The 41,913-nt window shown below is 37.9% G+C and carries 46 protein-coding genes, 3 pseudogenes and 1 other annotated feature; of the genes and pseudogenes, 10 read left to right on the forward strand and 39 right to left on the reverse strand.

All coding sequences use genetic code 11. The features are described from left to right. Nucleotides 1-93: hypothetical protein (locus ACIQYG_RS24470; RefSeq protein ID WP_225989706.1), on the forward strand; the 93-nt coding region annotated here is incomplete at its 5' end. Between the two features lie 209 nt (nucleotides 94-302). On the opposite strand, the gene argS is transcribed toward ACIQYG_RS24470, so the two are convergent. The 4 genes from argS to ACIQYG_RS24490 all read right to left on the reverse strand — a co-directional run bounded on the left by argS (nucleotide 303) and on the right by ACIQYG_RS24490 (nucleotide 4,684). Beyond that, nucleotides 303-1,976, reverse strand: a complete 1,674-nt coding sequence (argS, locus tag ACIQYG_RS24475) for an arginine--tRNA ligase (RefSeq protein WP_402843537.1) — start codon at nucleotides 1,974-1,976, stop codon at nucleotides 303-305. Nucleotides 1,977-2,016: 40 nt separating this feature from the next. Continuing rightward, nucleotides 2,017-2,235 (reverse strand) — a binding site (T-box leader). A gap of 67 nt (nucleotides 2,236-2,302) precedes the next feature. Further along, nucleotides 2,303-2,848, reverse strand: coding sequence for a response regulator (locus ACIQYG_RS24480; protein ID WP_402843540.1), 546 nt, complete (start codon nucleotides 2,846-2,848; stop codon nucleotides 2,303-2,305). 92 nt (nucleotides 2,849-2,940) lie between these two features. Further along, nucleotides 2,941-3,972 (reverse strand): Delta(5) desaturase DesA, encoded by a 1,032-nt coding sequence (desA, locus tag ACIQYG_RS24485; RefSeq protein ID WP_402843542.1) that lies wholly within the window; start codon nucleotides 3,970-3,972, stop codon nucleotides 2,941-2,943. A 202-nt stretch (nucleotides 3,973-4,174) separates the two neighbouring features. Then, on the reverse strand, nucleotides 4,175-4,684 hold the full coding sequence (locus tag ACIQYG_RS24490; RefSeq protein WP_402843545.1) for a DinB family protein: 510 nt from the start codon (nucleotides 4,682-4,684) through the stop codon (nucleotides 4,175-4,177). A 269-nt stretch (nucleotides 4,685-4,953) separates the two neighbouring features. Between ACIQYG_RS24490 and ACIQYG_RS24495 the strand changes: the two genes are divergently transcribed. Next, nucleotides 4,954-6,363, forward strand: a complete 1,410-nt coding sequence (locus ACIQYG_RS24495) for a LysM peptidoglycan-binding domain-containing protein (protein WP_402843547.1) — start codon at nucleotides 4,954-4,956, stop codon at nucleotides 6,361-6,363. A 30-nt stretch (nucleotides 6,364-6,393) separates the two neighbouring features. Here ACIQYG_RS24495 and ACIQYG_RS24500 read toward each other — a convergent pair whose 3' ends face one another. Beyond that, nucleotides 6,394-7,290 (reverse strand): DMT family transporter, encoded by an 897-nt coding sequence (locus tag ACIQYG_RS24500; protein WP_402843550.1) that lies wholly within the window; start codon nucleotides 7,288-7,290, stop codon nucleotides 6,394-6,396. A 43-nt stretch (nucleotides 7,291-7,333) separates the two neighbouring features. After that, nucleotides 7,334-8,467, reverse strand: coding sequence for an NADH-dependent flavin oxidoreductase (locus tag ACIQYG_RS24505; RefSeq protein WP_402843553.1), 1,134 nt, complete (start codon nucleotides 8,465-8,467; stop codon nucleotides 7,334-7,336). 135 nt (nucleotides 8,468-8,602) lie between these two features. Between ACIQYG_RS24505 and ACIQYG_RS24510 the strand changes: the two genes are divergently transcribed. Next, entirely contained in the window at nucleotides 8,603-9,469 is an 867-nt protein-coding gene (locus tag ACIQYG_RS24510) for a LysR family transcriptional regulator (RefSeq protein WP_402843556.1), read from the forward strand. 70 nt (nucleotides 9,470-9,539) lie between these two features. Here the strand turns inward: ACIQYG_RS24510 and ACIQYG_RS24515 are convergent, their stop codons facing one another. The 8 genes and pseudogenes from ACIQYG_RS24515 to ACIQYG_RS24550 all read right to left on the reverse strand — a co-directional run bounded on the left by ACIQYG_RS24515 (nucleotide 9,540) and on the right by ACIQYG_RS24550 (nucleotide 14,658). Then, nucleotides 9,540-9,743 carry a zinc ribbon domain-containing protein gene (locus tag ACIQYG_RS24515; RefSeq protein WP_057276417.1) on the reverse strand — a complete coding sequence of 68 codons (204 nt, stop codon included), beginning with the start codon at nucleotides 9,741-9,743 and terminating at the stop codon, nucleotides 9,540-9,542. A 318-nt stretch (nucleotides 9,744-10,061) separates the two neighbouring features. After that, on the reverse strand, nucleotides 10,062-10,604 hold the full coding sequence (locus ACIQYG_RS24520) for a hypothetical protein (protein WP_402843559.1): 543 nt from the start codon (nucleotides 10,602-10,604) through the stop codon (nucleotides 10,062-10,064). A gap of 79 nt (nucleotides 10,605-10,683) precedes the next feature. Then, on the reverse strand, nucleotides 10,684-10,839 hold the full coding sequence (locus ACIQYG_RS24525; protein ID WP_402843562.1) for a hypothetical protein: 156 nt from the start codon (nucleotides 10,837-10,839) through the stop codon (nucleotides 10,684-10,686). Nucleotides 10,840-10,991: 152 nt separating this feature from the next. Next, on the reverse strand, nucleotides 10,992-11,948 hold the full coding sequence (locus ACIQYG_RS24530; RefSeq protein WP_402843565.1) for an ABC transporter permease: 957 nt from the start codon (nucleotides 11,946-11,948) through the stop codon (nucleotides 10,992-10,994). After that, nucleotides 11,945-12,877, reverse strand: a complete 933-nt coding sequence (locus ACIQYG_RS24535) for an ABC transporter ATP-binding protein (protein ID WP_402843568.1) — start codon at nucleotides 12,875-12,877, stop codon at nucleotides 11,945-11,947. Before ACIQYG_RS24535 ends, ACIQYG_RS24530 begins: the two co-directional genes overlap by 4 nt. Before the next feature lie 250 nt (nucleotides 12,878-13,127). Continuing rightward, on the reverse strand, nucleotides 13,128-13,364 hold the full coding sequence (locus ACIQYG_RS24540) for a hypothetical protein (RefSeq protein ID WP_402843571.1): 237 nt from the start codon (nucleotides 13,362-13,364) through the stop codon (nucleotides 13,128-13,130). Nucleotides 13,365-13,413: 49 nt separating this feature from the next. After that, nucleotides 13,414-13,908 carry a GNAT family N-acetyltransferase gene (locus ACIQYG_RS24545; protein WP_402843574.1) on the reverse strand — a complete coding sequence of 165 codons (495 nt, stop codon included), beginning with the start codon at nucleotides 13,906-13,908 and terminating at the stop codon, nucleotides 13,414-13,416. A 101-nt stretch (nucleotides 13,909-14,009) separates the two neighbouring features. Continuing rightward, a pseudogene (locus ACIQYG_RS24550) lies at nucleotides 14,010-14,658 on the reverse strand (HAD family hydrolase). 291 nt (nucleotides 14,659-14,949) lie between these two features. On the opposite strand from ACIQYG_RS24550, the gene ACIQYG_RS24555 reads away from it, so the two are divergent. Then, nucleotides 14,950-15,747 (forward strand): peptidoglycan-binding protein, encoded by a 798-nt coding sequence (locus tag ACIQYG_RS24555; RefSeq protein ID WP_402843577.1) that lies wholly within the window; start codon nucleotides 14,950-14,952, stop codon nucleotides 15,745-15,747. An 86-nt stretch (nucleotides 15,748-15,833) separates the two neighbouring features. On the opposite strand, the gene ACIQYG_RS24560 is transcribed toward ACIQYG_RS24555, so the two are convergent. After that, the gene (locus tag ACIQYG_RS24560) at nucleotides 15,834-16,349 is read right to left on the reverse strand and encodes a GNAT family N-acetyltransferase (protein WP_402843580.1); all 516 of its coding nucleotides are present in this window, start codon (nucleotides 16,347-16,349) and stop codon (nucleotides 15,834-15,836) included. A gap of 11 nt (nucleotides 16,350-16,360) precedes the next feature. Then, nucleotides 16,361-17,365 carry a phosphotransferase enzyme family protein gene (locus tag ACIQYG_RS24565; RefSeq protein WP_402843583.1) on the reverse strand — a complete coding sequence of 335 codons (1,005 nt, stop codon included), beginning with the start codon at nucleotides 17,363-17,365 and terminating at the stop codon, nucleotides 16,361-16,363. Nucleotides 17,366-17,518: 153 nt separating this feature from the next. Between ACIQYG_RS24565 and ACIQYG_RS24570 the strand changes: the two genes are divergently transcribed. Continuing rightward, nucleotides 17,519-17,653, forward strand: a complete 135-nt coding sequence (locus ACIQYG_RS24570; protein WP_402843586.1) for a nucleotidyltransferase domain-containing protein — start codon at nucleotides 17,519-17,521, stop codon at nucleotides 17,651-17,653. A 236-nt stretch (nucleotides 17,654-17,889) separates the two neighbouring features. Here the strand turns inward: ACIQYG_RS24570 and ACIQYG_RS24575 are convergent, their stop codons facing one another. The 3 genes from ACIQYG_RS24575 to ACIQYG_RS24585 form a co-directional block, all read right to left on the reverse strand. Continuing rightward, nucleotides 17,890-18,084, reverse strand: coding sequence for a hypothetical protein (locus tag ACIQYG_RS24575; RefSeq protein ID WP_402843588.1), 195 nt, complete (start codon nucleotides 18,082-18,084; stop codon nucleotides 17,890-17,892). A 63-nt stretch (nucleotides 18,085-18,147) separates the two neighbouring features. Further along, on the reverse strand, nucleotides 18,148-18,411 hold the full coding sequence (locus tag ACIQYG_RS24580; protein WP_048683899.1) for a hypothetical protein: 264 nt from the start codon (nucleotides 18,409-18,411) through the stop codon (nucleotides 18,148-18,150). Between the two features lie 698 nt (nucleotides 18,412-19,109). Then, nucleotides 19,110-19,442 carry a GNAT family N-acetyltransferase gene (locus tag ACIQYG_RS24585; RefSeq protein WP_402843592.1) on the reverse strand — a complete coding sequence of 111 codons (333 nt, stop codon included), beginning with the start codon at nucleotides 19,440-19,442 and terminating at the stop codon, nucleotides 19,110-19,112. On the opposite strand from ACIQYG_RS24585, the pseudogene ACIQYG_RS24590 reads away from it, so the two are divergent. After that, nucleotides 19,404-19,535, forward strand: a pseudogene (locus tag ACIQYG_RS24590) (SDR family oxidoreductase); the annotation flags it as partial. The gene ACIQYG_RS24585 and the pseudogene ACIQYG_RS24590 sit on opposite strands and share 39 nt — an antisense overlap. 50 nt (nucleotides 19,536-19,585) lie before the next feature. Here the strand turns inward: ACIQYG_RS24590 and ACIQYG_RS24595 are convergent. From ACIQYG_RS24595 to ACIQYG_RS24630, 8 genes are all read right to left on the reverse strand, one after another. Beyond that, nucleotides 19,586-20,005: a VOC family protein gene (locus ACIQYG_RS24595; RefSeq protein WP_402843594.1), complete on the reverse strand. Its 420-nt coding sequence runs from the start codon at nucleotides 20,003-20,005 to the stop codon at nucleotides 19,586-19,588. A 25-nt stretch (nucleotides 20,006-20,030) separates the two neighbouring features. Further along, nucleotides 20,031-20,930, reverse strand: a complete 900-nt coding sequence (locus ACIQYG_RS24600; RefSeq protein WP_402843597.1) for a DMT family transporter — start codon at nucleotides 20,928-20,930, stop codon at nucleotides 20,031-20,033. Nucleotides 20,931-21,457: 527 nt separating this feature from the next. Further along, nucleotides 21,458-21,937, reverse strand: coding sequence for an SRPBCC family protein (locus ACIQYG_RS24605; protein ID WP_402843600.1), 480 nt, complete (start codon nucleotides 21,935-21,937; stop codon nucleotides 21,458-21,460). A 22-nt stretch (nucleotides 21,938-21,959) separates the two neighbouring features. Continuing rightward, on the reverse strand, nucleotides 21,960-22,271 hold the full coding sequence (locus ACIQYG_RS24610) for a hypothetical protein (protein WP_402843603.1): 312 nt from the start codon (nucleotides 22,269-22,271) through the stop codon (nucleotides 21,960-21,962). Nucleotides 22,272-22,367: 96 nt separating this feature from the next. After that, nucleotides 22,368-23,012: a Type 1 glutamine amidotransferase-like domain-containing protein gene (locus ACIQYG_RS24615; RefSeq protein WP_402843606.1), complete on the reverse strand. Its 645-nt coding sequence runs from the start codon at nucleotides 23,010-23,012 to the stop codon at nucleotides 22,368-22,370. 398 nt (nucleotides 23,013-23,410) lie between these two features. Further along, the gene (gene map, locus ACIQYG_RS24620) at nucleotides 23,411-24,151 is read right to left on the reverse strand and encodes a type I methionyl aminopeptidase (protein WP_402843608.1); all 741 of its coding nucleotides are present in this window, start codon (nucleotides 24,149-24,151) and stop codon (nucleotides 23,411-23,413) included. A 170-nt stretch (nucleotides 24,152-24,321) separates the two neighbouring features. Further along, complete coding sequence (locus ACIQYG_RS24625; protein ID WP_402843611.1) at nucleotides 24,322-25,677, reverse strand: TrkH family potassium uptake protein; 1,356 nt, start codon at nucleotides 25,675-25,677, stop codon at nucleotides 24,322-24,324. Between the two features lie 260 nt (nucleotides 25,678-25,937). Next, nucleotides 25,938-26,405 carry a hypothetical protein gene (locus ACIQYG_RS24630; RefSeq protein WP_402843614.1) on the reverse strand — a complete coding sequence of 156 codons (468 nt, stop codon included), beginning with the start codon at nucleotides 26,403-26,405 and terminating at the stop codon, nucleotides 25,938-25,940. A 336-nt stretch (nucleotides 26,406-26,741) separates the two neighbouring features. Here ACIQYG_RS24630 and ACIQYG_RS24635 point away from each other — a divergent pair, with 336 nt between their 5' ends. Next, entirely contained in the window at nucleotides 26,742-27,500 is a 759-nt protein-coding gene (locus tag ACIQYG_RS24635) for a DUF6843 domain-containing protein (protein WP_402843617.1), read from the forward strand. 130 nt (nucleotides 27,501-27,630) lie between these two features. On the opposite strand, the gene ACIQYG_RS24640 is transcribed toward ACIQYG_RS24635, so the two are convergent. After that, nucleotides 27,631-28,188 carry a cysteine hydrolase family protein gene (locus ACIQYG_RS24640; RefSeq protein WP_402843620.1) on the reverse strand — a complete coding sequence of 186 codons (558 nt, stop codon included), beginning with the start codon at nucleotides 28,186-28,188 and terminating at the stop codon, nucleotides 27,631-27,633. 256 nt (nucleotides 28,189-28,444) lie between these two features. Between ACIQYG_RS24640 and ACIQYG_RS24645 the strand changes: the two genes are divergently transcribed. Beyond that, on the forward strand, nucleotides 28,445-29,902 hold the full coding sequence (locus tag ACIQYG_RS24645) for a S8 family serine peptidase (RefSeq protein WP_402843623.1): 1,458 nt from the start codon (nucleotides 28,445-28,447) through the stop codon (nucleotides 29,900-29,902). Nucleotides 29,903-30,463: 561 nt separating this feature from the next. Here ACIQYG_RS24645 and catA read toward each other — a convergent pair. From catA to ACIQYG_RS24660, 3 genes are all read right to left on the reverse strand, one after another. Next, on the reverse strand, nucleotides 30,464-31,111 hold the full coding sequence (catA, locus tag ACIQYG_RS24650) for a type A chloramphenicol O-acetyltransferase (protein ID WP_402843626.1): 648 nt from the start codon (nucleotides 31,109-31,111) through the stop codon (nucleotides 30,464-30,466). Nucleotides 31,112-31,616: 505 nt separating this feature from the next. Then, nucleotides 31,617-32,000, reverse strand: coding sequence for a VOC family protein (locus ACIQYG_RS24655; protein WP_402843629.1), 384 nt, complete (start codon nucleotides 31,998-32,000; stop codon nucleotides 31,617-31,619). 108 nt (nucleotides 32,001-32,108) lie between these two features. Beyond that, nucleotides 32,109-32,384 carry an ArsR/SmtB family transcription factor gene (locus ACIQYG_RS24660; RefSeq protein ID WP_402843632.1) on the reverse strand — a complete coding sequence of 92 codons (276 nt, stop codon included), beginning with the start codon at nucleotides 32,382-32,384 and terminating at the stop codon, nucleotides 32,109-32,111. 355 nt (nucleotides 32,385-32,739) lie between these two features. Between ACIQYG_RS24660 and ACIQYG_RS24665 the strand changes: the two genes are divergently transcribed. Next, the gene (locus ACIQYG_RS24665) at nucleotides 32,740-34,155 is read left to right on the forward strand and encodes a PQQ-dependent sugar dehydrogenase (RefSeq protein ID WP_402843635.1); all 1,416 of its coding nucleotides are present in this window, start codon (nucleotides 32,740-32,742) and stop codon (nucleotides 34,153-34,155) included. Nucleotides 34,156-34,189: 34 nt separating this feature from the next. Here ACIQYG_RS24665 and ACIQYG_RS24670 read toward each other — a convergent pair whose 3' ends face one another. The 6 genes from ACIQYG_RS24670 to ACIQYG_RS24695 all read right to left on the reverse strand — a co-directional run bounded on the left by ACIQYG_RS24670 (nucleotide 34,190) and on the right by ACIQYG_RS24695 (nucleotide 39,824). After that, nucleotides 34,190-34,753 carry a hypothetical protein gene (locus ACIQYG_RS24670; RefSeq protein ID WP_402843638.1) on the reverse strand — a complete coding sequence of 188 codons (564 nt, stop codon included), beginning with the start codon at nucleotides 34,751-34,753 and terminating at the stop codon, nucleotides 34,190-34,192. A gap of 157 nt (nucleotides 34,754-34,910) precedes the next feature. Beyond that, entirely contained in the window at nucleotides 34,911-35,294 is a 384-nt protein-coding gene (locus ACIQYG_RS24675) for a cupredoxin domain-containing protein (protein ID WP_402843641.1), read from the reverse strand. Between the two features lie 247 nt (nucleotides 35,295-35,541). After that, nucleotides 35,542-36,171, reverse strand: coding sequence for a class I SAM-dependent methyltransferase (locus ACIQYG_RS24680; protein ID WP_402843644.1), 630 nt, complete (start codon nucleotides 36,169-36,171; stop codon nucleotides 35,542-35,544). Nucleotides 36,172-36,315: 144 nt separating this feature from the next. Continuing rightward, nucleotides 36,316-37,896, reverse strand: a complete 1,581-nt coding sequence (locus tag ACIQYG_RS24685) for a glycosyltransferase (protein WP_402843647.1) — start codon at nucleotides 37,894-37,896, stop codon at nucleotides 36,316-36,318. 439 nt (nucleotides 37,897-38,335) lie between these two features. Then, nucleotides 38,336-39,328 carry an anti sigma factor C-terminal domain-containing protein gene (locus ACIQYG_RS24690; protein WP_402843650.1) on the reverse strand — a complete coding sequence of 331 codons (993 nt, stop codon included), beginning with the start codon at nucleotides 39,326-39,328 and terminating at the stop codon, nucleotides 38,336-38,338. Beyond that, nucleotides 39,318-39,824, reverse strand: coding sequence for an RNA polymerase sigma factor (locus ACIQYG_RS24695; protein ID WP_402843653.1), 507 nt, complete (start codon nucleotides 39,822-39,824; stop codon nucleotides 39,318-39,320). Before ACIQYG_RS24695 ends, ACIQYG_RS24690 begins: the two co-directional genes overlap by 11 nt. A gap of 524 nt (nucleotides 39,825-40,348) precedes the next feature. Between ACIQYG_RS24695 and ACIQYG_RS24700 the strand changes: the two genes are divergently transcribed. Continuing rightward, complete coding sequence (locus ACIQYG_RS24700) at nucleotides 40,349-41,119, forward strand: sporulation protein (protein ID WP_057216934.1); 771 nt, start codon at nucleotides 40,349-40,351, stop codon at nucleotides 41,117-41,119. Between the two features lie 191 nt (nucleotides 41,120-41,310). Here the strand turns inward: ACIQYG_RS24700 and ACIQYG_RS24705 are convergent, their stop codons facing one another. Both ACIQYG_RS24705 and ACIQYG_RS24710 read right to left on the reverse strand, forming a co-directional pair. Then, the gene (locus ACIQYG_RS24705; protein WP_402843656.1) at nucleotides 41,311-41,616 is read right to left on the reverse strand and encodes a hypothetical protein; all 306 of its coding nucleotides are present in this window, start codon (nucleotides 41,614-41,616) and stop codon (nucleotides 41,311-41,313) included. A 119-nt stretch (nucleotides 41,617-41,735) separates the two neighbouring features. Continuing rightward, nucleotides 41,736-41,913 (reverse strand): annotated as a pseudogene (locus ACIQYG_RS24710) (IS110 family transposase); the annotation flags it as partial.

Genomic DNA, 41,913 nt, shown 5'->3' on the forward strand with positions numbered 1-41,913 from the left:
TCACTTAAAGGCCTGCCGGCTACATTGATGAAAGAAGCAAGTAATGTTCGCTACCTATCACACATCAAAGCCCTATTCAGCCTAGCTTATTAATTCATTATCGCCGTGACATGTTCACGGTGCATGCCCTTATTCCCGGTTGGGAGTAAGGGCATTTTTCAATTCAGAAAAGGCGGGTACCCGCTGAAGGGGTCCCGCCATAATTCACTCTAATTGCATAGACGTTAAGCCAAGGTGGATCAATCGCATCGCAAATGCTTTGGCCTTCACCTACGATGATTATCCTGGTGTTTTTTTTCACCTTACATTTTATTCGGTGCTGAAATTCCCAATAAACTTAGCGCATCCTTCAATACAATCGCTACGGAAAAAGCGAATGAGAGCTTCATTTGTTTCCATTCATCTTCAACTAAGATTTTCGAATGTGCATAATACTTATTGAATGCACGCGATACATGCAAGCTGAATTTCGCGATTTGGGATGGATCGGCTTGTTCAAATGATTTTTGGACAATGATCGGGTATTGCTCAAGCAGCTGGATGACTGGCCACGCATATTCCCCTAAAGCGTCAAAATGGATGGCCTGCTCTTTAAAATCACCTTTTTCAAGCAATGAGGAAATTCGCGCAAATGTGTATTGTACATATGGGCCCGTTTCTCCCTCAAAATTCATCATTTGCTCTAATGAAAAATCAATATCGTTCATGCGGTTATTTTTTAAATCATTAAAGATTACCGCTCCGACACCAACCTGTCTTGCAACCAAATCTTTCTCTTCAAGCGCTTGATTTTTTTCTTCAATATTGCGCTTCGCAGTTTCGATCGCCTCTGCCAATACATCCGCAAGCAGCACGACTTTCCCTTTACGTGTCGACATTTTCTTACCGTCTTTTAGCATCATGCCAAATGCCACGTGCTGTAAGTCTTTTGACCACTCATACCCCATTTTCTCAATGACGTTGAAGAGTTGTTTAAAGTGCAGCGATTGTTCGTTTCCGACCACATAAAATGTTTTCTTTGCCTCATACTGTTTTTTACGATACAGTGCTGCAGCTAAATCACGTGTGGCATAAAGTGTCGCACCATCCGTTTTCGTAATCAAACAAGGCGGCATATCTTCCAATTGCACGACATAGGCACCTTCGGATAAGGCAAGCAGTCCTTTTTCTTTTAGTTCCCCGACAACAGCATCCATTTTGTCATTGTAAAACGCTTCGCCGGCATAGGAATCAAAACGGATGCCCAATAAATCATAAATCGTCTCGAATTCTTTTAAAGACGCATCCCTGAACCATTTCCACAATGCCAATGCTTCCTCGTCGCCATCTTCAAGCGACTTGAAGCTTGCGCGTGCTTGTTCATTCAACGATTCATCCGTTTCAGCTCTTTCATGGAACTTCACATATATTTTCAATAATTCCTGAATCGGCGAAGCTTCGATTGCCTCTTTGTCGCCCCACAGCTTATACGCGACAATCAACTTACCGAATTGCGTGCCCCAATCTCCTAAATGATTGATACGCACGGCATTGTAGCCATTTTTTTCGGCAATGTTGGCCAGTGCATTCCCTATGACCGTTGAACGTAAGTGCCCCATGGAAAAAGGTTTGGCAATATTCGGGGAGGAATAATCAATCACGACATTTCCCTGTCCAGTCTGTATCGAACCATACTGATCCTTTTCCCTTAATATCGTTTGCAGCACGTTTTCCGTCACCATCTGTTGATTGACGAAGATATTCAGATAACCTCCCACTACGTTCACTTCTTGGATCAACGTACTGTTTAATTGTTGGGCTATTTCCGAGGCAATCACCTGAGGCGATTTTTTGAATTTTTTCGCAAGAGTAAAGCACGGAAAGGCGACATCGCCTAACTCCATCAATTTTGGCTTTTCCATTAATTTTTCTATTTCACTTGCTGGCATTTCATTGTTCAAAGCAGTTGAAATCAATTCTGCAATTGGTTTATTCATCGACATTTTCCCTCCTAAACAAAAAAGCCCCCGCCTCTAAATAAGAGACGAGAGCATGAATTCCCGTGGTACCACTCTAGTTGCCACAAATTGCGGCCACTTTCCATTGTTAACGAGGTGACTCCCCGATATTCCCTACTAAACGTTTCAAGAAATTTCTCCAAAGTGCGCTTCATTCATCCGTCCTGCATTAGGCTCCCACCATCCCTAACTCGCTTTCCATTTCCAAATGAACTACTCTCTTCATCACAGAATTTTCAATATTATAATTTAATCCATCGTACACAATTTAAAAAAACGTGTCAACAGGATTTAAGAAACAAATCTTAACCAGCCGGTAACTTCATTTTATCCTTGATGTTGGAAAAATATTTCCTTACTGTCCCTATTGTGTCGCCTTTCTGATTGGACGGTTCAATTTTGGATTGACCATCGGCCAACAGCCCTAACACTCCCATTTCCCGGCCATTATGGCTGGAAGACCCATCAATAAGTTCTGGGGAGTATATTCGCTTGCCATCCATTATGCCGCGAATCGAACAGGCTAACTCTTCACCCGGGCTATCCTTCAATAAATAACCACTTACATTAGCCTTTAATGCGAGTTGAAAATAACCATTCCTTCGAAATGTCGTTAAAATGACCACTTTACACTCAAATGACCTTAATGCTTCTGCTGCCTCAAGTCCGCTCATTACAGGCATCTCCATATCCATGATACATACATCAGGCTGTAATTGGTGTACAAGAGCCATCGCTTCTTCTCCATTACTGGCTTGCCCGACAATTTCTAGATCTTCTTCAAGATTGAGTAGAGAACTTATTGCCTCTAACAGCATTTGCTGATTCTCTGCAATGACAATTCGAATCATTTTAAGTTCTCTCCTTTATCGAGTTCCTTATATGAAGCAAAGACTCCCCAAATCCGAGGATTATTAAGGGAGTCTGGAATGATACATGAACGTTACAGTTCAGATTTCACTTGAGCGGGAACACTTTTTTTCGTTAAATATTTTATGTCCTTGAAACTGACAAAATTCTTGGATTCCTCATCCCATAAACGGAAACGGAGTGAGCGCAAGCTTGTCGCAAGAGTAATCGTTGGAACGTTCTCTAAAGGCTGCGTATTATTGTGCGCCATTTCCAATTTATAGTTAGGCACCCTTGGACTTAAATGGTGAACATGATGGTAACCGATATTACCTGTAAGGAACTGCATCAATTTCGGAAGCTTATAAAAAGAACTTCCTTCCACTGCTGCCAACACATATTCCCACTCCTCATTTTCTTCAAAATAAGAGTCCTCAAATGTGTGCTGGACGTAAAACAGCCAAATGCCGACTGAACCAGAAATCATGAAAATGGAACCTTGTACCAGAAGGAAAGACTGCCAGCCTACTGCCAGGCAAAGCAATGCCACTAAAGCGACGATTAATGCATTGGTCAAATACGTATTCATTTTTTCCTTCTTTCTAGCACCTTTACGGTTAAATCTGTTTTTAAGAAGGAAAACATAAATTGGTCCCAGACCAAACATGACCAATGGATTGCGATAAAAACGATAGGCAAAACGAAGTTTAAGCGGTGCAGCCAAATACTCATCCACCGTAAGGGTCCAAATATCCCCTGTACCCCGCTTATCCAGATTACCGCTTGTTGCGTGATGCACAGAATGCTCATGTCCCCATTGATCAAACGGGAATAAAGTCAAAACACCCATGATCGTCCCGACTATTCGATTCGCACGGCGGTCTTTGAAAAATGAATGATGCGTACAATCATGAAAAATGATGAATATTCTCGTCAAGAATCCAGCAGCAAACACGGCAGGGATTAAAGCTAACCAATAAGAAACGGAAAGACTTATATATGCTAGGTACCATAAAATGATGAACGGCCCCAAGGTATTGATGATCTGCCATATACTTTGCTTTGTCGTTGATTGTTCAAAAGGAGCAATTTGTTTTCTCAAGGATTTCGTATTTTGCATGGTCATATTTCAATTGCACTTCCTTTTATTTGTCGTTATTCATAGTATAAAGAAACCAACTTGATTTTATTAGTACCAGGTGTCATGACTAGAAGATGACAAATGTCATGTACAAGTCATTTCCAGTGACAAACGTAAAAAAGGCCAACCAGTTAGAACCGGTTAACCTGTTCACATATAATTCCATCAGTAAGCAAATGCAATCCCGTTACTCTCCTTTTAAAAATAAATAAAGGCCATAATCCGTCGAAGTAGAGGCATAACCCATTTGGCGCAACATGGCCGTGATATTGCCGCGGTGATATGTTCCATGATTCACGACATGCGGCACCAATTCGGCTGCACTTGTTTTCATTAGGCCGCCAGCTGGATTCTCAATCATAAGAGGCTTATCTATATTTTCTTTTTCGCCAAGCAGCGATTTGTACCGCTCGGACAACTCAAAAAACATGGCCTCCATTTCCTCTAATTCCTTTGACTCTGTTTGTTCCTTCAGTTGTTCAGCCAGCTCCAATGCATGTTTCAGGCTTTTACCGGAAAAAACCTCCACCCACCCCAGATCGGAAAGATACACATGGGCCATCACACTCGATATCGATGAAAACACACTTTGAACTTCTTGATGGTAAACATCCTTTGGAAGCTCTTTTAAACGGTTGAAAATCTGATTATTTGCCCATATGTTAAAATCATAAAACTGTAATGCAAAATGTGACATTTGAACTCTCCCCTTTACTTACGAATCAATTGCCCTTCATACGGAATAATTCGTCCCACACGAAGGTTAGAAATGCCTTTCCACAATGTACCTCTATTTTATGGCTATTCTCCATAGTAAACTAGTAAAGTTAAATTTTACAAAGGGGAATTAAAATCATTGTGAAAAAATTCTTTGGATGTTTTATTATGTTAAGCCTTCTTTGTATGTGTCTCTTTCCAACCAGTGGTTATTCATCAAGTAAAACCCAATCTATAGGTTCTGTTAAAGTGGACAATACGAAAGTTTTTGGTTCTCCCAAATTAGGTTCTACTCTATTAAAGACCTTGAAGAAGGGCGAGGAGTTTCCCATCATTTCTTCTTCCGTCGGAGATTCTGCGGGTCCTATCATTCATAAAGTGAAGTCTGGAAACACATTATGGAAAGTGGCAAATCAATATGATGTTTCAGTAAGCGAGCTGCAAAAAGTGAATAAATTAACTTCTTCCGAAATAACTGTTGGCCAAAACCTGAAGATTCCCCAGAAATATAAGATCCATAAGGTTGTATCAGGAGATACATTATGGAAGATTTCTACTAAATACAAGGTAACAACAAGTGATTTGACGAAATTAAATAACTTACATACGGTTACCCTTAAAGTTGGCCAAAAATTGAAGGTTCCGGATTATTACTACCAGGTTCAATTGCTTGGCGGAAAAAAGGGATGGATAAAGAAATCCCAGCTTCAAAAAAAGGCGCAAAACCGTATCGTCATGGGCTGGAAGCATAATGGATCGAAAGAAAGCTATACCCAGCAAATTAAACAACCCAATTTAAATGTAGTATCTCCCCGTTCTTACACGTTGACGGATACCGGTAATTACGTTTCCGTTTCTGTAGATACAAAATACGTCCAATCTGCCCATAAACAAGGAAAACAAGTTTGGCAGCTTATCGGGAATAAATTTGATCCCGTTTTAACTGGTTCTGTACTAGGCAATACAAAAAAACGCCAGAAATTAGTTTCAGCTTTACGCGATTCACTTGTTAAAACGAAAAGTGATGGAATAAATGTAGATTTCGAAAACATCGATCCAAAAAATAAGAAGGACTTTGTACTTTTCATAGGCGAACTAAAAAAGGCACTAAAACCGCATGGAATTAAAGTGTCTGTGGATGTCACCCGAGAAAATGACGACCCTTTTTGGTCAAAAAGTCTAGATAGGAAAGCACTTGGCAAAATAGCGGACTATATAATCATAATGGGTTATGACGAGCATTGGGGAGGGAGCCCGGTAGCCGGGTCCGTTTCCTCGTTACCTTGGATCAATGAAGGAACCAAGCTTTTAATGAAAGAAGTACCTGCCCATAAGATCATATTGGCTGTACCATTTTATACGAGGGAATGGGTGACCGATTTGTCGACCAAAAAAGTGAAAAGTCATGACCGTACCATGGCTGAGGTCAACAAAATCATTTCAACTCAAAAACTTAAAAAGGTATGGGATAAAAAGACTCAACAAAATTACGTGGAGTATACTTCCAAAGGGAAAAAGCATCAAATTTGGATAGAGGATAAAAAATCGATGAAGCTCCGTATTGACCTGGTAAAACAAAATCATCTAGGCGGTGCAGCTGCTTGGTACATTGGATCGGAAACCCCTGACATTTGGGATGTCTATCATTTTAATCAATAGTTAATGAAAAAATCATAAAGGAAAAAGGCCTCACATTGTGTGCGGCCTTTTCTGTATGACATCATTTTCGGTCGGTCCAGTCGTCTTAAGTGAATAGACCACCCCAATAAATATCAAGGAAATGCCCAGAATTTGAATGCCGTCCGGTTTAAATCCTGAAAGCAGAATATCCAAAAGGATGGCAACTGCCGGATCGACAAAAATCATGAAAGATACTACATTTGTAGGCAAATGGCGAATACTATTAAAAAACAGCAAATACACGACGCCTGTATGGATGATGCCGGTAAGCACCGTATAAAACCATTCGGAAGATTTTAAGGTTGTATATACGGAAAAATCGACAAAAGGAATCAGTACTAAAAATCCAATGAACATTTGCAGAAATGTAGTCGCATATACACTGGTCTTTGCAATGCTCTTTCCTAAAAGCATGGTTGCCGCATAGAAAAATGCAGCAATGATTCCATACATGATGCCTTCCCATTCAGGGGATGATGATCGAAATCCATCTGTTCCCATAATGAGTAATGTGCCAATGAAGCAAAGGGAAATGGCCAAGATGGAGAATACATTCATTTTCTCCCTAAAGATGAAGCTCCCTATAATGAGTACAATGATCGGCGCTAAATGATAAAGCGAAATGGCGATTGTCACCGATATCAGCTCAAAAGATTTAAAGAGGAATATCCAGTTTAACAAGTTCGCCACCGCGCAGAAAATGATGAGCATTACCTCTCTACCATTCCATATTTCGTTCTTGAAATGTCCTGTAATCATCCAGGCTGCACATAAGAATAAGGCAGCACAAATGCAGCGAACAAAAACCAATTCCAATGCAGGAAGTCCTGATAGTTCCGAAAAGAAACCGACAGAACCGAAGATTGTCATGGCTAAAGACAGTTGAAGAAGTGCTATTTTATTCATTTAATTTCCCCTCATTAAATTTCCATTTTTTACATTAATACTATCATTTCTCGGGCATGCCGTCACGAGTAATGATATTCGCCCACATTCGATCCGGAATACTTAATTTACACCTGCTATCGCGCGGCAAGGTTGTCATGATCTCATCTTCCCTGCCTTCCTTTATTTTGGCGGCCCAGTCAGGTTCCATCAGTAATTCCCTTCCCAATCCGAAAAGCGGTATATTTTTCTCAAGCACAGCATTTGCTTCCTCTGGAGTATGAATCGATCCTAGTGATATGAAGCTGGTCCTGCCAGCGATGATATCACGGAGAATTTCGGTCCTTGTCAATCCCCTGTTCAATCCGCTTCTAGGCATGGACCAGACATTTTTAACAGAAAGATGTAAATAGGAAAGCCCTTGGGTTGCCAATTTATCTACCAATGCAGCTGTATCCTCCATTTTCAATCCGCCTTCTTCCGGTTCTTCGGGGGAGAAGCGATACCCAATAATGAATTCCTTGTCTGCGTATAGATCACGGATCCGCTTCACCTCCGCAATGACGGCAAGTGGAAAATGCATTCTATTCTCCAAACTCCCTCCCCAATGATCTCTCCGTCTGTTAGAGTGGGGTGAGAAAAACTGCTGAATGAGATATCCATTCGCTCCATGGATTTCCACGCCGTCGAATCCTGAACGAATGGCATGGCGGGTGGCTCTTCCAAAGTCTTGAATAGTGGATAGAATCTCAGTGTGGCTCATTGACCTTGGAATGTACTCCCCGCCCATTTCTGTATAAACGCTAGCAATGACCCCGCTCGGACTAACCATTTTTTCTCCTCCTGTACAGCTTGGAAGACTCTCGCTTCCGCCATGATGAAGCTGGAGAATGGCTTTTGCACCTTTTGATTTGATTGTTTTTGAAAGCTCTGTAAGTCCAGCGATGCTTTGTTCATCAAATACTTTCATTTGCCTGGGAAAGCTTGTAGCAACAGGCGAAATGGCGGCAGCGGCAGTAATGAACATGCCAGGTCCATCTGCCCTTCTTTTATAGTAAGCTAATTCCTCATCAGAAACCAAGCCATCCTCTTGACCTGAATAAGTGGTCATCGGGGCAACTACAATCCTGTTTTTAAGAACCGTTCCATTAGAAAGCGTGTACGGTGAAAAAATTTGCCCATATTTTCGTTTCATCATTTTCCCATCACCCATTCGTATTTTAATTTGTAATTTTATTGTATTCTCGACCGTACCATAAGTAAAATGAATGTTTTTCATCACTTCGATTAGAGTTTCTCATGTATAATCAATTAGAAGAAGGGTGTGGGGCATTTGAATTTTTTTCAACTGGAAGTATTTTTACATGTTGTCGAACAGGGGAGTTTTACGAAAGCGGGAGACCGGATCGGACTGACTCAATCAGGCGTGAGCCATAACATTACAGCACTTGAAACGGAACTTGGTGTGACTTTATTGAAGCGAGACCGAAAAGGTATAACACTCACGACTGCGGGAGAACAAGTAATTCCACATATGCGGGCCATCGCTGCCAACCTTGCACATATCGAACAAAAGATTGCAGCTGTGAATGGAATGGAAATCGGTAAAATAACGATTGGCAGTTTTCCAAGCTTCACTGCCAGATTCATACCAAAGCTATTCTTTATCTTTAAAGAAAAATACCCTAATATCGATTTGCTGATTCATGAAGGTGGATATGAGGAAATCTTAAAATGGATCGAAGAAGGAACAGTGGACATCGGCTTTGCAGCAAAACCAGTGAAGAACGTGGAATTCATCCCTCTGCTAAATGATCCTTTATCAGCTGTGGTATATGAAGGCCATCCACTTTCAGGGAAAACCGTATTGAACCTAGAAGACTTCGTTGATCAACCATTCATCATGCTGCGATCTGGCTGTGAAACACTCATAGAAGATAGATTCCTGGAAGCCAAGATAAAACCAAACATTTCATACGACATAAAAGACAATCAAACCGTGCTCTCAATGGTAGCAGGAAAATTAGGCATCACGATTATGCCCGACCTGGCTTTACCGGAAAAAAACGAACACATCAAAAGCCTGCCCTTGAACCCGGAACTTTCACGGGAGATCGGATTGGTCATGAAATCATCTAAACACCTTTCACCCGTCGCCAAGGAATTTACAAAAGTCGTTCAAGACCATTTCATCGGGTAATGAGCTGCATGATGAAGAAAAAACAAGAATCCCCTTTTCATGTAAAAGGGGATTCTTTCCGTGCCAGTGATCATCCAAAGAATAGATCCAGCAGATTACTGCCTGCAGATGATTGCCTATTATAAAACTCCGAATAACCGCACTGCTTGCAATACACAACCGTAAATTGATTATTCTGGACATCGAACATTTTTGACAAGCCTGTTCCTGTCATGGCTACATCCTTCTTGGCAGCATCATTGCTACCACATTTCATACAACCCTTTTCGCTCATGATCCTTCATCTCCCAATTTATAAAAATGATAAATGCCGTTAAATACCGGTGCTCCCAAGCACCGCACACAATTAATTATACGGATAAAGTAATAAATGGTTTCATGAATTATAAAAAAATGGAAATTCACCCCCTTGTTATTTCCCCTTAAACTTTAAAGTAGGCAAACCATGATACACACTAATTGCAAAATAATAGAGTAAAACCATATGCATAGCATCATTTATAGGAACCGGGGTATCATCAAGTTTAAAAATGGTAAATGCGGCATATCCCCCAACAAATATGATTGGATAAATGATGTAATGATACAATCATTAAATGACACCTGCATCATCCAATCGTATTTCTGCGACCCTTCCACCTGGAACACACCAAAATTCCAAGGTAATATTTCGTTTATGGTCAATGTAGCCGATAATATCCGCTCCCTGTTCATAACTTTTATAATAATGATCTCCATACTTCGAAAGGACGTCCGCTTTCTTACTTCCTAATTTAATACCTTTGCTTGTTTGAAGGGAGTTTTCAAATTGATCGTCGTCCGTACTTGAAATGATTAACCTCATGATTTTCCCTTTATCCTCGTCTGTATTGATAGAGGCCGTTTTTAACCCGCCTTTCCAATAATAATAATCATAAGCATTATTATTATCCTGATCGATGGGTTCACCATATTCCCTAATGAATTCTGGACTCGATATGTTATCAAACACTTTAAATCCCCCGATAGATTCATCAGACAAATCTGTTGATTTTGTCAAATTTTCAGAGAATGCCGAGTACACATAGAGCCCTAACGCTGCTCCAATAATTGTAAATACAATGACTAACTTTCGTTTATAATGCATTTTCCCCATCTTTAAATCTGCTCCATCTCTATCAGATTATTTCCGCGCAGCCGCAATTAAATAGTGTATTGTACATATGTAATTGTAGCTACTGACTAGCAAACAGGTAGGAACTGATCCCCATTGCGAATCCTCCGCCTATCCCGATCACAACGCCAGCAACTGTCCATTGTGATATGATCATGCCCATTAGAAATAAAGAAAATCCTATAAGTCCAATTAATAGAACCTTATTTTTAGTCATTTTACACCCCTATATCCAGCTGAATATCCTCATATTATCTTATACGGATAAATTTGGATAAAGGTTTCACTTTATGCCAGTTTCAAAGCAGTAACATTCCCGTTACATAAGAAAAACCGAAATCAGCCACTGATTTCGGTTTTTCGCTCTATTTAATTAGTGATATCTTTTTTCTGGAAGAAGAAGAAAGTTAGCGCTAAAAAGATAAGATAATAGATTCCGAGTACACCCATCGAGAATCCCAGTGTAGCTCCATCGAACATTTCTATCGTTCCGGAAATATAGCCCCTTAAATCAAGATGCGGGAATAAGACGAACTTTAACCACTCGTATTTTCCGATGAATGATTGAATGACCATATTTAATGTCGAAGAGGCAAATAGGATGAAAATGGATATACCCACTGCAAGTGCTTGGTTTTTAAATAATGTGCTTAGCATGAAAGCGATGGTCGTGATGACCAAGAATCCTGGTATCCAGTAAACGATCATGTCCACGAAATATTCGCCGACTACCACCGGACTGAATTCGAAAGATGCAGGATCCATGATTTTGTCTGAATACGAACCATTGCCAAAGAATATGATTCCGATTAGATAACTGAATATAAGTAGGCTCGCAAGTAATAACGCTGCAAATAACAGGGAAGTAATATATTTGGAAAGCAGGATCTTCCAACGTTTATAAGGCCGTATCAACAGTTGTTTAATGGTGCCATCCGAAAATTCCGAGGAAACGAGCGAGCTGCAGACAATAACGACGAATAAAGTGACAAATGATGTTAATAATGTCGTGTATTCAGCCATATAGGTCCAATTCGTGTTTAGGTCAGGGTTTATATTATCGGCCAACAGTTGCTTTTTGTAATTAATGTCGTCCATGATGGCGGCTTTTTCATCTTCACTGATTTCCTTAGCTTCCAAAGCCTTTTGCTGTTCTTGGATATCGGCGTTTAACTCTTGCTTCCAATCTTTATCCGTTTCGTCAGGGCTTAGTTTATAATCGATGACCGCAGCCCCTAATGCTGCCAATAATAGGAAAGCGATGAATATATAAGTTGATACTTTTGAAAAGATTTTCATCCATTCATTTTTTACTAAGGACATCATACAGACTCCCTCATTTCCTGCTCAGTGATTTCGAAGAATTTATCTTCCAACGATTTTCTTGTAATACTAATTTCATAGACATCGAGTTGATTTTCAATAAAACTCCTATTAATATTGGCCGTTTGTTCTCGTGTTGCCGATACGGAGATTGTTTTCGAATCATTTTTCAGGATCGTAATATCCGCAAACTGTTCTTGAAGGATTTTTTTAGCTAGCTTCCCACCACTGACAGTGAATGACACTTCATTGATCGTTTCGGTTTTTTCATCAACAATATGTTCTTTCGTATGGATCAGTTTTCCCTTTTCGATAACGGCAAAACTATCGCACATCAATTGCATTTCCGATAGTAAATGTGATGAAATCAATATTCCGACGCCTTCACTTGCCAGTACTTTCAAATAATCACGAAACTCGCGAATCCCTTGCGGATCCAAGCCATTCGTCGGTTCATCAAAAATCAATAACGATGGTTTATGTAAAATGGCCTGTGCCACGCCAAGGCGCTGGCGCATTCCTAATGAATATGTTTTAACTTTCTTATCGATGGCATGATCCAGTTTGACAAGCTTAATGACCTCTTCTATTCTCTCATTGGATATGTCATTGGATGACATCCGGGCATAATGCAGAATATTCTTTCTGCCTGTCATATACTTATAAAACTCCGGATTTTCAACAATGGCCCCCAATTCATTCATCGCACCTTCGAAATCATGATCGAGGTCACTGCCATTGATCATGACCGTACCGCCCGTACGATTGATGAGACCTGTGATCATACGGATGATCGTGGTCTTACCAGCACCATTCGGACCAAGCAAACCAAATATTTCATTGCTTTTTATTTCAAAGCTAACATTGTCTACGATGGTTGCTTTTCCAATTTTTTTAGTTAAGGATTGAACCTTAAGAACCGATTCAGACATATAATACCTTCCTTTTTTATGAATTTCCAAAATCACACAAATTCAACATTACCATATTATGCATATTATTACTATACTGATATTCTTCTAATTGGGTATATTGAACCAATGCCTCCGTCGGCGTCAACTTCCCGCCCCCATTATCCAAAAACACTGCCTTCACTTTTTTTCTTCGAAATAGCAACAACTCCTATATATCGTTACCATTTTATACGATTCCGTAAGAATAAAGTTTCAGGATTAGGAAAATTTACCACAATTTAAAAAATATATAGGTAAATCCGATAGAAATGGCCAGACCCATTGCAAATAGAAGGATTTTTCTAATATTGGAAGGTAAGAGCTTATATATCATCATTAAAATTACATCGATGAAATTCGTTGGTGTGCCGATCTCTTTGATCCCTTTCTTTTTGCCAAAAATGGAGAACCACATTACAAAAAGACCGCATAAAATAAAAATGATGGAAAAAATCTTATATCCCATTGTCTGTCACCCGTTTCCTCATAGGCTAAACGATATTGTTATTATTATCTTAATTTTCAAGTTTCAAAATGAATTCTTCAACCTCTTTGCCTCTTGCATGGGAATACCCTTTGTCCTCATCGAATCTTTCAAATCCGCATTTTTCCAGCACCCGGATGGATGCAAGGTTATCCTTGGCTGCACGGGCATAAACAGGGCGGACTTTTACTTTCGGCAAAAAATGGAGCAATGCACCTGTAGCGATCCCTTTCCCCCAATATTGCTTCCCGATCCAATAACTCACTTCCGGGTTACCAAACTGTTCAAACTTGAGAATGCTGCCCGCAACACATCCGTTGTGGATTATCGTCATTTTTTGAATATCCCGGTTCGATAAGATGTTCTTCCAATGTGTCAAAAAAGCCGCCTTGTCTGATGGATCCTTGGATGTGAAAGCAGCCATATAGTTTGCGGCAGGATCCAATTGCTGCCCGAAAAAGATAGGAAGATCACTCTCCTTGACCTCCCGCAGCCGGACTCCTTCGTCATTTGTTTGCAATCCCATAAACTCATCCTCCCCACCAAAACATAACCAGAAAAACCGAAGACTCTGCCTTCTTCGGCGCGGTTTCATTCTTATATCTTACTATAATAACCGTTGAACTGTTATTGCTCAATATGCTTCATAACATCAGACAAGCTCTTATCCGCCATGGATCGGAGACGTAAATGATGGTTTTCAAAAGCTAAAGCGTCCGTCACGGGATTAGGAACGATTACACACTTTAATCCAGCAGTCAGGGCCGCTGAAGCCCATTTAACGAATCTTCAAATGCTACGGCTTCTGTAGGCTGAATGCCCAGGACTTCAATTGCCTTTACATACAAATCAGGCGCTGGCTTGACTTTATCGACATCATCCCCTGTGATGATAACTTCAAAATAGTTTAACAGTCCGAGTTGCGCCAAATGATGGGTGACCCACTCTTTCGTCGAGCTTGAAGCGAGGGCGATTTTATAACCATTTCTTTTGCTTCTTCTAAATAATCCTTCACACCTTCACGTGCCTGTGATGTTTTCATCTTTACTTCATGGAGGCTTTTTGCTCTGGATTCAATTTCTTCAATGTTGCACCTTTCCCCCAGCTGATCTTTGAAATACTGATTTAGTTCAGTATTATCGGTTCCGATACATGTAACAAAATGTTCGAGAGGCAAATCAAATTCATATATTGCCATCGTTTCTTTATAAGCCTCATACCAAACCGTTTCCGTGTCTAAAATTAAACCATCAAAGTCGAAAATAACTGCCTTAATCAAATGATTTCCTCCTTTAATCATGAAAAGAATTTCTAGTAACTTAAACGTACATGAATGAATGCCCCTGTTCAACCAAACGGTTCCGTTCCGTTTCCATATGAAAATGATTTTTTCCATAATTCGTTAATCAATAAGGATATGGTAACCCGATCTCTGCCTCATTTCTTTTCTTTCTGTTACATGTTTTAACAATTACTTAGTGCCTTTGCGGTGTTTTTCCTTAACTGCGCCTAAAAGGGTGATAGTTTAACGAATTGTTTAATGCAGGAAACAACGAGGAGGATAAACATGAAGAAAATATTATTAACGATCCTAACGGCTTCTGTATTCATTCTAGGAGTTTGCATGCCAACTAAAGGCGAAGCCGCTGCTTTGGATCGCACACTTTCATTTGGGATGAGTAATAGTGATGTAGAACAATTACAAGAATTATTACTGACAAAAGGGGTTTTTCCCTATCATGAAGCAACAGGTTACTACGGACCGATTACAAAGGAATCCGTAAAGAAGTTTCAGGAAAAATCAGGGCTGAAAGTCGATGGAATATCAGGAACACAAACGAATCAGAAAATACAGGTACTGAAAAGCGGGGATATGGGAAGACCTGTAGCTGAACTGCAAAGGCTATTGAAAGCCTGGGATGTTTACACATCAACGGTCGATGGCATTTATGGAACGGGTACAAAACAAGCAGTCATGAACTTTCAAAAGCAAAAGGGTTTATCCGCTGACGGTATAGCCGGTGCACGGACCTTCAGTAAATTAGAAGAAAGAGCCAGTTCAGCGAGCTCAGCCGTTAAAGAACTGACAGTTACAAGTACGGCTTATACTGCGAGCTGTGAGGGATGTTCAGGCACTACAAGAATGGGTGTCGATTTAGAAAAATATGATGATGCCAAACTGATAGCAGTCGATCCGAACGTGATTCCGCTAGGCTCCATCGTTGAAGTCGAAGGCTACGGACAAGCCATCGCTGCAGACACGGGCGGTGCGATCAAAGGAAACAGAATCGATGTATTCATCGCAAAAGAATCGGATGCTTTAACGTGGGGAAGAAAGCAAGTGAAGGTAAGAGTAATTAAATGATGCATGACATAAACATCGTTTTAGTTTAGATACATAACAAAACCGGAAGAGCATGTATTGAATCCATTCATGCTCTTTCGGCCTGATCAAACCAATTTGTACATGATAATATCATCAACGTATTCACTTTCGCTCAGCTTGAATTCTTTGATTTTACGGCCTTCTTCAACAAACCCCAGCCTTTTATACAATGATATTGCCCGATGATTTGTTGAAAAAACTCCTAAACTCACCTTTTCAATCAACGGATTGGCTTCTGCCCAATCCAATAACGCTTCAATAAGCTCTTTTCCAATTCCCATCCCTCTGAAATTTTTTCTAATCATCACCCCAAATGAGCCCTTGTGGGACATTCTCTTCCTATTTTCCGATTGAAATGCTATCCATCCAACCACTTCATCATTCATTTCGGCCACGATGATGGTTTCCCGTTCATTTTCCAATAACCTTCGTATCCAATCTCGTTGCTGTTCAGGTGTTTTATTGAACTCCCCCGATACGGCAATAAAATACTCGCCTTCGGAAATAACGGAATTCTGTACATCCAAAACCGCTTCCGCATCTTCCAATACACCAGTCCGGATCATATATGCATTTGACATTCCAATCCCCCTTAATGAACCATGTTCGGATCGAAGTGAACAATAGTTCGGCCTTCCATGATTCTTTGTTCGATTTTTTGAACGCTGTTGTATAATGAACGATCCGCACTCTTCAAATCATACTTTTTATGAAAAAAGTTATATAACGTTAAATCCCTTAGCTTTAAAAATAGAGGAATCGTTTCGTATTCCACAGATGCCAGGATATTTTCCGTCTCATACCCTTTTATGAATTCCCTCATGAACTTGGCAGCATATTCATCGAGCCCTTTTATCCCTTCACGTTCCAAACTCCACATCAGATAGTACAGAGGTATCGCCAAATCGCTGGCAAACCAGTGATAAGAACAGTCATCAAAGTCAAAAACATGAATCCTCCCCTCATGATAATGGAAATTGCCGTTATGTATATCAGAATGAATCAAGCCAAAATTATCTTGATGAACTGGAAGGGCATTCAATTTCTTCTTGATTACTTCTTGTTGGCGGATCACTTGCTTCGGTACATCGGATTGATAGAGCTGGACATTCAATAATTCCTCTTCATACCAATCCAGCCGTTTATATTTTGTTTCAGGCTTATAACTTTTTGTTTGTTTATGCATTTGGCCAATGGTTCTTCCCCATTCAAAAAATAAAGGTTCGTCGAAATTTTCATCTGTGACTTTCACCCTGACACCAGGAGCTTTTTCAAACAGACAACAATAAAATTCCGTACCATCCGAGCCCTTTACACTTTCGACTAAGTTCTTTTCTTTCGAAGAGAGAACTTTAGGAATGTCACTTCCATTATTCTGTAAATGCTCAATCCACTTTAACTCAGCAAGAACTTGATCTTTTGTACGATGTGATTGATGTGTCATTCTTAAGATATATGGCGTTCCATCCCTGTAAACCTCAAAAACGTAGTTCTCTGCATCTCCAAGTTTAACCGCATTCCCAGCATTCACTTGAAAAAAATCCCCAGCCAATTTCACCAATTCATTAGAAAAAATTCGTTCTACCGCCGCTTCCATGATTCTCACTCCCATTAATGATATTGCTAACTTTAAAAACGATTATACTATCTTTATACGATACCAAGATGCCTTTTTCCTTTATTTGTATATATTGTTTTTTTATAAATCTTTGGACTTTGCTCCCTCCCTGAAGCTCCTTCCTTTATCATCGTGTTTGGTTCTTACGCAAAGAACACTACACATAGGGATAGTGACATTAATGTGGCGTTCTACAGTCAAGATTCATCACATATTACATATGAGTTATTTTATTCGCCCAGGAACTGGCAGATATCCTTAAAATAGATGTGGACCTGATTAATCTAAGGACAGCATCAACCGTTTTTCAGGCACAAATTTACACACCGATATTGTGATTTATTCAAAAGATGACACACATCTAAAAAAGTCCATTTATGGAGAATGATATGATTTTGAACAAGGCTTATAAAGCGGCATCCGGGTAAAAGAGGTATCCAACGAAAGCACCTACTTTCTCATACTTCAAAAAAAAAAAACGCCCTATAGGGCGCGTCCAAAAATCAAGTTTCCTTTTCCTCTTCATTCGCTATTCTATTGAACTTCAAGATCGTTTCTTCGATTACTGGATTATTGAATTCCTCTTGGATGGCTGATTGTACAAATTTATCTTCACCATTCATTTCATCCCACTCATTAACACTGTAATCTGGATCCCGACGATTTGATTTACCGTTTTGTTCCTCATTATTTGACAACTATCTTCACCTCTTATACATAGTAGAGTTCGAACCATTCATAAGCAGAAAAAGTTTAACTTTTTAATAATCATCCTTGATTGAAATGGGTGAACCCGTTGAGGTATGTTGATTAACCCAGTCAAGCGATACTTTTGAAACGGCATCCCATTCAGGTATTTGGGCTTTATGTTGTTCCACCCAGCTCATGCAATATTGCGGGTCGATATTGCTTTCTTGAGATTTTGCCAAAAATGACTGAATTGTAGTTTCCGTACAATTTTCCCATGATCCACATGTATCCTGCCAAATATGTTCCATTTTCATTTGTATATTTTCGTTAGCCATTGGGTTTCCTCCTTAATTAAATGTTACTTTTTGATATCTTAATTAAGTATGTCCAAGGCTAAATAAATCATTACAAAAATTGGGGTTTTTCAGTGAAAGAATGAATTTACAGTCGTAAAAATGATGAATAAACAGATTATCCGCCAAAACCAATAACTGCTTATGAAAGGAAAATCATTGTTACTTCAATCTCCTTTACACCTTTATACAGCCAATTGTATGGAAACAAACCAAAATATAGAAACACGACCCCCGTTATAAAAACAAAAACTACCAACACTTTCAACCTGACGTCATTATGAAAAAAGGCCGCCCCAGCACCCTGAAGCTTAAATAACTATCCAGCTAACTTCAACGTGGAAAGTTATACATTGTGCCCCTTGGAACCATCGCCATTTTTCAATGGGGCATATACTCGGCAATCGGCGTTTACACGTGAATTTAGCCGATTTACTCGTGAATTTCACGCTTTTACTCGTGAATCGGCGTTTACTCGTGAGTTTCAGCGATTTACTCGTGAGTTTTAGCAATTTAATCGTGAATTTCACGCTTTTACTCGTGAAATTATTTTATATTGATCTATTCTACTAAAAATGTTTTTAATCCGATACACATATTGGACAATGTGTCTTACATTCACTCCATCAAGGGCACAAAAAAAAGCTGAATGCTCAGCTCTTTTACATCGCTATTTCCATTCACAGCGTTTTTCTAAATGAATAGCACCATTTATCATAATCTAATTTCTCTTCATAGAAACGGTGGGCTTCGTTTCGCCGGATCCCTGATTCCAATGCAACATATGCAGCTCCGTTTTCTTTTGCCCAGTTATGTATATGGCTTAATAACTTCTCTCCATATCCAAATGATCGGTGTGCAGAATCTGTTACAAGGTCATAAATGAATACATGACGTTTATTATAAAAGTTAACTCTCCAGCTTAATCCGGCCAAGGATACAACCTGGTTATCCTTATATAAAGCATACAGGCAGAACCCCCGCTCGTCCGCCCTGGGCAGCCGGCAGATCATGCAGGCGCCTATGTGCTGCTAGCATCTGATGAAGGTGCTTATATAACAGGACAGTGCATTCACATCAACGGCGGGATCACGATGTCCTCATAAAACCGAAACGACCGAAAAGCTCCATGCTTTTCGGTCGTTTTCATTCAAATTTAATTTCCTATGCCAGGCGAATTCATCAATACAATTCTCCAACCATCCGGATCTTCAATCGTAACACCGGATTTTTCCCAATAGGGATTTTCCGGAGAAGCTGGTTCATAGCCCATACCTTTCAACCTATTCGTGATTTCCTCAATGGTTTTACGTTCAGGAATATAAAAGACAAGCAGATTATCTTTTGATGGGGCAGGACAAGGACTTCCATCTTTATGTTGAGTAAACTCTAAATGATAGCTGGAATCAGGAAGCCCGATCATGATGCCGTCATATCCATCGTGCCCTTCGAAAGAACCGATTTTTTTCAAACCTAATCCTTCACAATAGAAGTTTACTACCTTTTTTAGTTGATCAGTAGGACGTGCAACCCGGATTTGCGCTACTTTCATTTCATTTGGCCATTTACTTTCCATTGTCCCATCCCTCTCTTAAATCGAATTATATTTCTTCTTTCAAATTACTTTTACCAATATTGATGCCAAACCCTAATGCAATAGCCGCACCTAAACAACTGAAAAGACAACCAGTTCCCAAGAAAATGGTTGGATCTGATTCACCAATCATCACTGAAGCTATACCTCCAATTGCAGGAAAAAGGGCAACCATGTATCCACTTTTCGCCCCACCTATTTTCTCTACAAGCTTGAGGTAGAATAGCCAAGCTCCAAAGGAAGCGAATATAGTTAAATAGAACAAAGCAGATAAATATGTAATGGATGTCGGTAAAGTGACTGCTTGTCCTTGAATAAACACAATTGCCGCTAAAAGAATTCCTCCTGCTGCAAATCCAAGCACATTCGCATAGATTGGGTTCACTTTCTTCCTGGCATTTCTGGCAGAGCTTGCATCGCCCAATGCAGTAAGGATGGTACCAAGAACAGCCATCATGATACCCTTTATATCATTGAATCCATGAATACTATTTAAACTCGGATAAATAACAATACAAACAGCCAGCACTCCAATCATCCCACCAATTAAGATACGTGAATGTAATGGTTCCTTCAAAAAAATACGAAGGGCAATGGGCGTTAAAATGACTTTCAATGAAAATATTAATGTAACCATTGCCGCTGAACTTAAGATAGTGGCGTAATAAAGGCATAAATAGCTTAAAGCAAAATTACAAATTCCAAACACAATAATAAATGGAATATCCTTTTTCTTTGGTTTTCCTTTAGGTCTAAGAATGCACAATAAAATGAAGAATAGGATTGCCGTCAAACCTAAACGATATGTTAAAGATAATTCTAAACTCACAGGTGTACCTTGAATCTTAACGGCAATAAAATTAAGTCCCCATACTAATAAACAAAATATGTACATAAAGTTAGTCATAATAAAATGACCAATTTGCGATATTGCCCACTTTCTATCAGTTTATTAAACTCGTCGTAAATGATTTTCCCATCCATAATTTAACCGCCTTATATTAATAATCACATATGTAATAATACAGTAAATATTACCAATCTAAAGGGAATTGTCAATACATATAAATACATTCCGAAAAGCCCTCCAGTTAATTTGGAGAGCTTACCATTCGCTAACGACTATTAGCCCCAGACTTAGAAAAACTCGGTAATTGAGTTTCTACAGTTTTGGAAAAACGTTGCAGCTGATTTCAGAAATCCGCTGCCGACTGTCTGCCAAGCCGCATCAAAGCAAAGCGTCTGTCGGGTCTCGGCTAGCCAGTTATTCGGCAGGAGTGTCGCAAATTTCATCCATCCATTTAGAGTTTCATCCATAAGCGAGTGCCCTACGTTCAAATCACCGTTTTTATAATCAGGGTTCGGGATGAGACCATTCCGAACTCCCTTTTGTCTACAAACTACGGATAACGACCATTAGCCTTTATTGCTAACTTATCCAGTTTCAACCAATTCCTTCAGTCCCATAAACATTAAATTCCAGCCATATTCAGATCCATCGTGATACTCTCCAAGAGCTTTTTCGATATCGGATTTCGTCCAATTTTCTTCATGAGGAACGATGATTCTTTGTGAAAATGTCATTTCACAGCCCTTTTGAAGTTCTTTCAGCTCAACTGAAATTGTATCTACTGCTTCACTGAATTGCGGCATTTTAAAAGTGAACACTAATTTTTTTGGAGGGTCCATTTCAAGGTACTCCCCTATCGCCCGATAATCTTTTCCATCGCGATGATCAATAATTTCCCAAGTACCTCCCACTTGAGGATCATTTTGTGCCACTTTATTTGTCCCCTCCAATGTAAAAAACCATTTTCTCATCATCTCAGGGTTTAACCATGCATCAAATACCCTTTCAGCCTTTACATCAAAATTTCTAATCATTTTTAAAGTGGTTGTTGAGTGTTTTTCCATTTATATACTCCTTACGTCATTTTTACATGCTTTTCAATTCTTCTTTTGAGACAGCACGCCAACCGTGTGCTTCCAGTTTCTCTATATAGGTTTCCATCCTGATTTCCTCAATTTCGATCGCAAGCGGGTGCAGTGATACTAAACATTCATTCGAAGCATAATTTATGGTAACCTTTGCAACTTCATATCCATTATGAAATCCTGGATCGAACCCAGGATCATCGATTATATCCCCGTTAACAGGACGAATATCAGATTCAAATGTTTTCATCATTAACCTATTCTTTTCTTGTTCTTTTACTGATGTTATGAAGATCATTAAATTTATTTTCATTGCAATCTCCTTTTCTCTATCCTTAGCGACCGGCGACCTTGCACCTGCATAAGAAAAATGCTGCCGCAACTTATTGGGATAAAGCGCCTGCCAGCTCTATAAGACTTTGGTATTCACTATTTCCTTTTTCATATTTTTAAAGGAATAAATATCATTTATACCTTTAAATAGTTCCCCGTTCTTGGAGAAAATTGCACTTCCATTTGGTATTGCATATATCTTTCGTTCATTTGATAGGGGAATTAATTCTCCATCTATATTATCCTCGTAATGGACCTCAACGCTAAACCCGATTAATCCTAAGCCCTTGATCACTATCGTTTCTGGATAGTCTTTATCTTTTGTTATTATGCAATCATTGCAGAAAGCTAATGAGCCCGCACTATATCCAATGATTAAACCTTGAAAGTTTTTGATGATTGGGGTAAGTCCTTTTTCTTCAATTACATGGATTAACCTTTCTGGCTTTCCACCAATAAAATAAAGAATATCATGTTCTATTATAGTCTTTTTCATTTCTTTGCCTGAAAGGTCTTCATTTAATAATTCAATACTTACATTCTCCATGATTGAAAAGGCTTGTTTGATACTTACCATCCAACTTTCATACCTGGAATTGTCGGTTGCAAAAGGAATTATTAAAATCTTAGCTTCAGATTTAATCATTTTTGAAAGTTCCAGGAACACTTCACCTAATTCATTATTCGTGTGATTTCCACCACCAATTAAACAAATTTCCATATATGTCCCCCTTTAATTACAAACCATTCTTAAAATATTCTATGTAAAAAGGACAATACCTTTTGATTCTTTGTAACTAAAAAAAGTAACTATTCGCTAAAGAATAGTTACTTCAAAATAACCGGATTGGAATAAATAGGACAGGAGAGAGTTGTCCTATCCACTTCCATTATATGGAATAACGATTACAAGGTGAAAAAATTATCTGTTAGGGAAACAGTCCAAAGAGACTTTGTCTAAGCCCCTATAGCTCCATAAGAAAAAGAGCTGCAAAAGCAACTCCCTTATTTAAGTGGGTTGATGTGAAATACACCAATCGAATCCTTGTTTTTTTAGATGTTTATAATTCACTTCATTTAAGTTTCCCACTACTTATATTACAAGTCCTTTTCCGCGAATTAAAGCGTGACAATAATCGGACCGTTTTTAGTTAGGATGATCGTATGTTCCAATTGAGCTACATAGCTTTTTTCTGTAGCATAGGTCCAACCGTCTTCTTTTTGGAATACTTCTTCTTCAAAGGTTGAGATAAATGGTTCGAATGCGATAACCATCCCTTCCTTTAATATATCATTATCCCATGGATCATAATAATTACAAATATGGTCAGGTGCTTCGTGTATTCTACGTCCAACACCATGTCCAGTAAGATTTTTGATAACCGTGAATCCATTCTGTCTCGCTGTTTCGAACACTGCTTTTCCGATTCTACTTTTTTTGGAACCAGGTTTTGCTTTCTTAAGACCTGCTTCAAATGCCTTTTTGGCAACGTCGCATAATTTCGCTAATACTTCTTCTCCTTCTCCTACTACAAATGAGATTCCCGTATCTGCGAAATAACCGTTCTTCGAAGCAGATACATCTATATTTACTAGATCCCCTTCACGAATAACCCGATGACCCGGAATGCCATGTGCCACTTCTTCATTAAGGCTAATGCAAGTAAAGCCAGGAAAATCATATTCCCCTTTTGGAGCTGAAACTGCACCCGCTTTTTCTAAAAGTTCCCCGGCTATATCATCAAGTTCTTTGGTCGTTATGCCAGGAATTGTTCTTTGTACCAATTCATCTCTAATGGTGGCAATAATTTTGCCAATTTCCTTCAAACCATTAAAATCATCTTCTGTTTTTGCAATCATTTTTTTCCTACCTCATTATCTTTTATCATCAATAAACTATATAAGCATTCATTATACCTTTTATTTTAGCGGAAAATAAAAGCAATGTACATTATTGGGTACAATGCGCCTCAGCTTGAACTTTTCTTCGACCAAGAAATAGACCACAACCTTTGCAGTAGTACATTTTTTTATCCTATAATGATGCGCTCTTTTGGATAGTGATACGCATGTTTTAATGGTTTGCCCCCCATACTGAATAAGAAGGTAAACATCCCGATTTTCCCTATAAACATTAAAATCATGATTACGGCCTTTCCGGCAGTACTCAATTCCGGTGTAATGCCAAGCGAAAGGCCTACAGTGCCAAAAGCAGAGGAAACTTCGAATAAAATTTCCATTAGGGAAAAGGCAGATTCAATGCATTCAAGAATGACAACTGCCACACTGCACAGTATCATACCTGTTGTGAAAACGATGAACGACTTGATGATATCTTCCTCATCGATCTCCCTTTTGAATATTTTTATTGTTCTGTTCCCTTTCGCATAGTTGTAAATGGTAAGCAGCATCACAGCAAACGTGGTGGTTCTTATCCCACCACCAGCACTGCTGGGGGATGCCCCTATGAACATAAAAATACTCAGTAACAATATGGTAGGTACTGAAAATTGGTTGACGTCGCTGATCGCCATTCCGCCAGTCCTTGAAGATATCGAATAAAAAAGAGAATGGACAAAGAATTGATGCCAAGTCTTTTCTGAATAGAAAGTACTATACTCAAACAGATAGATGAAAATGGCTCCAATTACGATCAGTATGAAAAAAGTTACGGTTGTGATTTTAGTGAACAAGGAGAACCGGAATGGCATCTTTCCCTTATGCCTGAGCCACTGACTTACCTCCATTAAAACAGGAAAACCAAGGGATCCGATAATAAAGAGTACTATATTAAGGGTCAGGACAAAATAATCGTCTGCAAACGGAATCAGTGATTTTCCTGTGATATCAAAACCTGCATTTGTCGTTGCAGACACAGAGGCGAAGAAACCCTGCAAATAAGCCTCTTGCCATGTTGGGAAATACTTCAAGAAATATGTACCGAAAACAACAGCCCCTAATAGCTCAATCATGACAAAGAAAAAGAAGATCATTCGTATGAACCGAACAATCCCGGAAAAAGTTGGGCTGTTTTGTTCTGTCGTCATGAGTATTCTTGCCCTGAGTCCTATTTTTTTTCCTGATGCAAGCCATAGTATTGTTCCGAAAGCCATGATCCCAATTCCACCAAACTGGAGAATGATTGCAAAAATAAACGTACCGGGAACACTAAGCAGCTGGCTTACATCTACCGTGGATAATCCTGTTACAGTTACCGCACTGATAGAAATGAATACTCCATCAATAAATGAAAGCTCTGCATTCTGCGTTTGAGTAATGGGAAGCAGCAATAAAATGGTTGAAACCACTACAGCTACCAGGTAATAAAAAACAATGATTTGAGCAGCAGATAGCCGTTTTGTTATATTCTCTATTTTACTAGTCATTTCTCTCCAACTTCTATATGTTTTTTGACAAACATATACCTAATTTTGTATGAACGTACCATTGCAAAACTTCAACTTATACTAACTTGTCCATTAAATTAAGAAAATAAACTCCTCAAAATAGCTAAAAACCCCTTAGGGCCTCAAGGGGGGGATGTCTTTCGTTTTATGTATATGTATGTTTTATACATCGTTCGTTAGTTCCGTAAGAAAAAAGGTTGCCGCAGCAACCTCACTTTTTGAAGAAAACCTATCCTTGCTTAGCTTCTCAAATAAACAATACCGTTTCTTCGCTCTACTTGAAAATTTAAATCATCCTTACTATTAAGCATATAACCAACATCTTTATTATTCTCTAATTCAAAAGATATGCCATATCCATTATTCTCAGGATAACCATATAAATAGCAGACCACTTTTCCATCTTTTAAAAATACAATTTGATTCATTCCTTCATTTACAGTTTCGCTAATAGTATCCCACTTATAACCTACCGTTTCATATATATGATCTTTCGGGGTATATGGTGGAAAGGAATATACCACATCCCAGTCAAACGGTGTTACTTCTAATAAATTTATTGTTTCAGCGGAATGTCCAATTGATAACACTTCTTCTTTTAACAACTCTTCGTTTACATCCCATAAATCTTTCTTTAATAGATTTATAAAGATAGCTATACAAATAATCCCCAAAGCTATAATTAATACTGTCTTTTTAGATTTCATAAATATACTCCACCTTGAACAACAACCTTCCTAACGAATATGAAACTTAATTATAACAATTATTCCCAAAAAAGTAATTACTCTTAATGAACGATCCTGCCCCGTGCATTAATGAGCTGTTAGGAATCAGCTCATGGCAGTCAGTGAAGTAAAGCACCTGTAAGTTTTATAAATCGTATTATTGAGTTAGTACAAACTGTGCTTATGAAAAATAGAATAAATCAATAGGAGGATTCTAAATGGATTCCTCTTTCAGTAAGGGGTATTCTTCCACATTTTAGTTTGATAAAATAAAGTTGTTTTTATTACATGTTCTTAGGAGAAGATGATTTAGTTGTGAATTTATTAAAAGTGATAGCAGCGGCAGTGATTTTATCCTTCATTATCTCTATTATTGGATCAATAATGGCCTATACTCCATATTTAGATAGAGAACCAGATGTATATTATCCTACAATAGTTGAAAGTTTTATTTACGGTGTGATTTATTTTACTCCTGTGTTAATTATACTAAGTGTAGGTTCTTTTGTAGTCTATTCATCGTTACGCAAGAATAGGCGTTTACCAAAATGGGTTAAGGTGATTGTTAGTTTAGGGGTTGCAATTGGATTAGGAAAAATCATTTCGTCAGCGCTAAGTGAAGAAAGTCAGACAAATGATATATATCTAATACCTGAAGGATATGAAGGAGATGTTTTTGTATTTTACAATGTTAAAGGAGCTCCTGAAGTTGAGAAAGAAGATGGCTATGAGGTGCATAAAATCAATGAAAAAGGCTATTATGCGACCCGGACCAAGGACTTGGATTACGGTACAGTAACAGACAAATACTTCTATGTTAATGATAAAGGACATCGAACACCTATAGATAATAAGTGTGTAAGTACATTTGGAACAGGCGGAACTACTCTGGAGGATAATATTGATGGAACTACCCTGGAGGATAAAATTGATATTACTTATACAGGATTTAAGCTAAGAAAGAATAACTGCAGTGAGGTATTTTCGATGGAAGCTCAGAATGAAGATGGATACGTACAGGTGATTAATGATATTTTAAAGAAGTATTATAATATGGAACCACAATTATTTTAAAATTGTAGACTTCAGAATTGGAACAAACTATGCTTTATGAAAAACCTGCCCCTTTAATTGCAAAAGAAAAAAGCTGCCTTAAAGACAGCTCAGATCTTCAGCTAACGCAACTTTTAGTTGAAGATGAATATTATCGGTAATTATTGTGAACAGGTGTAAACAAATCTTCATTAGAATTTCTAACAAGTGAAAAATTGTCTACATTATAGTGACCGTGAAGGGTTTCATTGTGATGAAGGATTATTTGTTTTGCAGATAAGTTCTTGGAATCAGAAGTGGAATGTCCATCACCAACTAATGTTACATCAAAATGATTGATTGTTGCTGTTCTAACTGCTGAATCGATACAATGTTCCGTCTTACATCCCATTATTACAATATGGTCTACATTGTTTTTACTTAAATGTTCGTGTAATGGAGTGCCATAAAACGAATTTGTGGCAGCTTTATCAAATATGATAGCAGTCGATGGTACTTTAATATCCCTGTGGATCTGGAATCCAGGTCCTTCACCATTTGAAACATCTAAATCTCTTATAAAAACAACAGGGATATCTTCATTTATCGCTTTTTCAATTACAGTATTAATGTTATTAACGATTTTTTCTTTCTCAAAGACTCCTTGTTCCCCTTTATTACCTTCTATTAATTCCTGTTGAGCATCGATTATCAGTAATGTTTGTTTCAATATTTTCCCCCCTAAAGTTATTGGCAGTTAGTTTTTCCCGTTTTTATTAAATATCAGAAAGTATTTTAAGCACTTCTAAGTATTTTCGTCAAATGATTTACCAATACCTTCTTGAACGATTCTCCCCCTTTAGTTCAATAACAAAAAGAGCTGCCAATTTCAATAATATGAGATTTATTAGGAATACTTGGAATTTTAGTTGCTGTATATTAAGATAGTATATGATGAAAATTTTCCATTATATAGGAGGAGAAATATGAAAAAGAAAATTCTACATACGGTACTTTCGATTGCAGTAGGAGCAGGGATACTGTCTGTTGGTGGTGTTCCTGCCCAAGCTAAGAGCCAAAATCAGGAGATGAATGACACTTACGCAATAGCTTTTAAGAGTGGATTACCGGAGAATTATCAAGAGGTAATTCGGAAAGCCGGTGGTAAAGTAACCAAAGTTCTTCCAGAAGTTGGAGGAATAGAAGCTCAATCTGACGAGCCTTCTTTTCTTACAAACCTAAAAGGTAATGCTTCAATAGAAGCTGCTAACAGAGAAATTCCCCTAACTTTAGACAAAACAGCAGTCAGCCCTTATAACTATAAGTCTAGTATCATCAGCCAGCAAAATTCAGAGAGTTATTGGGGCTCCCAATGGGATATTCAAAGGGTGACCAACGATGGGAAATCATATGATTTAGAAACAGGCGGATATAAAAATAAAGATGGCAGTATTACTCATAAAGCAGTGGTGGGAGTGATTGATACCGGAATTGATGAGTCTCATCCTGACTTAAAGAATAATATAATAGGTGGACGTAATCTTGTTCCTGCTGGAATGGATGAATCTGAAACAGGTGATCCTACTGATATAAAAGATCGCAATGGGCACGGTACTCACGTTGCCGGGATCATTGGAGCAAATGGTAAAGTAAAGGGTGTAGGGCCAGATTTAGGAATCAGATCCTATCGCGCTTTTTACTCAGAGCAAGCCCTTGGATTACCAACTTGGATTATAGATGCAATTATCGCAGCAACAAATGACAAGGTAGATGTTATTAATATGTCTCTACGTTTCTATAATAATACCAAAATGACAATTGAGGGAGAAAGTTATAAATCAATCGCTGAAACGTTACTTTGGAAGAGAGCCATTCAATATGCAGTAAAGAATGGGGTAACTGTTGTAGCCGGCAGTGGTAATGAAAGTTTAAATTTAGATGACAAGAAGGAAGTTAACGAATTTTTAAATAAATTGTATGAACCATATGGAATGAGCGTGAAAGGGCCTGCAACTGTAGTACCAGCACAAATGCCAGGAGTCATTAATGTGTCTGCCTCCACAAAATGGTCAACTCAGCAGCTTGCTTTCTACTCTAATTATGGAAACAGTGCTATTGACGTAGCAGCTCCCGGAGGAGATTTCGGGCCTGAATATGCAGAAACCAATGATCCTGCGGCGGCTGATCCAAGTAACTTAATCCTAAGTACTTGGCCTACCTATTTAGGTGCTTCATATGAGTTTAATGCTGGTACTTCCATGGCCACTCCTCAAGTTGCTGGAATTGCAGGAGTTATTAAGGCAGCTCATCCGGAGTATAAACCTGCCCAAGTGACAGCACGCATTAAGCAAACAACCCTTGACTATGGAAAGAAGGGACAAGATGCTTTATTTGGTTCAGGAGAAGCAAATGCTTATAGAGCATTGGAAAATATAAAGAAGTAGCTTATGATTCTGAATAAAAGTACAAGGAAAGATTCTTGATCAGAATCTGTAACACGAACAGTAATCGGGAAAAATATATCCATAACTAAAAGGCTATATGCCCGAAATATAAAAAACGGAAACACATAAAATGCGTGAAGCCATATTCTAATTAACACAACTCACCAGTTAAAATTCATTCCCTACTTAATTGTAGGGATTTTTTTGTTTTATCGCTTAATTACAATTTCTAGTCCAAGAAAAAAACATTTTCAAATTTGTTTTATCGAACTATCCTGCCCTTTTAGTTCCATAAGTAAAAGCGGCCGGTCAGCCTCACCTTTTTATGATTTTGGCAATCTTGAAAATTCCAAAGCCGCAAAGAATTATGGGACCCATTATAATAATTGGTATCAAAATATTAAGTGACATTAAATAAGCCATCATTATATCCATATAATACCATATCCAAAAAACATCTTCTTATTGAACTAACGCACCCTTTACACAAACTTTGGTTTTAATTCTATAAAAAAGGAACTGTTTTCACAGTTCCCTTTTAGATATTTTCCCAATGAACATCTAGAGCCAGTCTGCACTATCATCAGCAAACCTTTGTAAGTCATTCATAAAAACACTTGCATGATAACCATCACAAACTGCATGATGAATTTGTAACGAAACAGGCAAGAACCATTCATCTTTTATTTGTGAATATTTCCCCCCAGTTATGATGGGTAAGAGAAAATCTCCACCATTATTAATATTTAAATTAAATGCTGTAAAAGAACTCCAAGGGATCATGGATATCGGAATATTATTATCTGGTATAGGAGTCTTTGGGAATAAACTACCCGTACCATTGTATTCTTCTACATCTTCTTCATACTGGGAATGGAATTCAGAAAACCTACTTATATTTGGTGACCAGATATTAGAAAATGTGCATGTCTTCTTATCAAAAATTGTATAAGAAGGCAAAATTTCTGACCAATAACCTAAATCCCCTTGTTGGTTAAAACTGGTTCTGAATTCTCGACGGGAATTAACTATTTTTGTAACCATAAAAATAAACGCAGGATATAACTTATAATTCTTCTTCTTTAAGTTTTTCATAAGAACAGTAATATTAATTTCATTCGTTATACTGAATGTTGTTTGTTGTTGTAAATAGTGTTCAAAGTACTCTTTTCGAAACCAATTTTCACGATCAATTATATTGAATTTCATATGCAATGCCTCCTAATATGTTTTATTTGATTTAGGAGGCTATTTCCTCTGCTTTTTTCATGACAGTCATCCTTTTGTAAACGAATTTATACACCAATTATTATCAAATATCCCCAGACTAAAATCAACTTACAGAGATTACTTTCTTCAACTATCCTGCCCCGATAGTTCTATAAGGCATAAAGCATCACTATTTCTTATTCTTCTCAAATAACACAAGCACTACTCGTAACGGCATACAGCCAGACTACTTATCATAGGGGGGATGGACAAGCAATCATGCATAAACTAATTGAAATCCCGCCCATTAAACCACCTCCATTGACAGCATATTAGTTTCTGCCTGCTATAATGTCTGGAGGTAAAGGGAGCATGACCTAATTCATTCAAGACTTGACCAAGGAAAATCAAAAAATATATAACCCTGTCCTAAAATTGGGACAGGGTTAACTTAAAGTATTTAATTGTAAAAACACTTCACCGAACAAAAAAAATAACAATAAAGTTACTGCTGCACTATCTGAATAAGGTTGCCGCATGTATCGTCGAAGACAGCTATTGTGCTTTCGCCCATTTTTGTCGGCTCCATCGTAAACTTCACGCCGTTTTCCAATAATCGTTTGTACTCTTCATGAATATCTGCAACGCCAAACATTGTTGCTGGGATGCCTTCGGCTACTATCTTCTTTTGATACTCCTTTGCGGCAGGATGTTCATTCGGTTCGAGTAAAAGCTCGGTACCGTCATGGTCATCGGGAGAAACAAGCGTAATCCACCTGAATTTCCCCATGGGAACATCATGCTTTTTTACAAACCCTAGCTTTTCTGAATAAAATTCCAGTGCCTTGTCTTGGTCTTGTACGAATAAACTGGTAACAATGATTTTCATAATCCTTTGCCTCCTTTGGTATTTACCACGTTGGTGGTCTGCAAACAATCTGGCTCCAAGCCGAAAAACCCACACATTCGTCAGAAGTCATCTTCCGATTTTATAAAATTACTCTATCCATCCTTTCAGCAAGTTTTTAAGTGGTTCGTTGTTGAACATTAGTACTCGATATTTTCCCTTTCGTTTTGATTTTACGAGTCCTGCATCTTCCAATGCAGATAGATGTTTAGCGATCGCCTGTCGCGAAATGGCAAGGTCGTGCTTCGTAATGAGACGTACCGTAAGTTCATACAACGTCAGTTCGTTGCGTTCAGATAGCTCGTCTAATATCAGCCGTCGAGTCGAATCGCCGAGTGCTTTGAATATAGCGTCTTTATCTAACATACATCAATTATAAGCAACTCAATAGTTGCATGTCAACAAGTATAAGCAACTGTATGGTTGCTTGTCAATCGCACCTATTCCAGAACGGACGGAAGCCACAAATACATATTTTGATTTATTATTTCCATCATCAGGCTCCATCATAATGAATAACAGCCACTATTTTACTTCCAATAATATACAGGTGATTTATGTATTGGTTTTATAGTTTTTCATCTTAAACCTCCCCGTTAATTATTCTCGTGCGGAAAGTGGTGCATTGCCTTATCAGTTTCCCCCGTCCTAATTTGGTACTAATGGACAGTTCCAATCATATTCTTATTAAAGAAAACAATAAGAAGGGGGGCAAAGTCAGTTGATAAAAGTTAAGGTTGGTTTACGGCCCATTGTAAGTAAGATTAATTTACCTACTGTTTTGAAAACGACTATACTTCCAGGTGACTCAATTGAAAGATTATTTATAGCAACCCAGGTAGGAGAGATCTTTTACATAGGAAACGGAGATATAAGGACTTTTTTAGATATTCGCCCGCGAATCCTAAAACTAGGTGTTTCTGGTGGCGGATATGATGAACGGGGATTGCTGGGGCTAGCGTTTCATCCCGAATTTTATTTTAACGGTCTGTTTTATATTCATTATTCAGTAGCTGGAACACAAGGACCAGGCGCTCTTTCTGAATCCTTTAAGCCTAACCCGTGTGATCCCAAAACTTTAAACCTAAGGTGGATGAATAGAGAAACTCAATATGATCATATCGATACAATTGAAGAATGGATTTTACAATCGAATGGTCAGCCCCAAAAACGACGGACATTGCTTAACTTAAGAAGACCATTTGCAAATCATAATGGGTTCAATAGTTTAAACTTTTCACCTGAAACAGGAAAGCTTGTTTTAACAACAGGAGATGGCGGATCAGGCTATGATCCATTTAACTTAAGCCAGGACGATCTAGAAATCGCTGGTAAAATAATTGAAATTGATGTAGGTAAGTATCCATACATCAATAATTCACCCATTGTCACACGTTTTAATGAACTTCCAACACCCATTCAGGAAACGCTCATGGTAATGGCCAAAGGGGTTCGCAATATACCAGGCATTTCATTTCAAAGATTTTATAATCAGTATATTAAATATGCGGGAAATGTCGGCCAGCGTTTGGTCGAGTCGATTTTTTCATTCGTTCAGTATAAACCAATACCGGTTACTCAGCTTATTCAAGCTTCTTTCATGAATTCTGAACCTGACAAAGAAGGGTTCATTAACTTTGGATGGCGAGGTTGGGAAGGTGCTTTTCCTGCTTCGATTATAAGAAAGTGCACTGAAAATCCGACTTTGAATGAGAAAACAACTGCTTATTACAATGAAGCAGCAGCACTTTCAGGAAGTCGTCTTCAGCCTTTAACCAGTTATTTTCATGAAGATACCAGACCCGATAAGTTTGGAGGAACTGCAATCACAGGAGTGCAAGCCTATATGGGGAAAAGAATCCCTGCTTTGACAGGAAGCGTTGTGTTTACCGATCTAGCCCGGAAAGAATCTCAACCTCAGGTTAGAGGGGCTTTAGCTTATACCACCGTAAGACCAAATGGCGGACAAAATGATTTTAGTGTGATACAAACCGAATATGATTTTGGGTCTCAATCAGCTTATTATGTTAATTTGGGAACGAACCTGGATCAAACCAGACTATATTTAGGGGTTTATGGCTCTATGAAAGTGACTGATTTTAACCAAGGTACCGTTTTTGAAATTGTTGAATCATAACTATAAAATTCTACTCAATCCTGAAAATTTGGATTTAATGAATCGAAATTAAAATCATTTTTACCCTTTTAAAAATGATTAAAGCAATATCAACCCATAACCAGCTATAAATGAAAGCAAATAAAAAGCCAGTTATAAGAAATGAAAAGGAAACAGACACGGCTGGACCTAAAACCGGAAAGTGAAAAATAAATAGTAGACTCATAACTCCTGACATTAAAAGAATTGCACCAGTAGCGATAATAATTAACCTCTTCCTAAAAAAGGAAAAAGATGCCCCTATGCCAAGTCCTAATAATCCTGTTGTAAAAGGAAATACAATTAGTTCAGATGGCTGTAGGATGAATAACAACATAATTGTCAAAAAGTAGGTCATCACTCCATATGGAATGGAAAACATGGAACACAACAGAATAGGTGCTGTGGCTAGCGGGCTTATTAAATATCCTATACCTGGTAAAAAGCCAGCAGCAGCCTGTAGAATAGCAGCAATGCAACCAAAAATAGACACTAAAATGAGCTTCATCGTTTTTTTATGTTTATTGAATATTATTTGGGATAAACGAACCTCATCAGAAATAGGTTTTAAAAAAAACACCTTTCCACCTCATTCTAAATGGTTTATACGTTACTATACATTATATTTACCAATCATTAGAGGCGGAACAATTATTAATTATCCAAACATCAATATCCTGTATTGAAAAATAATTTTCCCTTTGCTAAAAAAAACAAGGCCTTATTGGCCCTGCCTTTTATTCGACTATTACTTTCCCAACCATTCCTTCCTGGAAATGGTACCGACATATCAGTTCATATGTACCGGGCTGTTTCGGTTGCACGGTAATGGTTTTTTCTTTACCTGGCTGGACCTCTGCGTCAATTCCGAGCTTTTCCACCGTGAAGGTGTGCTCTCTCTTACCTTTGTTTTTCAATATCAACGTTGTGGATGTCCCTTTCGGAATAGTGATGACTTCCGGATTAAAGAAATCATCGTTCAACTCGACCTCAATCGATTTCACCGTAGGCTGAGTTACAACACGGGATTCGGCAGATACGCCGAGTGAGCCTAGAGTTGTCACAACTACAACCGTTGCAAGCACAACGACCAATCCTGTTACCCACTTTTTCACAGACATTCGCAATCCCTCCTTCCCTAACACTAGTTTTTTCTAATTCATAAAATATTATTACTATTAATTTGGTCGCAGCGTGCTTTCAAAAGAAAAAGATCGCCACTAATGGCGATCTTCTGGAATCCATTCTGATGCAACTAAACTGCCCGTTACTTTTTAAGGTGAGTGCTATGACTCGCTTAATTCCCCTTTTAAGAATGCGTAAGCACTTGAAGGTCTTACCTTATCAATAACTATTTTGCAATTGTCATTATAGTCCTTTTTGACACTTTACCATTATAAATTTAAATGGAGGTTTACTTTCCATATTCTTATGCGGCTCAACAACTTCCGAAAATTCTATCAGTCCATAATTTCCAAATTCTTGTTTAACCGAGTCAGAATCATAAAAAAACATTTTTACCCCTTCCATTATTTCGAAATAATCTTTACCCAGTTGTTTGCCCTTACCAAACATTGGGGCTTCTTTTGAAATAGTAGTAAAAATCATATATCCGTTTGGCTTTAACTGATTATAGCAAGCTTTAATAAACTTATCTCTCTCATGATTATTCAATAAGTGAATAAGGGCATAACAAAATATACCATCATAAAGTTTATTATCAAAAGGCATATCGGTTACTGAACCATGAAAAATATTAAGATTAAGCCCATTTTGCCTTGCCAATTCAATCGCTGTTTTTGAAATCTCGATACCTGTTACATTTATTCCGTTGTCAGTAAAAACCTTTGCATTTCTTCCATACCCAATACCAGGAATCAATATATCCTTAACTTCCTTTTCAAGGAAAAAGTCCTTTGTCAAGATTGCGGAGTCTGAAGGTTCAAATCCCCACATCATTTGATTTTCTATAAAACTTGATTCCCAGATTTCCGTCATACCTCAATCTCCTTTAAAAATATTGGATCCCATTCTTTAAAATCTGCTGCTTTTAAATAAGCATAGGTTACAAAGTTCTTTACCTTTATCGCTTCTTTATCATTTTAAATAGTTCAAGCCATTTGAACCTATTCATCCGCTTCTTTAATTTGGCTGTGAATTGGTATATTCCTTATTGGCTAATGGTATGTCTTTATTTTTCAATTGACGATTTTCAATTGCTACTCTAACAACATGTTCCCAAGAATTTGCATAAACTTCTTGGTTGAATTTTCTTTCTACCTTTTTTAGAGCAGCCTTACCCATCTTTATGGTTGTATTCGGATGATTGAACATTGAAATCATCGCTTCTGCTAGCATATCTATATTATTTTTTTGAATTAAAACTCCATTTTCTCCATTGTCAATTAATTCATTAGGGCCATATCTAATATCATAACTCACTACAGCTGTAGCATTAGACATGCTCTCCAATACAGAAAGAGAAAACCCTTCCGTTTTTGAAGCCAAAATACTGAAAAGAGCACTTTGATAAATTTTAGATGGTTCCTGGGTGTATCCATTCAATTTTATGTGATCTGTAAGTTTAGCATTATTAATAATTTTTTGTAACTTCTCTTTTTCCGAACCATCTCCCCAAAACTCTAACTTCGCATCCGGCACTTTCTTCACAACGAGTTCAAATGCCTTAATAATATGATCTATATTTTTAATGGCTGAGTACCTACTAATAACTACCGCTAGCCTTTCGTCTTTAACTAAACCAGAGCGGCCAAACCATCCAGTTTTTAAATTTGTCCTCGACGCATGAGGAATAACATGCAAATTCGTTCTTTTCCCAAATCTATTTTCAATATCTGTCTTTTGTTGTTCTGTAAGAACTAAAGCAGCATCAATATTATCTAATTGATTAATTCCTGTTTGGACAGTTGAAGCGATGTCAGAATCAGCTTCCCATGGTGCCGTAAGGTGACTACTGTGTAACCGCCAGATTTTTGCAGCATTCTTATTCTTTACATTTATCATTAATAAGTCAGTTTTTCGAGCATCTGCAATTAATACTGGGTTGTCTACGTCTTTTATTACTCGTTCGACCCAATCTAATTTTAGTTGATCATCATTGCTATAAATAGCCTTAATATCTCCATTTTCTTCAAACCAATTTACTCGAATGGCCTTGCCGTTTTCGGGATTTACCCATTTTGATAAATAAGCTTGAGAGCTGCTATTGTAAAAATTCATTTGTCGTGGTTTATTGGAAGCAAAATCCATAAAAGAAACTTTTCTTATCAAGCCATACTCATCATACACTTCTTTTTTGATTCGATATCTTTGTTCATTAAAATAATCAATGAAATCTAAAGACCCATCTTCGTGAAATTTTTTATATTTAGTGTAAAGTCCATTTTCGTAAACTCTAAAAGCATTATGTCCAACATGCGGATCTAAATATCCTGTCTCGGGCGTAACTTGTGTAATCGTTAAATCTTCTTCACTTCCACAAAGCTCTTCATAGAGATTTAAAACTTTAACTTTTTCGTTTAGTTGTCCAAGCTCTATTAATTTTTCTCGTATTCTTTCGTACCTCGTATCAAAATTAAATGTGAGTATATGAGTATCATAGCCCATATCTGCAAATGTATTGGCCTGAGCTAACGATGCCTTCGTTAATCCACCACGTTGAACATCCAAAGAACTTAATAAAAAAAACATTGTTGCATTCATTATCTTTCTCCCGTCAATTATAAATAATTTTATTCCCACTTACATTATATAGCAACTTTCCCATCCTTTCCTACTAAATAGGTTTCTTCAAAATTAAATAAATAAGAAATAATGACTATAGGAGATATAAAACAAAAGTATGATATAACAAAAATAAGCCCTCTCCATGTGGAGAAGACCATTTTATTATGCTGCAAACAATATGGCGAAAGGAGCTTTCCCTGCCCTTTGATCTGTTATCTTTTTATCTCTTCGTACTCACCATGTATCTGCAAAATTACACCTCAACTTTATTTGATTTACCCTTATTAATTATTCAATTCAACTTTATTAAAACCTTTAAAAGAATAAAAATCCTATTATGGTTCTTTAAGAAATTTGGCACCCTTAGTTCCATAAAGGTTGTCGCAGCAACCCTTTGTTATTCTTTACACGGCTTTCAATATTTATCTATCGTAGCACCAATGACGGAGGCACGAATGAAATCTAGTTTTTGGAAACGTCTAAGCTCCTCTGCCGTACCAGTCACAACGGCCCCGTTAAAACGGATTTCCCCTTTTGAAGATTGGGTGTTTTCCTTGATTCCCTTCAGAGCTTCTTTAATAGAGCTTTTATGGCTGTCTGTTTTACTCAGTTGTTCCAAAGTCTGTATGAATCCATGCCCGCTTTCATCAAAAAAAGGAACTTCTTGAATGACTTCGAATCCAAAGGCACCGCCACCGCCCTTAGTTTTTAACCTATCAGAATCCAGCTCCTTTGTCATTCTGTCCATTTGGGCGACAGTTGTTGTATCGACCCATAGCCAATTGACATTTTCATAGCCAAGCTGCTTACCCAACTCTGCTAAAGTCATTGGCTTATCAAAGGAAAAGGCGACCTCGATTAATATATTTTTGTCCAAACCAACGGCAGTATCAAGTTCATCCGGTAAAAAGTCATAGGACAAACCTGGATAATAAAAATCGATTTTCCTTTCATTATTGAAGTCATTATAACGGACTGTTCGTTGCGCCTTTTCGTTATAAACATTGACTTCAACCATTCCACTTCCTCGTTCAATGGTGTCTATCCTTCCGAACAATGGGATTTTCTCGGTCTTTTTATCCCATACTATTGAACGGTCACCAATGCTTTTACGATATGTCGTTTCTTTTGTTACACTAAATAAATTGTAATTATAGCTGCTATCCCCAAATGATATATTTGCCCCATGAATCATCTCATATATCCCATCATGATGCTCTAGCCGTTTATTGAGGATGTATTGACTGCCTGTGAAAAGAGTGGTCAACAGGATGGTAGTTGTAAGTACAGCAATGATTACATACTTGATTGTCTGCCTCCGTTTTGTTTTTTTGAGGGCCTTTTGCAAGGAAGGCGTGTTGATAAAATCGATTTCTTCCTCTTTTTTTGATTCGTGATTATCGCTCATGGTTTGCCTCCTTATAAATCTTCGCCAATTGTTTCCTGGCTCTGAATAAATTCGTCTTAATAGAACTGATAGGTTTCTCTAATAACTTGGATATCTCTTCATACGATAAGCCTGATTGATACTTTAATAACAAAAGTTCTTGAAAGTGCGGCTTTACCTTTGATAGTGCATATCCAACCTCTTTATTCCTTTCTTTTTCAAGAAAAACGACCTCTGGAAGCTCCCTTTTATCCGTCTCTAAAAGTCCTTCATTTAAATTGAGGTCGTACCGCCGTTGCTTCCGGCACTGATCATAATGAAAATTTAATGATACACGTATCAGCCAACTCCTTATCTTGGAAGTCTGAATCGTATCGTTATAAAGCAGATACTTATAAGCCGTTTCCTGAACAACATCCTCTGCATCGGCTTGTGAAATACCCAATTTCCGCAAGTATCTATATACGATATTAAGCTCTGAATTAAGCTCGCTATTCTTATTTATGTCATCCATCATCGTCCTCCTGCCTACTAGACGTATACCATTAAGAAAAGTTTACAATTTTAATCACACAAGGTAGTTTTTTAGTAAATAGTTTCGAATTTTAGTAAGAAACAACTATTGTTCTGTATCTCTGAAATAACGATTGATAAAAACAAAACACCTTGGTAAATGAGCAAATAGAAAGAGCATGTCCTGACTAAAAGAAACATGCTCTTAACTATTCGATTGAATGTTTCTTTTATAAGGAGGGGTGATCAGTTTCCATACTTCTAATTTCAACTATGCACCTGTTAGTTCATTTAGAATCCCTATTTACATAGAAGGAAGATACACTCTCCATTCTTTCCAAGCTTTAAGATAGCCACTTAAGTCATGCGGGTGAACTCCATTACAAACGCCTATACGTGTGTTAGATATGCATAAATTTTTGTGGTTTCACTTTTTCATGACCCATTGAACTTTGAACCACTTCTAGAGGCGCTCATGAACCTATTATGCTATGCTATTTATAGACTTACAAAGGGGGAATTATGTACATGTCATTTTTTGATAAAATGAAAGCAAGCATCGGAATCGGTGCGGCGAAAGTGGATACAAAATTAGAAAAAGATTCATACAAACAAGGAGAAACGGTAAAAGGGAACGTGTTTGTCCTTGGCGGAAACACCCAACAGGAAATCAATGGGCTGTACATCCATGTGATGACACAGGTTTTGAGGGAACAGGATGACCGTAAGTATTTAGATGATGTTACCCTTTACAAAATAAAGGTTTCGGATGCATTCGTCATTGAAAAAGGCGAAGAAAAGGTGATTCCGTTTTCCTTGCAACTTCCGTACGAAACGCCAATCACGATAGGGGACGTGTCTGTGTGGATGAAGACGGAAATGGATGTGACGTTCGCATTGGACCCTAAAGATAACGATTATATAAACGTATTTGAAAATGAAACAGTCAGTAGCTTCCTAAAAGCAATCGAATCACTAGGGTTTTACTTGAACAAAGTGAAAAATGTACCCTTCAAACGTAGCAAAACGGGTGTCTTTCAGGAATTCGAATACAAGCCAAAGGGCGGTCCATTCCAAAGAAGCCTTGATGAGGTTGAAATCGGATTCGTCGCGGACGCTCAATCCGTAGATTTATTCATCGAAGTGGATAGAAAAGCAAGAGGACTTTCTGGGTTTTTGGAAAGTGCAGCAGGAATGGATGAATCCAAGATCCGAGTGCAATACAAACATTTCCAAAAAGAAAGTGTAGAAACAGCCAAGCAAGAACTAATGGATATACTATCCCGTTATTCTCGATAAATTGGATTTGCTTATCTGCCTTATATAAACCCCATACATCAGTTAAGATCATACCTGTTCTCTCCAATCTATACCATATTAATAGACAGTATAGACAAAAGAAAAACTGCCTTAAGACAGCTCCAATCTTTAGCTTACGCACCCGTTAAAGGAGTTGCCCTAACAACTCCTTTAAGAACAAAATTTATTTATTAATCACTAATGGTACTGTTTTTATTTTTAAAGTAAATAAACAAATTAAATATGCTTAACCCTAAAATTATAAGAAACAAATATGAGGAAATAACATCTCCTCCTAAATTTAATTCATCAGCTATGTATCCTATAATAATAAGATTAATACCAGAAACAATTATTGAAATTATTGAAGTAATACTAACTGTGAATCCATTAACGAGGTTGCTTCGTTTCTTTTGAATCAATAAAATAACAATTAAACTAATTATAAAAGTAATAAAAACTAATCTTAAAAAATCGTATATTTCCAACCCTTCCATAATCATCCCCCCTTATTATCCTTTTCCTATTAATTTTACCACAAAAAACCATTATCCTTATGCAACTAAACTGCCCCTTTTGTTCAATAATAAAAAGGCTGCCGTAGCAACCCCAGTATAACAACGTTGAGAAGATCGCGAAGTTTTTTTGCCACTCGGAGTTCTGCATAAATTCCTTGTGGAATTGTTGGTTCGGCGTATCTTCCGTCCTTGACTAACTGTGCGATGACTTTTGCATCTTTCACGTCATTCTTTGTAGGTGAATTATCGTCTAATTCTTTACTTCGTTTTACATGT

This window comes from Peribacillus sp. NPDC096622, from assembly GCF_044762665.1.
GTDB lineage: Bacteria > Bacillota > Bacilli > Bacillales > DSM-1321 > Peribacillus > Peribacillus frigoritolerans_B.

Coding starts and splice junctions, on each gene's coding strand:
- argS (WP_402843537.1), bottom strand. CDS start 1,976: ATGAATAAACCAATTGCAGAATTGATTTCAACTGCTTTGAACAATGAA.
- ACIQYG_RS24480 (WP_402843540.1), bottom strand. CDS start 2,848: ATGATTCGAATTGTCATTGCAGAGAATCAGCAAATGCTGTTAGAGGCA.
- desA (WP_402843542.1), bottom strand. CDS start 3,972: ATGACCATGCAAAATACGAAATCCTTGAGAAAACAAATTGCTCCTTTT.
- ACIQYG_RS24490 (WP_402843545.1), bottom strand. CDS start 4,684: ATGTCACATTTTGCATTACAGTTTTATGATTTTAACATATGGGCAAAT.
- ACIQYG_RS24500 (WP_402843550.1), bottom strand. CDS start 7,290: ATGAATAAAATAGCACTTCTTCAACTGTCTTTAGCCATGACAATCTTC.
- ACIQYG_RS24505 (WP_402843553.1), bottom strand. CDS start 8,467: ATGATGAAACGAAAATATGGGCAAATTTTTTCACCGTACACGCTTTCT.
- ACIQYG_RS24515 (WP_057276417.1), bottom strand. CDS start 9,743: ATGAGCGAAAAGGGTTGTATGAAATGTGGTAGCAATGATGCTGCCAAG.
- ACIQYG_RS24520 (WP_402843559.1), bottom strand. CDS start 10,604: ATGGGGAAAATGCATTATAAACGAAAGTTAGTCATTGTATTTACAATT.
- ACIQYG_RS24525 (WP_402843562.1), bottom strand. CDS start 10,839: ATGACTAAAAATAAGGTTCTATTAATTGGACTTATAGGATTTTCTTTA.
- ACIQYG_RS24530 (WP_402843565.1), bottom strand. CDS start 11,948: ATGATGTCCTTAGTAAAAAATGAATGGATGAAAATCTTTTCAAAAGTA.
- ACIQYG_RS24535 (WP_402843568.1), bottom strand. CDS start 12,877: ATGTCTGAATCGGTTCTTAAGGTTCAATCCTTAACTAAAAAAATTGGA.
- ACIQYG_RS24540 (WP_402843571.1), bottom strand. CDS start 13,364: ATGGGATATAAGATTTTTTCCATCATTTTTATTTTATGCGGTCTTTTT.
- ACIQYG_RS24545 (WP_402843574.1), bottom strand. CDS start 13,908: ATGGGATTGCAAACAAATGACGAAGGAGTCCGGCTGCGGGAGGTCAAG.
- ACIQYG_RS24555 (WP_402843577.1), top strand. CDS start 14,950: ATGAAGAAAATATTATTAACGATCCTAACGGCTTCTGTATTCATTCTA.
- ACIQYG_RS24560 (WP_402843580.1), bottom strand. CDS start 16,349: ATGTCAAATGCATATATGATCCGGACTGGTGTATTGGAAGATGCGGAA.
- ACIQYG_RS24565 (WP_402843583.1), bottom strand. CDS start 17,365: ATGGAAGCGGCGGTAGAACGAATTTTTTCTAATGAATTGGTGAAATTG.
- ACIQYG_RS24580 (WP_048683899.1), bottom strand. CDS start 18,411: ATGGCTAACGAAAATATACAAATGAAAATGGAACATATTTGGCAGGAT.
- ACIQYG_RS24585 (WP_402843592.1), bottom strand. CDS start 19,442: ATGATCTGCCGGCTGCCCAGGGCGGACGAGCGGGGGTTCTGCCTGTAT.
- ACIQYG_RS24595 (WP_402843594.1), bottom strand. CDS start 20,005: ATGGAAAGTAAATGGCCAAATGAAATGAAAGTAGCGCAAATCCGGGTT.
- ACIQYG_RS24600 (WP_402843597.1), bottom strand. CDS start 20,930: ATGACTAACTTTATGTACATATTTTGTTTATTAGTATGGGGACTTAAT.
- ACIQYG_RS24605 (WP_402843600.1), bottom strand. CDS start 21,937: ATGGAAAAACACTCAACAACCACTTTAAAAATGATTAGAAATTTTGAT.
- ACIQYG_RS24610 (WP_402843603.1), bottom strand. CDS start 22,271: ATGAAAATAAATTTAATGATCTTCATAACATCAGTAAAAGAACAAGAA.
- ACIQYG_RS24615 (WP_402843606.1), bottom strand. CDS start 23,012: ATGGAAATTTGTTTAATTGGTGGTGGAAATCACACGAATAATGAATTA.
- map (WP_402843608.1), bottom strand. CDS start 24,151: ATGATTGCAAAAACAGAAGATGATTTTAATGGTTTGAAGGAAATTGGC.
- ACIQYG_RS24625 (WP_402843611.1), bottom strand. CDS start 25,677: ATGACTAGTAAAATAGAGAATATAACAAAACGGCTATCTGCTGCTCAA.
- ACIQYG_RS24630 (WP_402843614.1), bottom strand. CDS start 26,405: ATGAAATCTAAAAAGACAGTATTAATTATAGCTTTGGGGATTATTTGT.
- ACIQYG_RS24645 (WP_402843623.1), top strand. CDS start 28,445: ATGAAAAAGAAAATTCTACATACGGTACTTTCGATTGCAGTAGGAGCA.
- catA (WP_402843626.1), bottom strand. CDS start 31,111: ATGAAATTCAATATAATTGATCGTGAAAATTGGTTTCGAAAAGAGTAC.
- ACIQYG_RS24655 (WP_402843629.1), bottom strand. CDS start 32,000: ATGAAAATCATTGTTACCAGTTTATTCGTACAAGACCAAGACAAGGCA.
- ACIQYG_RS24660 (WP_402843632.1), bottom strand. CDS start 32,384: ATGTTAGATAAAGACGCTATATTCAAAGCACTCGGCGATTCGACTCGA.
- ACIQYG_RS24675 (WP_402843641.1), bottom strand. CDS start 35,294: ATGTCTGTGAAAAAGTGGGTAACAGGATTGGTCGTTGTGCTTGCAACG.
- ACIQYG_RS24680 (WP_402843644.1), bottom strand. CDS start 36,171: ATGACGGAAATCTGGGAATCAAGTTTTATAGAAAATCAAATGATGTGG.
- ACIQYG_RS24685 (WP_402843647.1), bottom strand. CDS start 37,896: ATGAATGCAACAATGTTTTTTTTATTAAGTTCTTTGGATGTTCAACGT.
- ACIQYG_RS24690 (WP_402843650.1), bottom strand. CDS start 39,328: ATGAGCGATAATCACGAATCAAAAAAAGAGGAAGAAATCGATTTTATC.
- ACIQYG_RS24695 (WP_402843653.1), bottom strand. CDS start 39,824: ATGATGGATGACATAAATAAGAATAGCGAGCTTAATTCAGAGCTTAAT.
- ACIQYG_RS24700 (WP_057216934.1), top strand. CDS start 40,349: ATGTCATTTTTTGATAAAATGAAAGCAAGCATCGGAATCGGTGCGGCG.
- ACIQYG_RS24705 (WP_402843656.1), bottom strand. CDS start 41,616: ATGGAAGGGTTGGAAATATACGATTTTTTAAGATTAGTTTTTATTACT.